General features: G+C 35.8%; 53 protein-coding genes (1 of these 53 running past the window's edge). 10 read left to right on the top strand and 43 right to left on the bottom strand.

Annotated elements, in window-relative coordinates; genetic code table 11:
• From DU508_RS22550 to DU508_RS22340, 43 genes are all read right to left on the bottom strand, one after another.
• Positions 1-1052, bottom strand: the 5' portion of a protein-coding gene (locus DU508_RS22550) for an alginate lyase family protein (RefSeq protein ID WP_147273674.1). Its footprint begins 181 nt before the window's first position; only the first 1052 of its 1233 coding nucleotides appear in the window; its start codon is at positions 1050-1052; the stop codon falls past the left edge of the window.
• Between the two features lie 17 nt (positions 1053-1069).
• Positions 1070-1948, bottom strand: a complete 879-nt coding sequence (locus DU508_RS22545; RefSeq protein ID WP_115404928.1) for a polysaccharide pyruvyl transferase family protein — start codon at positions 1946-1948, stop codon at positions 1070-1072.
• Between the two features lie 59 nt (positions 1949-2007).
• Positions 2008-2889, bottom strand: a complete 882-nt coding sequence (locus DU508_RS22540) for a hypothetical protein (protein WP_115404927.1) — start codon at positions 2887-2889, stop codon at positions 2008-2010.
• A gap of 21 nt (positions 2890-2910) precedes the next feature.
• Positions 2911-3771 (bottom strand): polysaccharide pyruvyl transferase family protein, encoded by an 861-nt coding sequence (locus tag DU508_RS22535; protein WP_115404926.1) that lies wholly within the window; start codon positions 3769-3771, stop codon positions 2911-2913.
• An 88-nt stretch (positions 3772-3859) separates the two neighbouring features.
• The gene (locus tag DU508_RS22530; protein WP_115404925.1) at positions 3860-4819 is read right to left on the bottom strand and encodes a glycosyltransferase family 2 protein; all 960 of its coding nucleotides are present in this window, start codon (positions 4817-4819) and stop codon (positions 3860-3862) included.
• Positions 4820-4890: 71 nt separating this feature from the next.
• Positions 4891-5751, bottom strand: a complete 861-nt coding sequence (locus DU508_RS22525) for a polysaccharide pyruvyl transferase family protein (RefSeq protein WP_115404924.1) — start codon at positions 5749-5751, stop codon at positions 4891-4893.
• 81 nt (positions 5752-5832) lie between these two features.
• On the bottom strand, positions 5833-7350 hold the full coding sequence (locus tag DU508_RS22520) for a lipopolysaccharide biosynthesis protein (protein ID WP_115404923.1): 1518 nt from the start codon (positions 7348-7350) through the stop codon (positions 5833-5835).
• Between the two features lie 323 nt (positions 7351-7673).
• A complete protein-coding gene (locus DU508_RS22515) occupies positions 7674-10052 on the bottom strand; it encodes a GumC family protein (RefSeq protein ID WP_115404922.1) in 2379 nt (792 codons plus the stop codon).
• 37 nt (positions 10053-10089) lie between these two features.
• Positions 10090-10896, bottom strand: a complete 807-nt coding sequence (locus DU508_RS22510; RefSeq protein ID WP_115404921.1) for a polysaccharide biosynthesis/export family protein — start codon at positions 10894-10896, stop codon at positions 10090-10092.
• Positions 10897-10990: 94 nt separating this feature from the next.
• Positions 10991-11722 carry a tyrosine-protein phosphatase gene (locus DU508_RS22505; protein WP_115404920.1) on the bottom strand — a complete coding sequence of 244 codons (732 nt, stop codon included), beginning with the start codon at positions 11720-11722 and terminating at the stop codon, positions 10991-10993.
• A gap of 257 nt (positions 11723-11979) precedes the next feature.
• A complete protein-coding gene (locus tag DU508_RS22500) occupies positions 11980-13695 on the bottom strand; it encodes a capsule assembly Wzi family protein (RefSeq protein ID WP_115404919.1) in 1716 nt (571 codons plus the stop codon).
• A 120-nt stretch (positions 13696-13815) separates the two neighbouring features.
• A complete protein-coding gene (locus DU508_RS22495; protein ID WP_115404918.1) occupies positions 13816-14775 on the bottom strand; it encodes a glycosyltransferase family 2 protein in 960 nt (319 codons plus the stop codon).
• Between the two features lie 4 nt (positions 14776-14779).
• Positions 14780-15754: a glycosyltransferase family 2 protein gene (locus tag DU508_RS22490; RefSeq protein ID WP_115404917.1), complete on the bottom strand. Its 975-nt coding sequence runs from the start codon at positions 15752-15754 to the stop codon at positions 14780-14782.
• Positions 15715-16692, bottom strand: coding sequence for a glycosyltransferase (locus DU508_RS22485; protein ID WP_158542236.1), 978 nt, complete (start codon positions 16690-16692; stop codon positions 15715-15717). The genes DU508_RS22490 and DU508_RS22485 overlap by 40 nt, the downstream gene beginning before the upstream one ends.
• A complete protein-coding gene (locus DU508_RS22480) occupies positions 16682-17353 on the bottom strand; it encodes a DUF5672 family protein (RefSeq protein ID WP_158542235.1) in 672 nt (223 codons plus the stop codon). The genes DU508_RS22485 and DU508_RS22480 overlap by 11 nt, the downstream gene beginning before the upstream one ends.
• 144 nt (positions 17354-17497) lie before the next feature.
• The gene (locus DU508_RS22475; RefSeq protein ID WP_115404914.1) at positions 17498-18952 is read right to left on the bottom strand and encodes a flippase; all 1455 of its coding nucleotides are present in this window, start codon (positions 18950-18952) and stop codon (positions 17498-17500) included.
• Between the two features lie 3 nt (positions 18953-18955).
• Complete coding sequence (locus DU508_RS22470; RefSeq protein WP_115404913.1) at positions 18956-19711, bottom strand: glycosyltransferase family 2 protein; 756 nt, start codon at positions 19709-19711, stop codon at positions 18956-18958.
• Entirely contained in the window at positions 19708-20760 is a 1053-nt protein-coding gene (locus tag DU508_RS22465) for a glycosyltransferase family 4 protein (RefSeq protein WP_115404912.1), read from the bottom strand. The genes DU508_RS22470 and DU508_RS22465 overlap by 4 nt, the downstream gene beginning before the upstream one ends.
• 144 nt (positions 20761-20904) lie before the next feature.
• Positions 20905-21888 (bottom strand): MraY family glycosyltransferase, encoded by a 984-nt coding sequence (locus DU508_RS22460; protein WP_115404911.1) that lies wholly within the window; start codon positions 21886-21888, stop codon positions 20905-20907.
• A 16-nt stretch (positions 21889-21904) separates the two neighbouring features.
• On the bottom strand, positions 21905-22843 hold the full coding sequence (locus DU508_RS22455) for an NAD-dependent epimerase/dehydratase family protein (RefSeq protein WP_115404910.1): 939 nt from the start codon (positions 22841-22843) through the stop codon (positions 21905-21907).
• Between the two features lie 45 nt (positions 22844-22888).
• On the bottom strand, positions 22889-23812 hold the full coding sequence (locus DU508_RS22450) for an NAD-dependent epimerase/dehydratase family protein (RefSeq protein WP_115404909.1): 924 nt from the start codon (positions 23810-23812) through the stop codon (positions 22889-22891).
• On the bottom strand, positions 23802-24620 hold the full coding sequence (locus DU508_RS22445) for a glycosyltransferase (RefSeq protein WP_233509711.1): 819 nt from the start codon (positions 24618-24620) through the stop codon (positions 23802-23804). Before DU508_RS22445 ends, DU508_RS22450 begins: the two co-directional genes overlap by 11 nt.
• A gap of 4 nt (positions 24621-24624) precedes the next feature.
• The gene (locus DU508_RS22440; protein ID WP_115404908.1) at positions 24625-25452 is read right to left on the bottom strand and encodes a 2OG-Fe(II) oxygenase; all 828 of its coding nucleotides are present in this window, start codon (positions 25450-25452) and stop codon (positions 24625-24627) included.
• Positions 25453-25579: 127 nt separating this feature from the next.
• Complete coding sequence (locus tag DU508_RS22435; protein WP_115404907.1) at positions 25580-26506, bottom strand: hypothetical protein; 927 nt, start codon at positions 26504-26506, stop codon at positions 25580-25582.
• 38 nt (positions 26507-26544) lie between these two features.
• Entirely contained in the window at positions 26545-27363 is an 819-nt protein-coding gene (locus DU508_RS22430) for an IS982 family transposase (RefSeq protein ID WP_115404906.1), read from the bottom strand.
• Between the two features lie 111 nt (positions 27364-27474).
• Entirely contained in the window at positions 27475-28308 is an 834-nt protein-coding gene (locus DU508_RS22425) for a glycosyltransferase (RefSeq protein WP_158542234.1), read from the bottom strand.
• Positions 28308-29345: an EpsG family protein gene (locus DU508_RS22420; RefSeq protein ID WP_115404904.1), complete on the bottom strand. Its 1038-nt coding sequence runs from the start codon at positions 29343-29345 to the stop codon at positions 28308-28310. Before DU508_RS22420 ends, DU508_RS22425 begins: the two co-directional genes overlap by 1 nt.
• 2 nt (positions 29346-29347) lie before the next feature.
• Positions 29348-30412, bottom strand: coding sequence for a glycosyltransferase family protein (locus DU508_RS22415; protein WP_115404903.1), 1065 nt, complete (start codon positions 30410-30412; stop codon positions 29348-29350).
• A gap of 2 nt (positions 30413-30414) precedes the next feature.
• Positions 30415-31527: a non-hydrolyzing UDP-N-acetylglucosamine 2-epimerase gene (wecB, locus tag DU508_RS22410; RefSeq protein WP_115404902.1), complete on the bottom strand. Its 1113-nt coding sequence runs from the start codon at positions 31525-31527 to the stop codon at positions 30415-30417.
• Positions 31528-32955, bottom strand: coding sequence for an oligosaccharide flippase family protein (locus DU508_RS22405; protein WP_115404901.1), 1428 nt, complete (start codon positions 32953-32955; stop codon positions 31528-31530).
• Entirely contained in the window at positions 32952-33665 is a 714-nt protein-coding gene (locus tag DU508_RS22400) for a hypothetical protein (RefSeq protein ID WP_115404900.1), read from the bottom strand. Before DU508_RS22400 ends, DU508_RS22405 begins: the two co-directional genes overlap by 4 nt.
• A 5-nt stretch (positions 33666-33670) precedes the next feature.
• Positions 33671-34402, bottom strand: coding sequence for a glycosyltransferase family 2 protein (locus DU508_RS22395; protein ID WP_199562768.1), 732 nt, complete (start codon positions 34400-34402; stop codon positions 33671-33673).
• A 1-nt stretch (position 34403) separates the two neighbouring features.
• Positions 34404-34721: a hypothetical protein gene (locus tag DU508_RS22390; RefSeq protein WP_115404899.1), complete on the bottom strand. Its 318-nt coding sequence runs from the start codon at positions 34719-34721 to the stop codon at positions 34404-34406.
• Entirely contained in the window at positions 34721-35449 is a 729-nt protein-coding gene (locus tag DU508_RS22385; RefSeq protein ID WP_115404898.1) for a glycosyltransferase family 2 protein, read from the bottom strand. The genes DU508_RS22390 and DU508_RS22385 overlap by 1 nt, the downstream gene beginning before the upstream one ends.
• Complete coding sequence (locus DU508_RS22380; RefSeq protein ID WP_115404897.1) at positions 35442-36071, bottom strand: HAD family hydrolase; 630 nt, start codon at positions 36069-36071, stop codon at positions 35442-35444. Before DU508_RS22380 ends, DU508_RS22385 begins: the two co-directional genes overlap by 8 nt.
• Complete coding sequence (locus tag DU508_RS22375) at positions 36068-36706, bottom strand: PI-PLC domain-containing protein (RefSeq protein WP_115404896.1); 639 nt, start codon at positions 36704-36706, stop codon at positions 36068-36070. Before DU508_RS22375 ends, DU508_RS22380 begins: the two co-directional genes overlap by 4 nt.
• Before the next feature lie 14 nt (positions 36707-36720).
• The gene (locus DU508_RS22370; RefSeq protein ID WP_317047858.1) at positions 36721-37716 is read right to left on the bottom strand and encodes a lipopolysaccharide biosynthesis protein; all 996 of its coding nucleotides are present in this window, start codon (positions 37714-37716) and stop codon (positions 36721-36723) included.
• Positions 37717-37852: 136 nt separating this feature from the next.
• Positions 37853-40390 (bottom strand): polysaccharide biosynthesis/export family protein, encoded by a 2538-nt coding sequence (locus DU508_RS22365; protein WP_115404975.1) that lies wholly within the window; start codon positions 40388-40390, stop codon positions 37853-37855.
• A gap of 685 nt (positions 40391-41075) precedes the next feature.
• On the bottom strand, positions 41076-42212 hold the full coding sequence (gene gmd / locus DU508_RS22360; protein ID WP_115404894.1) for a GDP-mannose 4,6-dehydratase: 1137 nt from the start codon (positions 42210-42212) through the stop codon (positions 41076-41078).
• A gap of 1478 nt (positions 42213-43690) precedes the next feature.
• A complete protein-coding gene (locus DU508_RS22355) occupies positions 43691-44974 on the bottom strand; it encodes a nucleotide sugar dehydrogenase (protein WP_115404893.1) in 1284 nt (427 codons plus the stop codon).
• Positions 44975-45083: 109 nt separating this feature from the next.
• Positions 45084-45722: a DUF6266 family protein gene (locus DU508_RS22350; protein ID WP_115404892.1), complete on the bottom strand. Its 639-nt coding sequence runs from the start codon at positions 45720-45722 to the stop codon at positions 45084-45086.
• Between the two features lie 415 nt (positions 45723-46137).
• Complete coding sequence (locus DU508_RS22345; protein ID WP_115404891.1) at positions 46138-47124, bottom strand: 2-hydroxyacid dehydrogenase; 987 nt, start codon at positions 47122-47124, stop codon at positions 46138-46140.
• Between the two features lie 78 nt (positions 47125-47202).
• Complete coding sequence (locus DU508_RS22340) at positions 47203-48342, bottom strand: hypothetical protein (protein ID WP_115404890.1); 1140 nt, start codon at positions 48340-48342, stop codon at positions 47203-47205.
• Between the two features lie 365 nt (positions 48343-48707).
• Between DU508_RS22340 and DU508_RS23950 the strand changes: the two genes are divergently transcribed.
• The 10 genes from DU508_RS23950 to DU508_RS22295 all read left to right on the top strand — a co-directional run bounded on the left by DU508_RS23950 (position 48708) and on the right by DU508_RS22295 (position 57008).
• Complete coding sequence (locus DU508_RS23950; protein ID WP_158542233.1) at positions 48708-48896, top strand: hypothetical protein; 189 nt, start codon at positions 48708-48710, stop codon at positions 48894-48896.
• Between the two features lie 70 nt (positions 48897-48966).
• Positions 48967-50634: an ATP-binding protein gene (locus DU508_RS22335; protein ID WP_233509710.1), complete on the top strand. Its 1668-nt coding sequence runs from the start codon at positions 48967-48969 to the stop codon at positions 50632-50634.
• A gap of 8 nt (positions 50635-50642) precedes the next feature.
• Positions 50643-51311, top strand: coding sequence for a response regulator (locus DU508_RS22330; protein WP_233509709.1), 669 nt, complete (start codon positions 50643-50645; stop codon positions 51309-51311).
• 811 nt (positions 51312-52122) lie between these two features.
• Complete coding sequence (locus tag DU508_RS22325) at positions 52123-53184, top strand: type I restriction endonuclease (RefSeq protein WP_115404888.1); 1062 nt, start codon at positions 52123-52125, stop codon at positions 53182-53184.
• A 104-nt stretch (positions 53185-53288) separates the two neighbouring features.
• A complete protein-coding gene (locus DU508_RS24400) occupies positions 53289-53663 on the top strand; it encodes a DUF6804 family protein (protein WP_115404887.1) in 375 nt (124 codons plus the stop codon).
• Positions 53664-53667: 4 nt separating this feature from the next.
• Complete coding sequence (locus DU508_RS22315; RefSeq protein ID WP_115404886.1) at positions 53668-54075, top strand: hypothetical protein; 408 nt, start codon at positions 53668-53670, stop codon at positions 54073-54075.
• A 6-nt stretch (positions 54076-54081) separates the two neighbouring features.
• Positions 54082-55410, top strand: coding sequence for a beta-carotene 15,15'-monooxygenase (locus DU508_RS22310; RefSeq protein WP_115404885.1), 1329 nt, complete (start codon positions 54082-54084; stop codon positions 55408-55410).
• 241 nt (positions 55411-55651) lie between these two features.
• Complete coding sequence (locus DU508_RS22305; protein WP_199562767.1) at positions 55652-56296, top strand: hypothetical protein; 645 nt, start codon at positions 55652-55654, stop codon at positions 56294-56296.
• Between the two features lie 11 nt (positions 56297-56307).
• The gene (locus DU508_RS22300; protein WP_115404883.1) at positions 56308-56517 is read left to right on the top strand and encodes a hypothetical protein; all 210 of its coding nucleotides are present in this window, start codon (positions 56308-56310) and stop codon (positions 56515-56517) included.
• A complete protein-coding gene (locus tag DU508_RS22295) occupies positions 56505-57008 on the top strand; it encodes a thermonuclease family protein (protein WP_233509708.1) in 504 nt (167 codons plus the stop codon). The genes DU508_RS22300 and DU508_RS22295 overlap by 13 nt, the downstream gene beginning before the upstream one ends.
• Positions 57009-57671 lie beyond the last annotated feature (663 nt).

Genomic DNA, 57671 nt, shown 5'->3' with positions numbered 1-57671 from the left:
TGGTCTTTATAAGTTTTATTTAACCATTGCAATGCACTTTTTAAGCTACTGCCGTTATAACTGTAATTCCAGATATCTTTTCCCTTTATATTATCTGATAATGAAGCTAAAAGCATAATGCCTTTTAAATTATAAACGCTATAACCAATCGGGGTGGCTCTTTTCAATTCTAAAGGTTGTTTGCCCTCTGAATCAATTTGTATTTGAACGCTTTTGATTGCCTTGTCATAAACTTCCTTTTTTACCGTTTCCGGATCTCTCCCTGTAAATAATTTAAAAACTGCTACTTGGGTATTGTAATAATTTACCTGATTGTTTTTCTGAATAGAGGCGATTTTTCCTGGTTTACTTTGTTGAAGCCATTGTAAATATTGTTTAAACCAATCTACAATTCGATTCGTAAATTGATTATCGAAATTTTTAGAACCCTTAAATAAGTAAAAGATATCTGGAATTTGTGTAATTACTACCACATCGACTAATCCTGAAAAAGTTCCAAGTTTTGTATCTGGCCTAACCTGGGCGTAATTGAGATTAGGGTTCATTGCGGTTTCTTTGTTTAAGAAAAAAACACTCAATAATTCTCTTGCCTTCTTACCATACCGCTCATCTTTAGTAAAATAATAGGTTAAAGAAAGTACTTGCAAGTCAACAACCATATCCCATAGTTGTTGTTTGTCTCTAAAATCCCTTATCGAGGAATTACGCTTACCGTCTTTAAAGCGTATATTTCCTTTTTCATCTAAATCGTGATAGGTGGAAATACTATAGTAATCATGCTTATTACCAGACGGTGCAATTTTACCGTCTTTAAAAAAAGTTACAGAATAATTAGGATTTTTAAGTATTATGTCAGATTTTTTCACTAAAATTTGAACTTTTCTGAGAAAGTCTTTATCCTTTTTCTTAAATAATTCCACATTTTGTTGATGGCTTAACTCATCCATTAAATACGGACCCGAATGATTCAACTGACCTTTTACGCAAAATGAAATAGCTCCGAGTACAACAAATAATACCAGTGCTTTATTTAATTTATAATCCTTCATCATTCTTTTGATTTTTAAAATTAATACCACAAATCTTTAGGAAAAGACTCTAATAAATTTTGCTGATTTTTTTCAATGTTAGGAATAGGAACAGTAGCCGGCCTGTTTTGAATAGCAAATTCCAAGGATTCTGCTATTGGAATATTAGTTCTACCCGTACCTTGAAAATAATCTTCATACTTAAATACATCGTTTTCCACGTCATATAAGATAGCTGGCACACCATAAACCTCTGCAAGTATTAGTCCATGTAGTGAACTACTAATAACATATTCCGATGCAACAATTCTGTCTATGAATCCTTTCCAATCTGATGTAAAAGTAGAAATCATTTTATCTCTATATTGAGAAGGAATATCGTCCTCCTTGTAATAATGTGGGATGATAGTGTAGTCATATCTCTTTTCAATTTTTGGATTGTAGAAAATAGGCATCAGTAGCGCAGGATCCCCGTAGATCTCCGGGCATTCAAATCCATTGTCCATCATCCTTCTCCTGGTCAGGGGGCCTCTCACTGCTCTGATATCAAAATTGACATGAGGTGGGTGTGTTTGAGAATTTCTTATTCCACTACCCCATATTACCATATCTGATTTAGCTGCATGGATTACTGAACCAATAGCAAACATCCTTACTGTTTTATCTTTTTTAGTATCCTTTAATTTTAATTTTTCTTTTACAAAATTAACAGTTACTATGGAAAGTAAATCTCCAACATTATCCTCGTTATGCCATTTAAAATAGTATACGTTTACCATCCCTTCTTTAACAGGCCTAGATGGATCTCCCCAAACGTATTTCAACCATCTTTTTTTAAGGATTTTTTCTTTCAAAGGTTGTAAGATACCTTTTAAAAAAGGTATTTTCAGAAGGATGTTTTTTTTCGGCACTCTTTTCATTGTAACAGCTAATTACTTTTTATATTATTCTATTTTATTCCCAAAAGCATAAACATCAATTACCATAGGTCATTTAAATTTACTTGCATAGCTTGCCAGGAAACATCATTAATTCCATAAGTTATTTTTGCTTTTTGATCTGCAAAATTCATCTGTAACCCTGATATATAGGTACAAGAAATTAAATTTTTATTAAACCTAAAAGTACTCCCAAACATAGACATTAGCGAATGAACTAAACTCACGGAACTAGCTTTTACATCCAAGGTATTTAGATCAATCGTTACTGGAACTCCAAGGTATAGTCGCTTCTTTAAAAAACTATATTTCCGATGCGCCATCAGATAGATTGTATTATTATTTAATACTGGCTGGGTACCAATACTCAGTGAGCCTAAGTTATTTTTGACTTGTCTTTCCTCCTCAAAAAACATCTCATCTTGATTTACAGATGATAATGTATATATTTTACAAACAGGGGAAATAGAATATAGCATTTTTAACTTCCCGTTCTGCTCAAAGAAAGCCCAATTTTTTTCTACCATGCTCCTTTTTTCGATATTACACCGCTTAATATCCAAATTTCCAGTTATTTGTATCAAAAAAACGCTATTTTGTGTTTTGGCACTGTAACCAGTGTTTAGCGTGCAATATACTTTATCTTCAATTCTTAATAATTTTGGATCTGCAGGTTTTATACCATACTGCTCTTTAAAAATAGGATTCAAGTTATGGATTGTAAGTGATGACGAATTTTCATCATATATGTAAATTACAGCCAAAATTTCTTTGTGAAGTTCTGAATAACATCTAAAAGCCCAATACTGGATTTTCTTAAATAATACAAAACTCGGGTTAAACACAAATTTATATTGCTCCAATTCCTTTTTTATTTTGTCAGGAACGAAATCCGCTTGATGATTTTTACAGTAGTATAGCATAGCTTTAAGATATTTGTAGGCTTATTGCCATAAATCTTTTGGAAATGATTGAATTAAATCTGACTGAAGCTTTTCCAAATTACCTATAGGTGGCATACTCTTTCGTTCTTTTAATGCCTCCTCAACAGACTTGGCAACAATGATGTCCTTTCTTCCAGTGCTGTAATAATAATCCTTATACTTAAACATATCACCATCCAGCAAATCAATTAGTATTGCCGGAACTCCATATGCCTCAGCGATAATTATTCCATGAAGTGAGCCACTGATCACATATTTAGACGACGCAAGTCTATCTATGAATCCCCTCCAATCAGAAGTTAAGGTACTAATTTGATTCTCCTTAAATTCCGCGCTGATCTCGGCATCCTTAAAAAAGTGCGGAATAATTGTATACTCATACTGCTTTTCTGTGTTCGGCTTGTAAAAAAGAGGCAGCAATAATGCTGGATCGCCAAAATATTCGGGGCATTTAAATCCACTTTGAATCAATTTCTCTCTTGATAACGGACCCCTAACTGCCCTGATATCCAAATTCACTTTCGGTATTATGGAATTTTCATAATGAACTCCACTACCCCATACCACCATATCTGATTTTGCAGCGGTAATCACTGACCCAATGGCAAACATCCTTTTGGTTATGTGCTTTTGATTTACTAGGTTAAGATGCTCTTTTACCATATCAACCACAATAGGGGATAATAGGTCGCCAACATTATCTATCTTATTAAATCTTTTGTAATAATAAACAGTTACCTCTCCATCCTTTATTGGCCGATTTTTATCGCCCCAATTATATTTGAGCCATTTTCTCCTTTGATTTAACCCAGAAGCCCATTTATATGCCGGTATTGAGTTCAAAAAACTTCGTATATTCATATCAAACTAATTTTTAAATAACAAGTAACACTAATAGTTTCCAAATTAGTTGGGCCGTTTTCTCCCTTTATGTTTACTTCGATTAATATCATTTCTTTGGTTTCAAAATTTTCTTTACAAATTGTTTTGCTGGAAAAAGCAAATTCTTTTTAAAGGAACCTTTTAAATAGGATTTAATAATAGCTGTTTTCGGAGCATCTTCAGCCGAAAGATTTTCATTGCCCCATTTTAAGATTTTGCGCAAATCTGAAATATTTGTTTTAGAATAACTAAAAAAATAACTGATGGTTAAAAAAAATTGTTTCGTCATCCAGTTTTTGTCAGATATTACATTTTGATCCTTGCCCTTTCCAAAAATATACTTCTTTTCATCTAAGTTCTCAATAATAAAATCAGAAGTAAGCGATTTCGTAATGTTATTGTCATGCACGCGATACACTCCAATAAAATCATCTAATATATATGCACCCCCATACAATAGCATTCTCATATAGATAGAGACATCATTTACCATCTCCATTTCTTTCACTCCAGCCAGTTCCAGGGATTTTCGCTTAAATAATGTTGGAAATGTAGACTGTGGTTTACTATATTTGAAACTAAAATTTTCTAAATATTTCGCTTTTTCCATGTAACCGCGAATATTCATTGGTATTTTTTTCTTTTGACCCGTTTTTTCGATTAAAATATAGGTTAAGCCTGATACAAAAGACAAATCATCATATTGTTCAAAGATTTTTATGCATTTACTTAAAAAAGCGTTATCGGTATAATAATCATCATCATCCGCAAAAACTATATATTCACCTTTACTTTGATTAAATCCAAAACCCCGGTTGAACCCACAGCCCATATTTTTTTTGTTTCGGTAATAATGGATGAAAGGATATTGCTCTGCATAATTTCTCATCGTAGACTCAGTTTCATCAGATGAATTATCATCAACTACAATAATTTCAATATTCTTATAATCTTGAGATATAACAGATTCCAAAAGTTGGATCAAATAGGAGTTTCTGTTGTAGGAGGGTATTATAAAACTAACCATTTTCTATCGTATTAATATGAACAGCCTTGAACTCAAATGGATGTTCTGAAAAAACTCGCTTCTTTTAGGCCTTATTCCCATAAATCTTTTGGGAATGATTGAATTAAATCTGATTGAAGCTTCTCTAAATTACCTATGGGCGGCATACTCTTTCTTTCTTTCAATGCTTCCTCAACAGACTTGGCAACGATTATATCCTTTCTTCCGGTACTATAATAGTAATCTTTATATTTAAACATATCGCCATCTAGAAGATCTAAAAGTATTGCTGGAACACCATACGCTTCGGCGATAATTATTCCGTGAAGCGAGCCGCTAATTACATATTTAGATGAAGCTAGTCTATCTATAAACCCTTTCCAGTCAGATGTTAAAGTGCTAATTTGATTTTCTTTATACTTATCACTGATCTCCTTATCTTTGGAAAAGTGAGCAATGATTGTATAGTCGTATTGCTTTGTTGTATTGGGTTGATAAAAAAGTGGCAAAAGTAACGCTGGATCACCATAATATTCAGGACATTTAAACCTGTTTTGAACTAATTTCTCTTTAGATAACGGACCTCTAACCGCTCTGATGTCCAAATCTACTTTTGGCATAATAGAATTCTCAAAATGAACCCCACTACCCCATATTACCATATCAGATTTGGCAGCCGTTATCACAGAACCTATGGCAAACATTCTTTCTGTTCTTCCTTTTTTATTTTGCAGGTTAAGATGTTCTTTTACCATATCAACTACAATAGGAGATAACATATCACCTACATTATCAATCTGGTTAGGTCTTTTGTAATAATAGACATTAACTTCGCCTTCTTTTATTGGGCGGTTTTTATCATACCAATTATATTTGAGCCATTGTTTTCTTTTACGAACCCCAGAAGCCCACTTATATCCGGGTATTAAGTTCAAAACATTCCGTATTTTCATATTAAACTAGTTTTATAAATTAAAGTAATACTAATCATCTTTAAAATTAGTGCTCAAATGCCCTCTCTACGTTTACTTTCATCATCCTAGTTTTTTTCTAATCAAGTTATACACCATTGCTTTCTCTGATTTCTTAAAGCCAAGTGAAAAAATTACCGTTAAGGTTACTGTGACGATGACTAAACTTTCCCAAATCAATTTGAAGAAGGTGTCTGATTGCCCGGCAAAAAAATTGAAAGCATATAATAGCCCTACACATAAACAGGTAATATATAATATAGGGAGGAAAACCTCCTTAGCAAAAATTGAGAGACCTAAAGCCACCATTTTTTTAAGAAACATCAGTCTTATAACAAGAGTTATTAATGAGAGGACTATTGTGATATACAAAAAGAGGGAGGGGTCCTTAGCAATTTTAAAAGCTAAATAGCTTAAAGGTAAATTTAAAAACAATATAGAGCCAACTGTGATCTGATACCATTTAATTTTACCTGTAGCCAATGAGCCAGTGGCTAGTGGCCTGGAAAGACACTCTATTAATAAATTTATCAGCGCCAAATTAACAAGTATAGCCGTGTATTGCGGTGGGTTTTTGAGCCACCAAATCAATATAAAATGAACATTAAAAATAATTGGGCAAACCAAAACAAACATCAAATAATAAGAAAATTTGGATGATTGAATCATCAGTTTATGCATTTGCTGCATATTGCCTTGTGCATAATTCTTATAAATTTGTGGATTAACTGCCATTTGAAAATTTGACACAAAAGAATTTACCGCAGTTTGCACTTGATTCATAATTCCATAAGCTGCATTAACTACCGTTCCAAAAAAAACATTTAATAACATATTTGTTCCTTGGCCTTTAGCTACATAAGCAATATTTCCAAACAGGTTCCAGCCCGAATAAGAGATCAACGTCTTATAAAAGGTCTTATCCTTGTAAAATCTGAATGCACTCTCTTTAAAGTTTTTCAAACAATATATTTTATATATCGTAGAAATAATAAGCGGAGTTATAAAAAGTAGTACAGCATAAGTTTCTAACTTGTCATAAGAAGACAGATATAACAGGTATACAATTAACAGTTTTAAAATTACCTCTATTATACTTATCACTGCAAAAACATTCATGCGCTCCCTTACAATAATCAATGCATTAAAGGGTACTTGCGTAATACCTATCATGCTCGCCATTATAGAGAACTGATAAACAAAATTTGCCTCATTTATTCTACCTACTGGTAAATTCAATTTATAATTTACAAACCATAACCCTATCGTTTCGGCAATTAATAAAACCAATAAAGCAATACCAATATGTATAACCAAGGCTGAATTAAATGTTTTGCGAAGTCCTACATGATCTTTTTTTCCAACATCCATTGCCAAAAAACGTTGTGTTGCAGAAGACATTGCAGAATTAAAGAAAGTAAAAAGAGTTACAACGCCGCCTACTACACTATAAATCCCGTAATCTTGAATACCTAAAGCGTTGAGTACAACCCGGGAAGTATAAAGGCTTACACCCATAGTAAGAAACATCCGGATGTAAAGCAACATTGTATTTTTAGCTATTCTTTTTGAATCTGACATATAGTAATATTAGAAACTAAGCACTTGAAATGCCTTAGCATTAATTTTCTTAATAAAAAGCCCCAAACAGAGCATAAACAAATATAGTGAGGCTAACGATCAAGAATTGAGTACTACAATGACAGCAATTGCAATTCCCCTTAAAAAGTCATAAAAAAAGCTTTCTTTCATTATATATTCTTTGATTTATAACAGAATATTTTAATTTGGGTTATTACTCAAACTTGCATTTTCGTATTACAGATTGATTTACCACTATTCTATATTAACATGTGAATTCAGCCGCTTCAGTAATCAAAGTTTTGCCATTCTAAATTAAGGCCTTAACCTTTTTTTAAACCCAAACGTTGCATCCAACTCTTCTTTTTTGTCGTCTCAGTATTATAGGTACCGTAGCCATAACCATAGCCATAGCCATAGCCATAACCGTAGCCTTTATTTTCTACGATATCATTTACCACTATTCCTATTTTCTTCATTTTCTTACTTCTATACAACCCATCTACAATATTCAACTGTTCCTTAAAGGTGTATTTCTGTCTTACCAGGTACAGACAAAGATCGGCATGGGCTGATAATAGTTGTGCGTCTGTAACCAATCCAATAGGTGGCGCATCCATAATAATATAATCGAATTGTTTTTTCAGGTCATCCATTAGTATTTCCATGCGGCTACTCATTAAGCTTTCGGCAGGGTTTGGCGGGATAGGGCCCGAGCTTAATAAATATAAATTAGGATGAGTGGCTAAAGGCACGACTAACTCACTCGCTTTAAGGCTATCATTAATGATAAAATTGGTAAAGCCAATAGGAGGTTTTACGCCAAATTTAACTGATAAACCTGGCTTGCGTAAATCCAATTCCATTAACAATACTTTTTTACCGGTTAAGGCCAGCACATTGCCTAAATTAATAGTAACAAACGATTTTCCCTCTCCAGACATGCTTGATGTAAGCAGGATCACTTTTTCATCTTTATTATGTAAGTAAAAAGAGAGGTTGGTTCTAAGTCCTCTAAATTGCTCGGAAATTGCCGACCGCGAATCGGATGATACAATTAGGTTATCGGCCATTTTATTGTGGCTAATTTCGCCCAAAACAGGCACTTGTGTTAGCTTGGTAATATCATCTTTAGTTTCGATTCGGTTATTAAAAATATCTTTCAAATAAATAAAGCCTATTGGAAAAAGAAGACCAACAAAGAAACCAACCAGTGTTACTATTTGTTTATTGGGCCTTATAGGATTGATCTCTGATTTAGGCGAATCGATGGTTTTGGCGTTGGATAGGTTAGCGGTTTTAGAGATGGCTGTTTCTTCGCTTTTCTGCATCAAAAACAAGTAAAGCTGCTGCTTAATTTGCTGCTGTCTGGCCAAATCGAGATAGTTGCGTTCTACTTCTGGTACCTGCCTCATGTTGCCTTCTACACCAGCCATTTGCCTTCGTAATCCATCCCGATTGATGATTAAGTTACGTTGCGAATTTTCGAGATTTGATAGCATATCTACCCGCAAAGCAGCAATTTGATGATCAATATCAACAATTTTGGGATTGGTGTCAGTTACTCCGGTCAGCCACCTGTCTCTTTCTAACAAGAGGCCATTATATCTTTCGACCAAACCGTTAAACACGACATCGGGAAGCAAAAGGGAACTGGGCAATACCCGCTGGTTTTTACTTTCATCCTTTAAGTAAGCTTTAAGGCTATTTAAAATACTAAGCTGGGTTTCTATTTCGGCAATTCCTTTAACATATTGCGAAGTATTCTGAATCAGCATCTTACTCTGCTCACTCATTTCAATCAGGTTATTGCGTTCCTTAAAGCCTTGTATGTTGCCCTCTATACCGCCAAGCTCTCCTCCAATATAGGCCAAACGGTTTTTTATAAATTTAATGGTGCTATCGGCAATGATATTTTTATCATCAATATTTCCCTGCACATATTTTTCAATCAATTTGTTTAGAATATCCTCTCCTTTCTTTGGTATGGGATATTCCATGCTCAAATTAATAATAGCTGTTTGTCTATTGGTAACTTCCACCGTAATTTTCTTCATCAGGAAGGCTACCTCTGCATCAACAGATTTTATCAGGAAACTATATTGGATATCCTTATTAAGCAATGGGCCATTACGGTGAATTTGAAAGAAACCTATATTTTTAACAAATATTGGTTTATCATAATCAACCACTATATCAATATCATCTGTTTTTAAAGCAAGTTTAGCATTGGGCAACTGCTCCAGGTTAAAAGTGGTGGTTTTAATGGTATCGGCTTCTTTTAAAAAAACCACACTAAATGGCGACTTATAAAGTTCCACATCTCGAAGGCTTCCTTTCTTGTAATACTTTACATTTAGCTTCATATCCAACACCACTTTTTCCAGTAAATCTTTGGTTTTTAGTACTTCTACTTCATTATCTACTGAGTTTTTGGCACCCAATAATCCACTCATATTACCCAAGGCATCAGTTTGCCCTAAAACACCACCCTTTTTATCGTCGTTTACCAACAACCTGCCCGTAATATTGTACACTGGGGTTTGATACCGAAGGTATAACAGTGCAGCAAGAACGCCGACGAAAATACTGGCCAAAAACCAGGGCCAGATAGACAGCAATCGGCTTAAAAATCTCTTAACATCAAACGTTGCTTCTTTATCTTCGATGGGGAATGGTGTATGTTGAGGAGTTATATCCATTATTATGATAGATTATAGTCTAATTTTGCTTATCAATTTAAAATATCCTTGTTATTGCTAAAACTAAAATACTAATTGCCGATAAGGCAATGCCGATAGTAGTACGGGTGGGTGCAGTTAAAGCTGATGCTTTGGCATTAACCGGTTCGATATAAACAACATCGTTTTGTTTTAAATAGTAATAAGGACTATTAAATATATCGGCAGTGTATAAATTTAACCGGCCAAATTCTTTTTTGCCATCCTTTTCTCTGATTACCATAATATTATCTCTTTTACCATACAGTGTAAGGTCTCCGGCCAAACTCAGGGCATCTAATACTGTTACTTTCTCGTTAGGAAGCGTATATATGGCCGGGCGGGCAACTTCGCCTATTACGGTAACTTTAAAATTGGCAAACCGCACCTGAACTGTGGGTTTTTTAAAATCGATTGCCGCTTTTTCACGTATAAGATCTCTGGCCTCAAAAGTAGTGAGTCCCGATAATTTTACTCTACCCAAAATAGATAACTCTACCTCCCCGTTTTTATCAACTAAAAAACCATTAATGGCCGGTTGGGATGATTGTCCTCCGCTATTATTTGAACTTTGAATGGACTGTACACCAGCCTGATTTACCTGAGCTCCAGTATTGGGATCGGTAGTAAAGATAGAAATGGCTAAAATATCATCCGGTTGAATGGTTGGCTCGGTAAAGGAAGTCATTTTTTTCTGACTTATCGAATCGGCTACTCCAACATCCTGAAAATAACGAATATTTTTTACAGATGAACAGGCAGCAAGGCTTAAGGCCAAATAAATTAATGAAATACTTTTAAAACACAAAGACAATTGTTTGTTCATAGAATAAATATTAAGCTGGCAAAGATAACAATTTACTCAAAAATCAATTGAGTTAATTGCTCAATTACTTAATTATGGGTATCATTTCCGCTAATTAGCTAAATAATTGTTTATTTTTAAAAGGATATTGCCCAATCAGATGAAATAAATCTCCGGTTTTGACTACTTGCTGTAGTACCTTTAAATGTTTTTCATGATGAAGGTCTGTAGCAGCAAGATCATACAGTTTATTTTTAAGCAGATAGGCAGCAGCCTGTTTAACTTCTTTGCCATAATAGCCCGTGACGGCGAGCAGATTCAATTGAAACAAACAGCCCATATCTTTAAGCCTGTGGTAACGCTGATGATCGTTATGGTAAAAATTATAGCGCTCCGGATGTGCCAGGATCACGATATAACCTTTAATTTGAAGATCGAAAATGACTTGTTCAATGTTTGGCGTTTCATTAAGGTATGACATTTCAATTAAGATGTGCTTACTGGCCACGCAAAGTAAATCGTTCGCGAGCTGGAAATCATGGTCGATCATGTATTCTGCCGCGGCACTAACCTCAACCTGAATGTCATTTTGTTTTAAAGCGGTTTCTATAGCCGCCAATGCGGGCATTATGGTTTCTGCCGTATTGGGATATAATTCTTTAAAAATATGTGGCGTGCAAATGAACTTGTATATGCCTAACTCGTGGAGTGCTTTAATTAAAGAGATAGATGTTGCTACATCGGGTGAACCATCATCAACACCCGGCAGTAAATGCGAATGAAGATCAATACCTAGCCAACCAAGATCGGTAACTAGTGGGGGTTTCGGCTTGAAAAAAGAGAACATAGGGACGAACAGATAATTTGAAATAAGATTTTACGGGCAATCCTTAAATAACAGTCTGATATTTTAGACTGATATCAAGGAATGTCCAAAAATAGCAATCAATTTTTAATTTATTATTACTAAATTATGAATAATTTTCTCAAATTACCACCTAACAACGTATATTTTTGGATTACACAAAAAAAGTTCGCATTTTTTTGAGAAAAAATGATGCATCATTACTCCAAAAGCAACAAATTGGGTAAAAAAGTAAAATATTACCAACGGTATAGGATGCCTACCTTTAAATGCAAATTATTCACATCTTTTTTATTCCATTCCCAGTAATCAGGGCCCACTTCCCATTGATACTGATAATTAAGAGAGCGGATATAAGTAAGCTGAGAGTTAATAATTAACTTATCGAAGTTCCAGGCAAACTTTCCTCCAAATGCCAAATCAATCCAATGCCTGTTTATATATTGTGACTTTTCTCCGGAAGCATCTGCATAACTATATAGCAGATCGTTATTGTTAACCACACGTTCGAGCAGAAGCCCAATCTTTTTCAACCCCTTTACCCAGCTCACATCTAATGACTGCATATTACTGCCTGGTCCAATTCCGGCACCCAGAACCTGTCCATTATTGGTATAGCCGTCTGACACCTGATAGTGTGTATACCAGGTTTCGCTAGCTCTTGTTTCGCGTGTTGTGTTTTTTTGTAACTGCGTAAATTCCATACCAACTTGTATATATTCCTCCTCACGGATCAGGGGAACAAGTTTTCTAAATCCAGCAACGTAAGCCCGGGTATGCTCAGGTTCAACAATGGCATCCCTTAAATCATAAGCATGATCGTTACGCCCATACTCTAGATATACTTCTGCCTTACTTTCCGGCAATACGTAACGAGCAAAAAATGAAATATATTGATCTTGCTTTACGGTTTCCTCTGCATTTGTTCCATCCGGATTAACAAATGCTTTTTTGGGTAAAGATTTGAATATTGGAAAATAGTCAGCAAATCCCCTACCCATGTCTCTTCTGTTTACAATGAAAGTCCTGTCGAGGCCCAGGTAAAAACCAGGAACCCATTCAGGCTGATAAGTTAATGCAATTCCAGAGAAATACCTCCAATCACCAGGTTTAGTCACAAAGGCAACACCAGTAGGCTCAGCAATACCCGACTGCTCTAATCTTCCTCCAATAATTTGTGCTTCAAAAGAGCCAATATATGTTTTGATTGGTTTTGTCGTACTTAAGCTTAAATGTTTGAATCCCGAAGCGTTGTTGGTCATCAGCAAAGAATTTCTTACCCCCGGCCCCCACCATAGATTTTCGTTTGAAAGGCTAACCGCCACCGGACCAGCATTTAGGCTAATACTACTCTGGCCCCAGCTCAACTTACTATAATTACTGTCGCCAAATCGATCAGGCAAATCAATCTTATTGTAAAAATTTCTTGCAGCAACCCCCTTGAAAACGGTTCCGTTAGCGTCACTCATTTTTTGAAAACCGGTATTATCGGCAAAAACATACTCTGGGCGCAACTGGATAGATAACGGGCCAATTTTGGCAAATACCCCGGCAGAGATTTGAGTTTGATAACCTTTGGCCTGAACCATAGAGCCATCATTTATCCCATATGGGTGATGAGTATTAAACTGTTGCTGTACTACTGCTGGAAGCAAATAAAAAGCAATTTTCCCTTCATTACCAGTATAAAGCTCTTTTCTGAAGTTATCTAAATATAATAGATTACCATTACGTTGCTCTCCTAGAAGTAAATTATTAGCTGGGGAAATAGGTAAAGGCCTGATGATATAAGAAACATTCGAGGTATCATTTCCAAGCAACTGTTGTCTTCTATAAGAATCTTCTATATTTTCTAGTAAACCTACAGGTAGTGTTTGTGCATGAAGTGATGCAGATAAAGAGCCGATGAGCAACATGGTGCCTAAGCTAATGTTTCGAATTTTTAAAGTATACATATTTAATTAGTAAATGTTTCTCAAGTTGCTAAATTAATTTTTTTGAGAATTTGTTCATATTTAATTTTAAGCTTTTAAAAAACAATATTCCAGGCGTTTTCCATAGGGGCAAAAACCATGCTAAACTGAAATAATTTTTTTTCTAAGGTAGATTACAATATAAAAATGAGCAAAAGTTTGCAATAAACCCACCATTCTAAGCTTTTTCCTCAGCATGAAACTCAATAACGCAACATTACTTTGGTTAAAAGCCTTAAGATACTCCTTTATCAAAAAGGACATTGCTTGAGTTAAGTCGTTTTGATATGTCTTAAAAAAAACACCAATCATTTTATGCTGTCTGGTTAAAAAAGGTAATCGATCGGCTGGACGGTATATATATCGTCGAAATCGAGATGCAATAGAACGACTATAAACATTCGTACTTGCGTTTCTATTATGCTGCCGATATTTTAGTAGCTTCTGCGGTAAGAGCACCGCCTTTCCAAATACACAAGCTACAAGTGAAATCCAATAGTCATGAAACTCAGCGGTTTCTGGTATTACCTTGATTTTATTAACTAATGCTTGGTTTAGCATCATTGTACAACCATAAGCATAGTTGGCTGTAAGTAAAACAGGCATAATTAATTCTGAAGGCATGGGTAATTCTTGATGAAGAACTGAAGTTTTCTCATCTACAAACTGAAAATTACTGTAAACCAATAATGGCAAATCATTAGCTTCTTTTTGCTCTAATGCCTGTATAAAACTTAGGGAAACTGCTATTTTATCTAAATTCCAAACATCATCTTGATCTGCAAACATAATATAGTCGTTTTTTTTTGTGCTCACATAATTAAACAATACACTGAAGTTAAGCCCTGGAGATCCATGTGGGCCCGCTATATCCAATAATTTAATCCTCTTGTCTTTAGCAGCATACGATTGTAAAATTACCGGTGTTTCATCTGTAGATTGATCATCACGAATATACAATTCCCAATCCCGGTAAGTTTGAAGTTTTATGCTGTCAAGTTGCTGTCTCAAATACTTCGCACCATTATAGGTAGCCATTAAAATAATCAGTTTAATTCCCATTCGATTATTTTTTCAAAACCCTTATTGTTAGTTTAAAACATGCCATGTATAATAGCCTGAAATTTCGGATAGGAGAATGTATAAATCTCATTAATACATGTTTTGAACCAGAAATTATATCAAGAGACCGAATACGGTGTAATGCTAACAAATCCTGGTTATATTTCTTTAGTACATTTATCTCATCATCCTTAAATTGATCTTTGAGCATACTATCGATTTGATTTCTCACAAAAACCTCTCCCTCAAACATTTTTCTTTTCCCACCCATCATACTATGCGGATGTATTCTGATTTCAGTTCCTGTCGCTTTTGAGTCGTCAAAAACAAAAATTGGTCTGAGAAGGGCTATTTTAAACCATATCAGCCAATCTTCATTATTATTCGAACCTGCATCGAACATTCCGGCATTCTTTACAAGCGCTTTATGTACAAGAGCACTACTAATAGGAAAAATATTATTCGTTATGAGTGATTTTACAAGATCAATCCCATTTAGCGTTTTAGTTGCCAGAAAACCAGCAGGGTATTTATCTTGATAAATTCTTTTTATGGCATTACTGCTACTAAAAAAAATCGATTTTGAAAAAACCAGCGCGCAATATTCGGACTTCATAACCTTAACCTGAATAGCCAGTTTATCTGCTTGTAATAAATCATCTGCATCCAAAAATTGTAAATAAACCCCTTTTGATTTCTCCACACCAATGTTTCTGGCATTAGATGATCCCGCATTGCTAATATAAATATATTCAAAATGTTGATTGGCATGTGTTGTAATATATTCTGCTACAATCGATGCGGTATCATCAGTTGAGCCATCGTCTATAATGATACACTCCCAATTAGTATAGCTTTGCGCCGATATACTACGGAGCGCATCTAATATGAAATGTCCGTAATTATATGTTGGAATAATGATGGATACTAGCGGAAAACTCATTTTACCTCTTCTATTTTTTGTTTTATGATATCCCAACGGTTAATCCACTGATGATTTTTTCTGACCTCCAAATAGTTTCTTTCGATAAGAGGAAAATAAGAATCGTAATTGCTGAGCACTTCTAACAATTGTTCTGCGGCATTCTCCATGTCTATTTCCACTATCGTCTGGTAGTCGAACAGTTCTTGCATATCTAACGGCGTAATTCCAACAATTAAACATTTCGAAGCCATTGCCTGAAGATAGCGCAAAGTCATAGAAGAAATATATTCTGAACGTTCAGGGTGCGTAATATTTGAAGGAGTGCAAATTACAATTTTAGCCCCTGCAAGCGCCTCTACTAAATCTGATTTCTCCTGAAACAATAGATCTGATTCTTTATGTTTATACACATGATATTTAGAATTAGCGCCCAACCTGTCTTTGATAAGCAGGTGATATTTTTCATATCTTCTCCCAAATTCCAGCACATCTATTTTTTTTTCGTGATATGGCCTAAAAGAATATTCATTTGCATCTATACCCTCTGGAAGCCACATGCTCTGACACCGACTCTTTGGAAATTTTTTCAGATGATCTGCCCATACCTGTTTAGAGGAGAAAAATACATGCCTGATATTGAACAGATCGAGCAATGGAAAAATCCAATATTGGAACCTTGGCCACACATCGTGCATATAAACAAAATTTAGCTGCGAGTAGAACGCATGAGGAATCAGAACACTGAAGTCGCCACTTATCAGTGCAGCAAAATTCACCTTTCTATTATTCCATAGTCGAAATTTAAGACCAAAAAGACAAGGTACGCTGACTAATTTGCGAACAAGATAGGATTTTATTCGCCTGTTGGTTACTATTTTTCTGGTAATCAAAATCGAATTGTCCTTTTGGATAGTATTATAAAGCTCTTTTATACCATCTAAAAAATATGCTTTTTCCTGAGATTCCAGCAAGTGAATTTTACTAAATCTCATATCCAACCTCCCTAATGTAACGAGCCCAAAAATCTGGCTCATATTTCCACCAACCATGACAGCCAAAAGGCAGCTTGTATTCATTCAGTATATAAAGTGCACCGGGACTTACTTCAAAGCTAAAAGGCAGGGTTTGCATTGGTTCAGGCACACGAAAATCGGCAAATGCTGATGGAATTAGTTGCGCCCAGAAAATATCTTCGTTGACTACTGGTTGGAGTGGATAAAATGAGAAATTATAAATCATATTATATTTAATATCTCTCCATAAATTAATATAAAAAGGCTTACTTGGAGAAAAAAAAGGGTGTTTGAACTGGAGTTTTTTAATCTGCCTACCGATTTTATAAAAACTGGCTATCCTCCGAAGACTAAACCCCCCATTTCCTTGTCCAATAATGATACCACCTGCTTCATTGCCACTTTCCTTTATGAACGGAGCACCGATATAATCGAAATTCTGGTTGCACCAATAATCCAATTCATCTCTAAATACAAACGCATCCAACTGATAAATCAGCATAAATTTAAAATCGAGAAACGCACCATAAAACCCGGGAAACTTCATCAGCTTATTATATCCACCAAGGCTAGAAAAAAAATGATCCTTAAAAATTTTATATTGCGCCTTTTTTTCCCTTATAAATTTGTTTTTAAGCATCGCAAATTCCAACCGCTTGGGAATAACAAAAAAAATGTCATGCTTATTAAGCACACGAAAGCATTGCTCAATCGAAATTTGTTCAAAAGCACTCAATGATTCTTTATAGATAGGAATAACAATACAGACGCGCTTCATATCGTTTTACTCAATTAATCTACTTAAAAAGCCTAACGGACGATATACAGATAAAACCTCAATCATATCCTTATTTTTCCAGATAAATAACTGTACAAGTATGTAAAAGGTTACACATATTCCAATTGTAAAGGTAAGAACTAATATGGGAAGTGCTGTAAACTGGCTCACAAGGTATCGGATCAGAAAAAAAAAGCTACTGGTAAATAGACTCTTCAGCAATAGGCTAACGGGCATGGATACTACAAATAGCGTTCTTGTGAAGATATACAAAATGATAACAACTACCAATTCCGTTAATAGCGAACTTATGGCAGCACCATTATGCCTAAATATAGGGATTAACATAAAATTAAGGATTAAACTAACGATAACACCAGCAATTGAGGCATAAAAAATTTTCCTTTCCTGTTTTAACGGCAAAAGAATTTGATTACTAAATACCTGAGCAAGTCCCACAAAAATCACGATACAGGATAATATCCTTAACGAATTCGCAGCAGGCAAATAATCGCTCCCGGCAAAAACATTCACAACCTCATTCGCTAAACAAAAAATCCCCATAGCAATGGGAATACCGAGAAAAATAACAAAACGTATAGACTTGTTTAGCAATCCGTTGGCTGTAGAATAATCTTGTTGATAAAATGCTTGTGTGAGCCGAGGTAATAGGGCGAGAGATACAGCCCCCATTACAGAAAGTGAGATTTTTGCGATACGCATTGACGCGGCGTAATAACCTACTGTTATGTCGTTTGTTAAAAAACCTAAAATAACCGTGTCAAAAACAAGATATATAGTAGTAACCATAGCACTTGCCAGAATAAGAAAAAGTGGCTTGAGGTGTTTTTTGATTGCTAAGTTCGTAAACGAAATTTTTATCCGTTTAGTAATGAAGTACATATTGAATCCACCGGAGATGAGAGCGATTAAAAGGTTTAAACCATAATATATGTTTTTATCCTCGGGGCCACGTACAAAAAGAAACATCAAGGAGATTGTTAAAAGTCTGATTAAAACTGTCCTTAATGTAATATAACGGAATTCTTCCATGCCCTGGAAAAACCATTCGGATATGAAAATGCTTCCCATCAAAATAGCCATCCCAATTTGATATAACGCAAAATTTGAATGAAGTTTATCAATATACCAACTGATCAGAAAAAGGATGCCCGTAGCTATAATAGCGCTCATTGCATGAATAGAGAACAATTCTGAAAATGTTTTGCCGAGCAATTTGGAATCATGTTTTGCCCGGGCCACTTCTCTAACACCATATAATGGAATGCCAAGCCCAGACAATATCAAAAAATATATGGTAAAATTGTCTGCAAAACTAACGGCCCCTAATGCCTCTGGCCCTAATACTCTGGATGCATAAGGGAAGGTAATTATTGGAAAAAGAACCTGAGTTAGGGCTAACACGATATTGTAGGCCGCATTTTTCCTTAAAACTCCCATGGTTTAGCTTTTTTTGAAGATAAAGCCCCACCACTTAAATAAGTATTTTGAATACACAAGTGGAATACTGGTTGCAACACCATGATTCCTACACGATTGAATAATTTCATTGTTTTGCTTTTTGATACTTGCAAAGCCTGAAGTACTTATTCCTCCTTGCCGCATTTTTACCCATACATCCTTAACATACTTTGCCTTAACCTTATGAATAAGTAGAAACCTAAGCAATAAATCAAAATCTCCCGATATATCAAAATCTGTTGAATATGCTCCATGCTTTTGAAAAAGTGACCTTTTGGAATAAAATGAAGGATGAGCTGGCGCTGTACCAAATCTAAACATCCAAGGCCTAAATTTCTCTGAAGAATAATAACGTTTAATTTTCTGCGTATCCTGCCTATCTGTAAACACAATATCCGCATAAAAGGCGTCTACATTGGGCTCATTTTTAAATTTTGCAGCCACTCTACTTAAAACCTGATTGTCAGCAAACAGATCATCAGCATTCATAATACCAACAATTTGGCCTTTAGCAAGCTGAATGCCTTTATTTAGTGCATCGTAAATACCCTTATCTGGTTCTGAAACGAGTATATCTATGTCTTTACGGAAATTGTTGATGATATCAAGTGTGCCGTCTGTTGACCCACCATCGATCACGACATACTCAATATCTTTATAATCTTGATCAATAACAGACTGTATTGCCGAACCAATCAATTCATTATTAAAAACTACAGTAATAATACTAATGGTCATGAGGCTAAAGATCTATATAAGCTATAAGTTTCTTTAAAACAATTATCCCAAGAAAATTTTTTTGCTTGCTCAAGTCCTTTATCAACAATTTCTGTTCTGCGATTACCAATTATGTCGATGGCACAAAGGGCTTCCTCTATGCTTAATGCTTGCAATAATACGCCTGCCTGTCCAGCTACTTCCGGTATGGAAGAAGCATGTAATGCGATAAAAGGGCAGCCAGCTTGCATAGCTTCTAAAATTGGGATTCCAAAGCCTTCGTTAGAAGAAGGATAAAGTAGGCAGAAAGCGGTATTATACAAAGAATTGAGCTTGGCCTTATCTATATTTGGAAATACAAGGAACCGGTTACCCAACTTTTTTTTCAGCAATTGATGCTCTTTTGCAGTAAGTGGGTTTCCGACAATATACAGATAAAAATCTTTACAAACTGTTGTTAAATTTACTGCAAAATCAAAATTCTTGTAATATTCCCTAGCACCTACGAAAAGAAAAAAAGGGTTTTTAAAGTCAGTATCTCCATTTTCCAAGATTTGAAAATCAGCAGATGCTCCATTAGCAATTACTTTTACCATTGATTCTTGAAGGTGTGGATAGCTATTTAATAAATCATTTTTTGTATGCTTAGAAACAGTAATAATACAATCGCTTGCCTTTATAGCTGCATCTTTTAGATATTTATGGAGCCATAACCTTGGTCCCCGGTAATATTTTTCGTGGGTAAAATCGTGTACAGTAGTAACTACAATTGTATTTGAAGCTTTAACAGGGGTTCTAAAATAGCTGGAATGAAAAATATGAGGTTTGTTATAGGCTGGAAGTTTAACAAATCGGTCCAAAAGTGTGAAAAGATTAGCCCTATCTATAATTTGTTCTTTTGAGATAGGCAATTGCTGTCTCAAAATGTTTGCTGTTTTTTGATTAGGTTCATAAAAATTAAGAAAAACCCTATCTTCTTTCAGAAATCTAACAGTGAGTTCATACCAATAAGTAGAAATACCTCCATTTTTCTGCAAATAATAGATTAAATTATCATATAACAACCTCATTTAAACCCCGTCTTTGATGATGAAAACTCACTAAATGCTAATTGCACAATGATTTTAATTGCTAATATAACTAAAAATCCATATTTATAAAACCCTTGTATAACAACTGATCTCAACTTACTGATTTATAAGTTTTAGCCACAATTACATTTTGTCAGGTAACACAGCTTCGAGTAATCGCTTTTTCCCTTCTAACAAAAACCTCAGCATAATGAATAAAGTACCAACTAATATTACATATATTATAGCTAAACTGTAACTGGGTTTAACTATAATTAGTGCTCCATTAAACAACAATTGAACAATAGCATAGCCAATTGCAACCAAAGGATGCGGTATGTTTTTTTCATTGGCTAAAAACTGGTAAAAATGAGATCGGTGAGCACTAAAAATATTTTCTTTTCGCATTAAACGAAAAACAATGGTTGTAATAGAATCCAGACCATAAAGTAAAAGAAGCAACAAGTAATTTAAGTTTTGAGACATGATAATCAGGCTTCCAATTAAAAAGACAAGAATAAAAGCAATTCCTACACTGCCAACATCGCCTGCAAAACTTTTGGCCTTTATGCGAAGATTAAAGAACAAAAAAACTATAACAGAAAGAATAGCCACTATAATGAGGTCATTAGCTACAAAATCCGTATCAATATAGTTATTTAGGTAATACAAAGTGATCAGTGTAACAAAGGCATAAATACCAGTTAATCCGTTAATACCATCCATAAAATTGATCGCATTGATGATACCAATTACAATTACAAATGAGAGTGCCACAAGGTAAATTGGAAGATCGAGCATTCCAGTTTGAAAAAACAGTAGCAATACTGCAAAAAAATGACATATTATCCTTAATTTATTACTAACTGGCTTAATATCATCCACAAAACTGACCGCACTGATGATTAGTAGTCCTAAAATAAAATATGGGTAGCTAAAACCAAATGCAACAAAGTAAATCAGCATTCCTATGGCAAATATAATCCCACCGCCTCTAATAGTGATGTTACTATGGGAACTACGGAAATTCGGTTTGTCTATGATATTGTAGTGACTCGCGATTTTGAAATATAATAGTTCAATAAGAAAAAAAAGCAGTAAAAAGATAGTACTAATAAATATTGTCATTAGGTGTTTTTCGTAGTTAATCCTTTATTTTAAATTTTTCAAGCACTTTACCTGGGTTCCAGCCCAAAATTTCTCTTGCTTTAGAATCGTCAAAAGTTAAACTTGATGTTAACTTCTGAAACTTATACGCATTTATTGGTGATATAAAGCCAAATTTTTTGGCGGAAAAAATAAGCATCTTGCTAATCCATTTCGGAATACTTTTAGGTAACGGATAATTGAGTTGTTCAGCAATTAAATTTGCCAATTCTTGAAAAGATGGATGATAACCATCAGTTAAGTTAAATATACCCGTTGTTTTAAGGCTTTTAGGAATTATTTTAGCTACATCTTCTGCCATTACAATGCTCTTTCGGATTGATTCTTTTGAAATATTAAAGTAATATCCTTTTTTGATCCCTTTGATCATCATCTTTAAATTGCCTGGCGGATTGTTTCCGGCGAGCAGGGGAAGACGTAAAATAAGGTAGGTAACACCATGTTGTTCGCACCATGATATGATCAGTTTCTCAGCCTCGATTTTGCTCCGGCCATACGGATATTGAGACTGCAAAGGCTGCTCTTCACTAACTCCGAGGCCTTGGTTAAGCCCATAAACAGAAACAGAACTCATAAATACAAAATGCCGGGGCAGCACAGGTGCTGCTTCTAAAGCACTTAATAGGTTTTTCGTGCCTGTTACATTAACATCAAAGAAAGCTTGTTTTTGCTTTTGATTTCTGGGAAAGCTATGTGCCTTGCCAGCGCAGTGGACAATAATTTCAAAAGCCCGATCAATGATAGGAACTTCGGTAGAAAGATCAACAGTATATGTATTGGTTGTTCTTCGTCCAAGTGTGGAAATCTCAAAATTACATGCGCTTAGATGTTGTTGGATATGTTTGCCTAAATACCCATTTCCACCAGTTAATAAACAAGTGCTAAATACTTGGTCTGTTGAGCGAATTCCTGCCATCTAAAATATAATTATGTGATGTCCATTTGTGCTACATATATATGTTTATCTTTCGTTGTCTTTTTTTGGATTGCTCAAAGAATTTGCCGTTTCAATTAGTCCTTCTTTAGCTTTTACCGGAAGCTTAACGTTTAAAGCCTGCATTATTTTAAGATTACTTACCACATAATCGCCAGTTAATTTATATAGCCTTTCAGTGTTCAAAGGTAATCTCAACCAATTGCCAACTCTTGCAATGCTGCTAATCAATGATTTTGAAATTTTCCATAGCTTTGGCTTTTTACCCATAGATTGTGCCAAAACACGTACTACGTCTGTAGTTGATAATGATTCGTCATCTGCAATGTGGTAAACGCCAGAAGGAATTTCTTTTTGATCGATCAATTCTTTTATTACAAAACATAGATTTTTTACACTCAGGAAAGTCCTTTTATTTTGAAAAGCAGCGAACGGATAAGGGATGTCTCTTTTCACTACCTGATATAATAGGTTAAGATTGCCTTTGTTGCCAGGGCCATGAATCATGCTTGGTCTTAAAATATAATAAAACTTGTTAGCTGGCAATTGTTGGGCAATGATATATTCTTCAGCCATTAACTTCGACTTGCCATAGTGTGTTTGCGGCGAGGGAATAATGGCTTCGGTTAAAACTCCATCAACAGTATCTGCTACAGCTTTTACAGAACTAATGAAAATAAATTTTTTTGCATCCGACTGAAGAAAGGCATTATATAATTCCTTGGTTAATTCAAAATTAACCGTATAATAATCATCAGGATTACCAACATTTTTTATATCATGAGCTTTACCGGCAAGATGAACAACGGCTGCAGCATTTTGCAGCGTTGAACTATTCAAATGTTGAAGCTGTAACCGATCCAGACATTCAACATTTTGATTTCCCAGGTAATCGACAATATTTTTGCCTACAAAACCGGAAGCTCCTGTTATGATAATCTTAGCTTTCAAATTGCTTTAAAGTTTCTTTATTAACTTTTATCCTTTCTTTATCAAAAAACCAACCCCATTTATTAAAATAGGTAATTGCTGAAGAGACAAAGATGCTAAATAATCGTGAACTTTTGTTTGCTCCGCTATCATAGCTGTGATAGACTGACACGTTTGGGAAGTAGATCGTTTTATATTTTCTGTGAATTCGACGCGAAAGATCGAAATCTTCAAAATACATAAAGTATTGATCATCATATCCGCCCAATTCTTTGATTGCGGTTAGATTTAATAAAGTGAAGCAGCCCGAAAGCAATGGAGAATTATATATGGTTCGTCTTCCCACCTTTTGTAACTCATACTTATCTACAAATTTCTGGTGTATCTTGGCTGGTTTCTTTAGTTTTCTTCTAAAGATCCAAAACGGACTTGGCAAGAGCTTTGGAAGATACTGCACAGACCCGTCTTCATTCAGTACTTCTGGCATTAGCATACCCACATCAGGACGATCCTGCATATAATTGAGCATTGGTGTAATGATATCAACGTTGAAATAGATATCCGGGTTAATGATAAAATGATATTGATATCCTGCTTCGATGGCCAAATTCAGGGCAACATTATGTGCCGCTCCGAAGCCAGGGTTTGAAGGATTATGGATGTAATGAATTCTTTCCATATTGGCAAGTTTCTTTAACACATCCGACGTTGAATTATCTATTAAATATAAAACTCCCTTATTATTGGCCTTCAAAAAACTATCAATTGCTTTTTTAAGAGAAGTGGCCTCATTATTATATAATACAATACTACCTGAAAAAATTTCCACTCGATTATTTATTGGAATCCTTTTTATAAATGTGCTTAGTTTCGACAACTCGTTTTTTTGTCACCTTTCTAACCATATTCCTGAGACCAGAATCAATTTTTAATAAAATATCCTTAATTGGTTCTTCTGGTCGGCCATAGAATGAAGTTACGTGAAAATACTCTTCATTTTCTGCAGGAATCTTCGAAAAGTAATAGTTGGATACACAGCATCTTTTGCCATCAGATACCACTTTGCTAACAGAGTGATAGGAAGACTTATTTGTGATCATTAATACCAATCTGTTAAACTTAGAGTGTATGGTACGCTGAGTTCTTTTCGTTCCTTTATCCCAAAGCTCTAAATTCCCGCCATTTTCAACAGGCCAATCTGGCGTAACATAGTATAAGAGATTCAGTACCCTATAATTTTCCCTATCGTTATCGTGAGAATTGTCTAAGTGAGGATTCAAAAAATTACCATGTGCCATCAAGCTAATTCCTCCGGCATATAAATGCTCATCAGGTGTCATCTCCTCGATACCCGTAATTTCTTCCACTATTTTAATGATGCGCTGATCTTGAAATGCATAAACAATTTCCTCTAACAAGGGGTCATATAAATCCATTTGTGCGGCAACTCTTTTATTTTCTCTTAGCGATTTATGAATAGCCATTTCTTCAGGCGACGGAAAGGCATCATAAATTTTCTTTGCGATATTAACTGGCAATAAGTTATCAATAAAGCATGAATTGATTCGTCCTTTTAGAGAAAATTCTTTACGTAATTCATCTTTTTGTACAGCAAGTCGTTCTAAAATCAAATCTGCTAGTGAAATTCTATCTAAGGTCATATGCAAAAAGTTTTAAATTTTAAATTAAAAATCGAACCAAATATAACTAGAATAACTAATGTTTTTATAGGTCGACTTCAAAATGACTAGGTTAAGCATTGGGCAAAAGGATTAACCATCCTGCTAATCAACCTATTGTTTGGTATGCCTTTTCATATTTATAAATTTTGTTTGGATGAACGTTCCAAAGCCGATAATCTCCATGTGGTAACTTCCATTTTTGATATCCATTAAAAAGCCAGTTCTTTTTTGGGAAAAGATTTAAATTTCCATCTTCACTTACAAAAGCAATGTCATAACCTAAAGATTGAACAAGCTTACTTAGTTTTATTTCACCAAATCTAATGATAGATGCTTTATACGACTCATTTTCACCTGGAAAAAGCCCGTTATTTATAGCCAGCAATTCTTTAAGAACACTTGTTGTGGTAAGCAAAAAGAAACTCTGTAAGTGGGGATTGAAATTATTTTTGATGAGGCTCTGATAAATTTTTGTTGAATAGGAAACTCCAATTAATCCGATATTTTTGTATTTCACTAACAAATCTACATAATCGTCAATAAAATGATCTATTTGACAATTTACAGACGAATTGGTTAAGAAAATCGCTTGTTCCTTATTCCAATCAATTAAATTATGGCAAACATAAGCATATCCGGAAAAATCCATCGCCTTATTTTCCACAGGATAAATTTCCAGAGCTTCGTCAATTCTTTCGGTTTCTTTTAACGAGGTAAAATATTGCGTATTATAATCAGACACTGTTAAAATTTTTCTGATGGAACGCTGACCTTTATAAGCATAGATTCTTTGAAGCTGGAACCTGAGTCCGCAGGTAAACTCCTTATTAACGTAAGCTATTTTCTTTTTTCTAATTGGTGGATAACCTGCCCACTCATGGATCGCATAAATTATCTCATCCGCTATCGGTTTCGCTCTTAGTGCCTGTTTTCCTTTATCATTTTTACCTAAGTGGTTTTTTAACGAATTTAATGGATATAGTAACGGAGCCAAAGCGAGTTCTAAAAGTAAAGTCAAGTAAAATTTTATCATGAGAATATTTATCGATAAGTAATTAACTCAAGTGCTAGTTATATTATTAATTTATTAAGTGTAAAAGCGAAGATAAACAATGTGATTTTCAGCAACCATCCTTTGAAAGTCACTGCATGGAGCTTTCTTAGGAATAGCCCTTTGATCTCACTAATCGTCGTCTCTACTCTTTTACGCATGTATTCTTTGATAAAGGCAGCGCTTGGGCTGTCCTTTCTCTTTGCATTGGATTTGCGATGTACCCTTAAAGCGATCTGGTCCGTTTCCATCATTTGATCTTCAATCTCATAATTGGTATAGGCCGAATCTGCAAACACCTCACTTTCAGCAGGCAGCTCCATCGGTAGTTTCCTTAAGGTCTGTGCATCATGCTCACTGCCCGGCACAAAGCCAAATTCAACAGGAATGCCATCTTTGGTAATTAACAACTGTACTTTTACCCCATAAAAATATCTGCGCATGCTGGCTTGTTTCCCATGCCATTGCTTCCCCTTTAATATTTTACAGTTCGCTATACGAATATTGTCACATACAGCCACGGGAAAGGAATCCAGCACATCACTCATTTCGCAACTGATATACCAAAAGTAATAACCGACCTGCAGGAATAAACTGTAGGCCAGTTCGGCTACCGCATGTAACCTGCTCTTGTCCAACATGCCCGGGACCATTCCCGTCATCTTCATAAATTGTCCTGCCTTATTCTGATGACCCCCAAAATACAGCGAGGATACCACCGCAGTGGTAATTACCTCGCTCTCGCTAACCTGTCTGCGGCTATCTTCATAATGGCTGCTCATTTTCAACAAATCATCTATAAAACAAAATATTCCTGTAATTTTATCCTTTGTAAGCATCAGTCTGAGTTTTTTAGTTGTGGTAAACCAAAGTTCTCTTTTTTGATGCTTACTTTTTTATCTTTTTATCTAGCAACTTGAGTTAATTAGTAGGCAAAATCTATTTAAATACTATAGTGATTTCCCCAAAATGTAATATTGTAAATAGGTGGTAAAGAAGTTCATATTTTTTGACAAAAGACTAAGTTTTATTGCTCTAAAGGAGCAAATGCCCAAAATGGGGAAAAAGTTTACAATATTAGAAAAATTCCTTGCCCCATTACAATAATACCTGAATCTGATTAGTTGACTATTATAATTATCAGAGAACGTAGATAATGAATGTTCGACGATCATATCCAAAACATAAATTTGATTAAACGCTCTCTTCAATTTATTCACGAAATAGGTATCCGAAAAATCTAGCCTAATTTTATCATTATAGCCACCAACCTTATTAAAGGCAGTCAATCTCACACAAAGCCCACTATTGATAAAAGACTTAAACTTCATCGGTTGATTACCCGTAATTGGTATTTTCATAGACAGCCCTTTTTCCAAAAACACCCAATTTGGCGATATAATTCGAGCACCGCTTTTTAAAATAGGAGCGAATATAAAAGTGTTCTTATTTTCATTAATTGCGCTTTCCAAAGATTGCAAATAATCTACTGGAAAAACAGAATCCTGGTCAATAAACAAAAGCCATTCTTTACCTAGCTCCTTAGCTAGTTCTGCACTTTCATTGTAACCCTTACTAATCCCGTCATTTTTGGGATTATGTTTATATATAATTTTCCATCCTGCAATTTCAGACTGAATTTGCTGAGGAATGGGACTGTTATCATAAACGAATACCATGCCTTTTTCAAGTGCTGAACTTAATGAAGTTTCTATGCTTTTAACGGATGGGGTATCATTGAAGCTTTGTTTATAAAGAACTATTGTTACTAATAATGAATTCATTACATTATGATTTTGGTATAAAAAATGATTAGCCACATCAGTAATGCTGCGAAAGATATTGGCAATAGAGTTGCCCATCTTTTTTCTACAAATGCATAGACTATTAATGGAATTAAAATAACCTCCACAACCTGAAGTAGTTCTGTAATTCTAAAAGCCAAAGTTGGGAAATCAGAGAAGAGTACAAAAGTAGATAATGCGATGATATATATCTTTAATAAAATAATAAAGTACTTATTTTTTGCGGCAATAGATTGAAGTCTCCAAATCAAAAAGAAACAGAGTATTATTTTAAAAAGAAAAAGAAAATTAAATATATTTATCTCTGTCATTTCTCCACTAGCCATCAATGCATTGTAGGCTATAACCTTACTTTGAATAGCTGGTATTGGCAAAGTTGCCAAGACAGTGCTTAAGGTAATCCTTAAAAAGTACAAAACGTATGCTATCGGTACTAGGAGAAGATAGCGTAACATGTTGCTTTTATTCGAATTGATAAAGTACAGAGGAATTATAACAATAGCCGAATAATGAAAACATACACCCAGTATAACCAAAATCAGAAAGAGTTTAAAATTCCGTTCATAAATGGGTTTAATGCATAACAATAATATTCCTGATGCCGCACCGGCCCTTATTTGAGTCATTTCATGGAGCATATAAAAATTAGAGATGTAAATCAATACCGAAAGAAACCACAGGCTGGTCAATTCATGAATAGCAAAGAACTTCAGGCCAACTCCAATCATTGCATATATTAAAAAAAGAAAAAGCACATTATCAAAAAAGAGATTTCTAACAATACTAGCGATAAGTAAAAAAAAAACTTCTATATTGATCTCATAGACAGACGTATGATATAGCTCAATATATGTCGTATAATCTCGATCAACCCCTTCACCTCTAAAAGCTGCAATTACCATTAAAATCAACCCCAACACAAAGAACAAACTTTCCTTTAAAATTAGATTTGATTCAAGTGGTAAGAAAGATAATATTGAAACAGCTACAAAAAGAATGATAAGGATGATAATCATTGTTAATTATAATTAAGTATTTCTTTCTTTAGATCAATAACCTTATTTTGTTCAAAGAGTTGCTTCACAACGAGCATATTTTTAACGCTCGGCTGTTCAGGTTTCAGCAAATCTGTATTAAATTCATTGATGCTAAAATAATCATAACCAAGCTCAAAATAATCTCCAATTTTTGGCGATAATACAATAGGTATGATTCCATAATATAAATACTCTACCATCTTAGTAGGATTTGCAACATTATTTACAATAATATCGTCTCTTAAAATGAACGCATAATCTGCCTGCTGATAAAATTTATCCAATTCTGAGGGCAGAACACTGAGCACATTTAAGTATGCAGGTTCAATTTTGAATTTTTTTAGTTCCTGCTTCAATCCCAATAAATCCCCAGTTAAGATCGTATATTTAATATGTGGAGTCTGATTATTTTCAATTGTTTTTAACATTAGCGAAATGTTTTGCCAAGGAGAAATACCACCACTATAAATTACATTAATTTCTTTTTGGGGTTCCCTTCTTGACTCCAATTGTTTTTGTAATAAATTCTCAGGAAGTATACTATATATAATATATTTCCCCTTAAATTTTTTATATTTTCTTTTAAAATGATTTTCCATCGCCTTAGAAACACATATTACATATTTAGCATAGCTAAAAACAACCTTTTCTACTATAGACATTAGTAAACTCGCCAATTTTTTTTTCTGAAATAGTAATTCCTCCTCTGGCACCACGCCGTGAGCGTCCAAAATCAGATTTCCCTTAAAAAATGGAAAAAGGATATAAAGAAACTTGCTCATGTGTATAGAATGTGAGTAAATCGTCTTAGAATTTATGATTAATCTGACTATTTTGAAAAAATGCATAAAAAGATTGAGCTTATAAAGCTCAATCTTTCCTACCTTTTGTTGATACATTTTAATGTTACGCCTCAATGACACTGTAAGATATATTCTAGGCACATCTTCAAAAATCTGATCAATGGCTTTAATACGACTGATCATGCCATCCTTGATGTTGGTTTCATTTGGATATTCCGCTAAAAATAACAGCTCATCTTTCATTATCAATTAATTAAAGCATTTACAATTCTTTCACAGGCTGTTCCGTCACCATATGGATTATGACTCTGAGCCATTTTTTGATATAATTCATGATCATCTAATAAACGTTCGCAAGAAGATAAGATGAGTTCTTCATTTGTTCCTACCAAGATTACTGTTCCTGCATCTACAGCTTCTGGTCGCTCGGTGGTATCGCGCATCACTAAAACTGGTTTCCCTAGGCTAGGTGCCTCTTCTTGAACACCCCCACTATCTGTGAGAATAAAATAAGATTTATTCATCAGCCATACGAAAGCAGGGTAAGAGAGCGGCTTGATAAGCCGTACATTATTTAGATCATCCAATAATTCGAAAACGGGCTGTTGTACATTTGGATTCAAGTGAACCGGATAGATAATTTGCACTTCCGTTCTTTGTGCAAATCTTTTAATAGCCCTACAAATCTTCAAAAAACCATCGCCAAAATTTTCTCGCCTGTGCCCCGTAATCAGGATTAATTTTTTTGAAGAATCAACAATGCTTTTCAAATACCGGATTTCTTCGTCCTCGTAATTGACCAGTTTCTGAGTAGCCCAAAACAAAGCATCTATCACTGTATTACCTGTAACATATATTCTTGAAGTCGTGCCTTCTTTGGCCAAATTCTCTTTAGCAAGTACCGTGGGGGCAAAGTGGATGTCGGAAATTCTGCCTGTCAATTGTCTGTTGATTTCTTCAGGAAAAGGGGAAAGTTTATCGAAGGTTCTAAGGCCAGCTTCCACATGACAAACTTTGGCTCCTGCATAAAAAGCAGATAAAGCTGTAGCCATCGACGTAGTGGTATCTCCATGTACAAAAACATAGTCAGGCTTAAATTCTTCTAATACCGATTTCATTCCCAGTATAATATCTGCGGTCAGCTGAAAAAGATTTTGACCCTTTTTCATGAGATCAAGATCATAATGGGGAGTAATTTCAAAAAAATCAAGCACTTGATCCAACATCTCACGATGCTGCGCAGTAACACAAACCTTAAGGTTGAAATGCTCTGGAAAGAAGCTAAATTGCTTTACCAATGGCGCCATTTTTATAGCTTCTGGTCTTGTACCAAATACAAGTAGGATCTTTTGCTGCATCTATGCTTTTTTTATTTTGTTGAGTAGGTAAATTATAAAATCTTTTTGGAATTTGGATCCAAGTAAAAATCCTGCTAAGATATAGCTTGCAAATCCCACCGTAATTTTTACCAGCAAATTAACCCAAGCTAGACTGGATATATCTAAAAATGTTACCGAGAAAAACATTAATACGGCTGCGGTTAGCGGTATCAAACTCAATCGGATTACATTTGCAACTGAAAGATATTTTGCACAAATATAGAACTCGAGGAATAGAATAAGAAAATGTGAAAGCATATTCCCATATGCAGCCCCGTCATGATTAAAGCGTGGGATCAATATGATATTGAGTATTACAGAAAGTATTACCATTACCAGCATTACCAAAGTATATTTTTTGTCCATGTGCATGGATATAATGATCTGATTTACCAAAACATCTCCTATTCCTATAAAAAAAATAATTGGCGACAGGATAATCAATACCCTGGTCATCTCAATAAATTCATGCCCAAACAAAACGTCTACTAAATTACCTGCTATGGCAATAATCCCAAATAATATGGGAAAAGCAACATAACAAACAAATGACACAGATCCTTCAACTAATCTAGTTATTTGTTTTTCTTCACTACTGGCCAGCTTAGAAACCATTAAAGGGCTTAATGAAGCCGTAATTACGCATAAAATAGTTATAATTTTTAATGCATTATCATAAATGGCCAACGATGAATTGCTGATTGATTTTGCCAGGAATATTTTATCGAATGAAGCATACATCAGCATGAGTAGTGTGGGCACAAAAAATAAACTGACTTTTCTCAGCTCTTCAAAAAACTCACGCAGTTTTAGCTTGAAAATGAAAAGGTAACTTTTCGGAAGCGAGCTAACCATTAACAAATTAAGCAAGAATGTAGCACCAAAGTAGAGATAAAGGTAAATATCAATATCTTGTACATCATTAACGAAAAAAAACGTTCCCACCGCCATGATAACTTTGACAATTATATTTCTGAATGTGATGTTTTTTATTTTATTTGCCGCAATAAAATACCACGAAAAGTCAAAGATGTTAGCCAATACACCTAAGCAGGAGATTAAAAACAAATCAGTTAATTTTTTTTCTATAAAAAAGGTATAAGCTAAAAAGAAAACTACTGCTAATGTTGATGTGAATAACTGGATGGAAAAAAGTAACCTAAAATCCTGTTCAATATTTTTTGAGGCAGATAGCTTACGATTGCCGTAATTTATCATTCCAGCCGCACTAATTGTAATAAACACCTGACTAATCGCAAGCACATAACTAACATTACCTACGCCTTCAACTCCCAAGCGTCGAGATAAAATAGGTAAGATTATAAATGGTGTAACTAAGTTTAGAAACTGCGTTAATAAGTATAAAAGGTAATTTACAAAAAAAAAGTTTTTGTGCTGCTCACTCATTTTTTGTATCTTTTCAGGTAAAAATTAATTCTTCTCTTCATCTTTAATATCAAACGCCAGCCAGCAGCAAACTTAACATTCAAATAAATTACCTCTGTATACTTTTTCAAATTAATTCCGGGTTTTAGCCAAAATATTTCTGTATTATTGATATTAAAAAATGCCGGGAGTCGATTACTTAAAACTGGATTATAGTCAAAATATCGTTGTTGCAAATCTGCTTCGGGAAAAGGAAGACCAAAGTTTTCATCATCTGAAGTTTTCCAAAACCTTAGCATGGCATCCACCTGTCCGCCTACAATATAATCTAAAAGATAATTCTCTTTCGGGCTTTTAACATAGCCCAAAAATATAAGTTCATTTCTTTCACTTGCTATTAATCTGGCATTTGAAGCGTAAAATCTCTTAAAATTCGCGATAATCATGTCAGAACGGATTTTCATGGCGAACTTAACATTTGGGTAATTCTTCTTGATAAATACCAACCCCGCAGTGGTTGTTGCACATTGTAAGTTAATATTCCAATAACCAGTAGTTTCGGGCCTTTCAATTTGAAGAAGTTGAATAGCAGATGAAGTAATTATATTAATATTTTCTATCGGTTCACTAAGCCATGTTACCCAAATCACAAGACCTGATCCCGAATAATTCTCCACAACCTCTTTGCAGTAAGTTGTAGGTCCTTGAATAATAAAAGCCGTGCCCTCCACTTATCCTATGTCCGATTTTTTTTTAAAAATACATCAAGGTCCTCGGGCGTGCCGATGCCATGCATAGCAGTAAAAGGGATATCATACACTCCAATGTTTTTACCATCTCTAATCGCATAATTGTAAGATGGGCAAGTATAAAACTCATTGTTTACCCTGTCGTTCTCAATAATCATCTGTATTGCAGCATCCACATAATCACTGCCCTTGGCAAATAAATAAATACCAACCGTAGCATTGTTGGAAATTGCTTCTTTCTCTTTTACTTCTTGTACAATTCCACTTGCATCAGTTTTTGCAAAAGACCATTTCGGGTTCAATTCTTCATCTTTAAAAGTCAATATAGATCCATCTAAATTTCTCTGCAAACAATCATTAATAAAATCAGCGATCTCAATATCTACAATCTGGTCTGAATTAGCTATCAATAGAGGATAATCATTGTCTATCTGCTTTTTTGCAAATAAAACCGTACAAGCAGTGCCTTCTGTTAGTTTATCTATAGCAATAAACTCTGCATCATATTTATTAATGATTTTGTTTACAAGTTTCTTTTCTTTTTCTAAATGATCTTTCCTGCCAATCAAAATGAAATGGGCATTTTGATAATTCAGGTTTTCCATTACCCTTTCAATCATTGGTAGTCCTTCCACATCAATGAAAGGCTTTGGTTTTTCGAAGCCAGCTTTAACAAATCGGCTACCCTCGCCTGCCATAGGGATTACAATATTAATCATGTTAAATATATTTATCGTTATTTGCTCCAGGAAGTTTTACCACCAGTGTTTTCACATCAGTAAGTGCCTTAAAATCTGTGACATCAAAGGGCTTCATTACAAGGATGTCTCCTTCCTCGTATTGAATGCCGTTCATTTCAACTTTACCACAAACAATAACAGTATATTCTGTTGCAATTTTGTGATAGTGAAACCCTTCATAATCCCCTTTTTTATATTCTTTTAAACCAACCTCTAAGTCATTAGTCTTAAGAAGGGAAGGTTCAAAATTTCCAATGAACCACCCATTAAACATGTCTTTTATTTTATAAACCTCCATTATTTTTGAAAATTACGTTCAAAATCTTCCAGTACTTGTGGCGAATAAAACAAATGATATTGCTTGCCATCAATTTTGTAGGTAATTACTTTTTTGGCTTTCAGCACATACTGATTAATCACTGGAGAAATATAAAAAAGACCGTCTAAATGAACGTCTTCTTTGATAGATTTAAATGCAGCTTCAAAAAAAATTGAGGCATTCTTAAAATAATAGGCTCCTGCAATTGCAAAATTACTGATCGGATTTTTTTCTGCTGTTTGTACGACAACATTATCTATCAATCTCGCATAAGACCATCTCGGATGGACTGAATTGAAGGTAATAAGCCCTGCATCCGCATCTTCTTTGCTCCAAAATTTATAAATTGTATCGAGGTTAAAATCAATTACCTGATCGCCATTAAGAATAAGAATTTCATCATCTACGCTAATTTTATCTATGGCCATTAATACACTGCATAAACCACCTTTGGTATTTTGAGCCAATTTGATGATTTCACAGTTTGGAGCAAGAATTTTCAGCGTATTGTCCAAATGAAATCTTTTAGCATCTTCCTCCTTAATGATAAAAATGAAAGATTTTTCGCTATCCACCATTCGCGGATTTTCGAGAACCATCTCTATCATTGGCAAACCATTCACTTCTATCAAAGGTTTTGGATAATAATATCCAGCATTCGAGAATAATTCAGATGAGCCAGCCAATGGTATAATTATTTTAAGCATTTTCTATCTCCTTAATTCGATTTTTGATATTATAATAATGAACGTCTGCCGGGCTTTCTACAACTAGAACATGGGCTCCTGAATCCTTGGCAGCTCTGATTCCATGTTCATTATCTTCGACGATTAAACATTCTTCAGGCTGTAATCCTAAACGTTGTATAGCTAAATTGTATATAGATGGGTCTGGTTTCCCATTTACTACATCCTGATTTGACAAAAAGAATTCAAGATAATCTATTAAAGCCGCTTTCTCCATCATGATCTCTACCGTTTTTGTAACAGAATTGGAGCAAACCGCCAATTTATATCCTTCCTCTTTCAACTTTGATAATGCGTATTGCTGTTGAAATACTGGTTTGCAATTAGCATAAACGATTTCCATTGTATATTGCTGCTTAAGCTCATTTACAAGCCGGTGTAAACCAATAGGAAATCCAGCAACCAAAGAAAGCATCTCTAGCTTCTTTTTCGTAGGTAAGCCATCAAAAGTTGTTAGATGGTCATATCTGCTAATCGAAGATCCAAATAAGGCTAATGCCCTATTTAATGATTCATAATGCCACTCTTTAGCTTCTATTAACACGCCATCCATGTCAAATATTACCGCTTTTATTTTTTTCATTTGAAATATGCTCGTGCTTCTTCGGGTTTATCTGTACAAATCATTAAATTATTTTGATTGGTAATCAGATTTGACATTTTTTTATAATCTGACCACTCTTCATGATACTTTCTCTTATGTAATTCTGGAGAAACAATGCAAACTTTTTTATTATTTTTCAAATGATCTGCTATTACCTCCGTAGAAATCCAGTGACTTTTAAATTCGTCGAGCCATACACCTACTGATTCATCGTAATAAGCCGGCCGTACTTCATATTCGCTTTGTCTGGTAAATACGTTAAAGCCATGTTTATGGTACTGCAATCCATCAGGGATAGACATATCAAACACAAAATAATTTGAGATTTCGTATTTTTCCAATAATTTCCTCAATTGTGTTTGGAGGCCATCCGATTTAACATTTAAGGCTAAGGGGAGATCTTTATTGTAACTTCTATACAAGTTGAAAAATTCCTGGACATAGATTGTTGTTTTACTCAACACCGGAATATCATGAGAAATTACCAATTCGCCATTTAGGTCTCTGATATCTGTTTCAGTACCAAAGCCAAGTTCGAAAGATCGTTTAAAAGCAGTGACAGTATTTTTTTCATTGTCACTTATCCAATATCCACGGTGTGATAAAACAATCATATTGCAAGTTTCTATTATTTAATATAAATTGATTTTAATGCCCTACGCAAGGTTAATATAGCAATGCTCAACAAACCGGCTAAAGCTCCACCAATTAAAATACCCTTTGCTTTACCAATCCTATTTATTTCTAAAGGGAAAACCGGTTCATCAACAACTTGAATTAGTGGTGTCTCTTTTCTCAAAGAAATCTTGGAAAGCTCAAGATTCTTTACAAGTTCAGAAAGGATTGCCCTATTTGTTTCTGCAGAAAATTGAGATCTTTGTATTGGTGCTGTCCGTTGTACTTGTCGAGTTGGATTTAAATTTGGGGTAGCATCAGCAACCAAAGCTGCCGAGTATATTGCTCCATTCATTACGCTTCTTACAGAGTCGGTTTTTTGCTGAAGAATAGCTACATTATCTTTAGCTTTCTTAGTTTTAGTTTGTACATAAAAATCATTTACATTTTTAACGATCTGTTCATTAAATGATTTGGCAAAAATCTCATCTTTAGATACAACCTCTGCTTTAATAATACTCAGTTTTTTATCTGGTTTCACAACATTTAAATAATTCTTATTGATATCCGTAACGATTACTCCTATAATGCTATCCTGAACCCGAGAAAATTTATTTAAATTCTTTTTTGATGTATCTCTGGTGGAAAACCTGATACCTTGTAATTCTGGTTTTCCAGACCATTTTTCTCTCATTTTATTGAAATCAATATAACGATCGATTAACAATTGATTTTTATTACCAATAGCCACACTGGTTAAAAGTGTTTTTTCTATCATTTTTCGTGACTTATATAATTCCTGAATATTGTCTCCTTGAAAAATATTACCGCCCCCTGAACCTAAGTCAATTCCGGCGATGGATGCTAAGCCAGCTATAGATCCAAATCCGCCACTACTTGATCTTTCATCTTCCAAAACAAATGTTGTAATGGCAGTATAGGTTGGTTTTTTCAGATAAGAATAAGCTAAGCCTACCCCCCCCCCAATTAGGCCAGATAAAACAATCACTCCCCATTTGGTTAATAGGTAATGGTATAACATGCTGATTTCCTCAGCCATTTCCTTTAATGATATCTCTTTTGACAAATGAGGTGGATGGTTTATATTTTCCGAGTTCATTTATATTTCTTAAGTTCGATTAGAATTATCTAAGCAATGAAACTATAATTGCAGCCAGCGATGCCACACCGGTTCCAATTCCTATCCAAGCCTGCGCACTAATTTTTTCTCGTTCTGCCCTTTTCGGCACTAATATTTCTGCCCCGGGTTTTATAACGGGATAATTATTGAAGAACAAAAATTTACTAACCGCAGCTGCAGATCCATTAGCATATTTCACATAAGTTCCTCCTTTACGGGCATTTGTCGTAAATCCTCCGGCACCATTGATGTATTGTTTTAAGCTTTTACCCGATAAATAAACAATACTGTTTGGATTTAAAACTTCTCCGGTAACCTTTACGGTTTGCAGGGTACGGGGCACACGGATAATATCACCATCTTCCAAAATCAAATCTTGTTTAGATAAGGGAGATTTTAAAATTTTTACCAAATTTATCCCCACCAAATCACTTTGAATCAGTTGCTGCTCAACTTCGATAGACACCGTATCTTTTGTTCCCGCTTCCTGTAATCGCTTTAGGTTTAATAGCTTTTTATTTTCTTCTTCTTTTAAATTAATGGCATTTTTATCATTAGGTCGTTCTAACGCTGGACCTGGTCTTTTTAAAGAAGCACCATCGGCATAGGCAGAAGAAGTTAATCCGCCAGCACGTTTAATCAGTTCTGAGATATGTTCATCTTTACGGGTAATGGTATAAGTTCCTGGATAAACAACCTCACCTTCCAGTTTTACTTGTTTTTGTACGGTATAACCTTCAGCATTTCTAACAGAGATAATATCAAAGGGTTTTAATATAAAAGGGGCTCCCTGTAATTCCAAATTCCTATCCACATTTACCGTAAATACCTCAGCAGTTCGTGCAGACGAAGAAGTTGCGTCACTATTTCTGACCCGACGCGATATTTCTATGCGCTCGGGAGTTGCGCCTTCTTTAAAACCACCTGCCATTTGAATTACAGATTCTAAAGTCATATTATCTGCAAAATTAAAAGTACCAGGCGCCCGAACCTCTCCCTGGATATTAACGATATATTCATCTCTTAAATCAAACAAAGAATTGATGGTTATCTTATCTTCACGTTGCAATGGAATATCAGCAATACTTCCTGATATAATTTTTGCAACATCAAATGAAATTAAAGATTCGGAATTATCTGGATTTAACCTGGTGATATATCCTCTGTTTAAAAATGCATCTTCTGTTAATCCATCAGATTTATTGATTAAGCCCTTTAGCGTTAATCCTTTATCCAATTCATATATTCCTGGTCTAAATACTGCTCCTGAAATTTCAACCCTGTTCTCAAAACGGTCTAATATGGTTTCCACAATAAACTTATCTCCGTTCTGGGGAAAATATGAATTAAAATCTACAGCGGCTACATCTGTTATGCGGCGCTCTTTTGCCGTGTTTTGTAGTATTTTGATTTTTCCGGTATAAGCCTGGTTACTAAAGCCACCGGCAAAATTTAATACTTCCTGTAATGTTTCTCCTTTAACAATTTCAAATAAGGCAGGTATTTTCACTTCTCCGGTAACCTCAACCCTGGTTTGGTATACTGGTATATTGATCACATCCTGATCCTGTAAACGGATATTGCCCTTTTGTATGCCATTACGAACAAAATCATACACATCAATGGTGCTAACCACTTTATTATTTCTTACCACTTGTATATTACGGTAAGTACCATTTTCATTGGGGCCGCCAGAAGCATTTAAGGCTGTAAAAACGGTTGCCAGTGACGGTAAAGTATAAGTTCCTGGTTTTACTACAGCTCCTGTGAGTACCACCCTGATACTGCGGATATTGCCCAGATTTATGGCCACTTGTGTTCTGCCTGTTCTTAACGCAGGATATGTACCTGACATTGCATTTCTGATTTTTGAAATCGCCTGCTCTATGGTTAAACCACCAACAGAAATCAGACCTACATATTGTAGCCTGATTGTACCTTCCGGACTAACTTTTAGCTTATAATCCTGCTCATTGTCTCCTGTTAAATCAATTAATAACTCATCATCCGGTCCAATGATATAACTTTTTGGAGTTGCCATACGTAAATTCGGTTCAAAAGTAATGTCTCCGTTTTTAAACAACTCCGAACCAAAAATTTTGGGCTTTAAACCTTCAAAAATATCTTTTGCATCTGGCTGCTGTGGCTCAATTAAATTCTTATTGGGTTTATTTGATTTGTTTTCAGTAGTATCTGCCTTAATATTTTCATATCTTCTTGACCTATCCGATTCAGTTTCCCGACTTGATTTATTATTATTATTTTCTTTATTATTATTATTATTTCCTTCCTGTTTTCTTATCTTTTCTACCCTAATTCTCAGTTTTGAAATTTCTGCGCTACTCATGCCTTGTGCCGCAGCCAATTGTTCTAACTGAGCATCATTATAACCGATTGATTCTGCTCGCTGAATCAATTGCCTGATTTGAGTATCTGACAATTCATCAACTTTTACATTTGCATAATTCGTTTGGGCAAATGACGCCTCGCGGATAAAAAAAGAGAGGAAAATCAATAATAAGGTATAAAATTTCAACTTCATGGAAAGTGGTAGAATTTTCTTTTTAAATTTTACGGTATAAAAGATAGTATTTGTATTATTAAACAAATAGGTAGCACAACAATTGGCTACAAACATACGGAAATATTTAGTTTGAAAGCACTTCGGTAAATTCTTCTGCCTAAATTAACTCCAGAATAATTTAAAAAATTGTGCAATTTTGAAAAAATTAAGCTCATTAACACTTCCTTTATAAATTATACTAAAAATACCTTAATGTTTTATAAGAATAGGGCCAGCATGTTTCTACTTTAACTGCTTTGAGAAACACCTGAGCATTATATCCGGTCAGAAGAGCCCACTTAATGAGATTATAAATTGACTTGCATTAACCATTAATAGAATGAGAATTAATTTTTCCTTTTATTATTATTATTTACCCACACATACCTGTTGGCCATGCATTTTGGACACCAATAAATACGGATGGGTAAAAAGCCAAATACTATTTTAAACAATTTACTTCGTGGAACTTGATAATGAAATGGAGCATTGCATTTTCTGCAAGTATAATCTAGATAGCTCATATTTGGTATAGATAATTATATAGCCTTAAGTTTTAGCCCATATAAGTTTAACACCAGAAATAAGCCATAATTATGCCAAATTCAAAAAAATCCACTTAATAATTTACTAAAAACTTATAATCAGGCACTTAAATTTATTTTTACTCGAAATAGTTAAGTGTCTTAAAATTTCCCCGTTTCAAATATTCATCTTTTTTCATCAAATGTAGATCAGATTTCATCATATCCTCTACCAATGCCTGAAGATCATATTTTGGCTGCCAGCCCAGTTTGGTTTTGGATTTAGTGGGATCTCCCAACAGCAAATCAACTTCTGTTGGCCTAAAATATTTAGGATCAACCTTTACGACAGTAGTGCCTAAAAACAACTTCTCAGGGTTTAGACCCAAACTACTAATCAACTCCACATCTAAACCAACGATCACACCTTTCTCATTTTCATCTTTTCCTGAAAACTCAAGATCAATCCCCAGTTCGGCAAAGCTCATTTTTACAAAGTCACGAACGGTAGTGGTAACCCCTGTAGCAATTACAAAATCTTCTGCTTCTTCTTGCTGTAAGATCAACCACATGGCTTCAATATAATCTTTCGCATGCCCCCAATCTCTTTGTGCAGATAAATTACCAAGATAAAGGCAATTTTGAAGGCCTAAAGCTATTTTACATGCTCCCCTTGTAATTTTACGGGTTACGAAAGTTTCGCCTCGTAAAGGACTTTCATGGTTAAACAAAATACCATTACAGGCAAACATGTTATAAGCCTCACGATAATTTACTGTGATCCAATAAGCATACATTTTAGCTACAGCATAAGGCGACCTGGGATAAAACGGGGTAGTTTCACTTTGTGGAACAGCTTGCACTAAACCATATAATTCCGAAGTACTGGCTTGATAGATTTTCGTTTTCTTTTCCAAACCTAGAATTCTTACCGCCTCTAAAAGTCTTAACGTACCGATCCCATCCGCATTTGCAGTATACTCAGGCATTTCAAAACTGACCTGAACATGGCTCATGGCCGCCAGATTATAAATTTCATCTGGTTGTGTTTCCTGAATGATACGGATTAAATTGGTAGAATCAGTTAAATCACCATAATGCAATTTAAAGTTCACATGGTTTTCATGCTGATCCTGGTAGAGATGATCGATCCGATCAGTGTTAAATAAAGATGAACGCCTTTTTATACCATGCACAAAGTAGCCTTTTTTGAGCAGAAATTCTGCCAGATAAGCACCATCTTGTCCTGTAACGCCTGTGATAAGGGCAACCTTCATAAATTATTTCGTAGATTTTGAGCATGCAAACATACATAATTATTTATAGGTAAAAAAACTGTCATCGATACAATTGGCATTTTTCCTAATCATAAAGAGATAGTTCACTGATAAAACGCCTGTTTTTGCGGAGTGAAGAAAAGGTATGTGTGGCGGAGTGAAGCAATCTTTCCAATACTGCAAATTGAGATTACGACGGCAAAAGGGATTGCTTTGTCGTGCCTTCTCGCAATGATGACAATGGGAGAGAACGCCCATTAAACCACCCCTTCCATTACACCACCTTCACACCCCCTCCTTAAAAAAGGAGGGGAGTTCCCCTCATGGCGCATGAGTAAATCCCCCTATCCGCCTATCGGCACCTTTCCCCTTGAAGGGAAAGGACTCGTAAAAGAACTGGGTTGCAAATCCGCCCTCAACCCAATAGCGACCGCCAAACAGCGAAAGCTTTAAGGTTTCCGCCTGCGCGGAAATGACGTTGGTGTACTAGGCTTCTTGCATGAAACAATCCCCGTTACGCATTCTCCGGCATAGGAAATGATGGAAGGATAGGCCGTTGAAACTTGTGCAGTTCCATTCTGATTTACAGGCACAAAACAGCGGTCAGTCCGATCCTTCATCGGACATCATCCGCTGTTGCCATTAAAGTTTCGATATTAGTAAATAGCTCCCTCCCTTTAAGGGGAGGGCTGGGGAGGGGGCCAAGCCTTGACTTTTGTTAAACTTTGTGTCAAGACAAAGTTTAGAGCCCTTCCGGCGGCGAGGAAACTCCAAAAATCATTGGCAAAACAGATGCTCGTCATTACGCTCCCTCGCAATGAGGATAATACGAGAGCACACAACAAAACCACCCCTGCCAACTCACCACCCTTCACACCCCCTCCTTAAAAAAGGAGGGGAGCTTCCCCTCATGGTTCATCAGTAAATCCCCCCTATCCGCCTATCGGCACCTTTCCCCTTGAAGGGAAAGGACTTGTAAAAGAACTTATTGATTTTTGTTTTCGCCTGCTGTTCATTGATGAAAAATTGTTGAAACACTCGTCATTGCGAACGGAAGAAAAGGATATGCGAGGTGGCGTGAGGCAATCTTTCTAACTAAAATTAGCGTGAATCAACAACAGACAAAACAGATTGCTTAGTTGTGCCTCCTCAGCAATGACGACTTATAGATGAACCTATAAGAGACGCCTGGTTCTGCGCCCCGTGCTCCGGCATAGGAAATGATGGAAGGATAGCTGTTGAAACTTGTGCAAACTCGTTCGAATTTGCAGGCACAAAACAGCGGTCAGTCCGATCCTTCATCGGACATCATCCGCTGTTGCCATTAAAGTTTCGATATTAATAAATAGCTCCCTCCCTTTAACGGGAGGGCTGGGGAGGGGCCAAGCCTTGATTTTTGGCTACCTTTTTATCAAGAAAAAGGTAGGAGCCCTTCCGGCGGCGAGGAAGTTCAAAAATCATCGGCAAATAGCTAATTACTACAACCTCGCATCAACCAGATTACGATCAATAAATGATTTCGTATCAAAAATGATGGCACCTGATGCTTTAAAAGCTGCATAATCTAAATCAAGAAATTTCTGATGGGAAACGGCCAGTATCAAGGCATGATATTGCTGAAAATTTTCTTTTTCTATCAGCTCAATTCCATACTGTGTTTTCACTTCAGCAGCATTTGCCCAAGGATCATAGACATCAACTTCAACACCAAAAGCCTGGAGTTCACTATAAATATCAATTACTCTCGTATTTCTGATATCCGGACAATTTTCCTTGAAAGCAAAGCCCAATATCAGCACCTTTGCTCCGTTTACGATCTTATCCTTCGCCACAATCATTTTAATTACCTTATTCGCAACGAACATGCCCATATTGTTGTTCACTCTCCTTCCGGAAAGGATCACTTCTGGTTTATACCCTAAAGATTCAGATTTATGAGCCAGATAATAAGGATCAACACCAATGCAATGCCCCCCAACCAGACCAGGCTTATAATTTAAGAAGTTCCATTTAGTTGCAGCCGCGGCAAGTACATCCGAGGTATCAATATCCATCTTATCGAAAATCAAAGCCAGCTCATTAACAAAAGAAATATTGATATCACGCTGAGCATTTTCTATGGCTTTGGATGCTTCTGCAACCTTGATACTCGGTGCAAGATGTGTGCCTGCGCCTATAATGGAAGAATATAGCTCATCTATTTCAACTGCTATGGCTGGTGTAGAACCTGAAGTGACTTTCTTAATTTTGGTTAACGTATTGATTTTATCACCAGGATTGATCCGTTCAGGAGAGTAGCCGCAAAAGAAATCCTGGTTATATTTCAATCCGGAAGCCTCTTCCAGCACAGGCACGCAATCTTCCTCGGTACATCCCGGATACACAGTTGATTCGTAAATCACAATATCTCCTTTTTTCAGAACACTGGCGAGCAATTTGCTGGCAGACAAAAGCGGCTTGAGATCAGGTTGCTTGAGGTTGTCAATGGGCGTTGGAACAGTAACGATATAAATATTGCAATTAGCGATATCTTCTGCCTTTGAGCTTAACAACAGGCCTGCAGACTCATTATGATGACTAAAAACGTAGCTAAGATCAGCCAGGTTTGCTTCATTGGTAATATCATTCAGGTCATTTAAAGCATCAACCCGATTCACATTAATATCATAGCCAATTACTTTATATTTTTTAGCAAATTCAATCGCCAGAGGCAAACCGACATAACCTAAACCAATAACAGCGATTTGCTTTCCTTTATTCATAACCTGATGTTGAGCAGGCAAAGATATAGAAAATCATAATTCCTGCTCAATAAGAAAAGTCATAACAAATTCCATTAACACGACGACTCGCTATTTCGTTCGATATTCATTAATAAATAATTGAACCGGCGTATACACTATTTGAAATATTTTCCCGGTCATCTGCTATGAAAGAAATCCAAGTGTGAAATGTTTTCCCCTTTTCATGTTCGTTAATTTCAAGCATTTCAGTTTCAGTTTTTCTTTTCGCTCCACTCAGCATATAATAGGTCATGTTACTCTCCTCGTTAAAAGCAAGCAACATAACCTGATCATATGCACTTTGATGGTTTGAAAGCTGTTGTTTGTTCCATGTAAAGCGTAAGCCATGTTCTTCGGCCAAAACCTGCGGTTCTTCGGCACCGAGCAGGTTTCCATGGGATAAGCGAATTTTGGAATAATCAATCTGATTATTCTGGTTGAATGCATGTAACATGTTGTAAGACTTCGCTGCATTATGAGCTGACATTCTTTTTGCCTTGGCCTCAAGATGAAAGCCTACCCGAACAAAACCGAGAGTTGCTGCCAAAAAATGTTGCATCAAGGTAAACTTACTCCGACATTTATTTTGATCGGCCGTTCCCTTTTTGTTCTTTTTACTGGACTTAGGTAATCCTTTTATTACCCATTTTCCATTTAGCTGGTAGCCAATTACACTTCCAACTTTTCCGGTGAAACCACCGTTTACTCCATCATTTAATATTGCCATAATTTTTGAGATTATGGGATGATTAATCTAAGATAATAAAAGTATGATAGAAAGATAACGATCTGCATAAATTTTATTCAGGTTTGCGATGGATTTGCTTCGGGTAGGATTGTCACACGTCCGAACCAACTCCGAGCCAAGTGCGTCTAAAGCCCCTGATAAAGGTTAATATCGAATCATGGTTGACTCAACAACTCTATCTGCTATTGACGATATTCTGCGGGCACACCGGAGGTTTAAGATAAAACTTTGTTGAGATTCCCGTCATTATGAACTGAAGAAAAGGAATGTGCGTTGGAGTGAAGCAATCTGCCCTGCCAGGTGTTCAGTTGAATCATTGAAAGATGGCTTTCCTCCAAATGCATAAGCAGTTGACCCTATCGGTTGGTGTCACACCAAACCGAAATTAAATCAGTTATGCCTGTACTTCATTCATGAGCGGTAATCCTGATTCATAAGCATCGGCATTGGCAAAAGTGGTCGTAGCAATCTGTTCCATGGCCTCTTTGGTAAAGAAACCCTGATGAGAAGTAATCAGCACATTTGGAAATGAAATAAGTCTGGAAATCTGATCGTCCTGAATCACATCTTCCGAAAGATTTTGGAAGAAAAGTTCAGATTCCTGCTCATATACATCCAAGCCCAGGTAACCCAACTGGCCCGACTTAAGCGCTTCAATTACATCTTGCGTGGCAATAAGCCCACCTCTGCTGGTATTGATCAACATCGCCCCTTTTTTAAAAAGTGCGAGTGTGGTACTGTTGATCATGTGATGGTTGTCATCCGAAAGCGGACAATGCAGGGAAACTACCTCCGCCTCAGCAATTGCCTCTTCTAATGTGCCGTATTTTAACCCTTCATTTATCAGTGATTCATCAGGGTAGGGATCATAGGCCATAACCTCACAACCGAAACCCTTTAATATTTTATAAAAAGCTTTGCCAATATTGCCTGTTCCAATCAATGCCACTTTACAATGGTGCAAATTAAAGCCTATCAGGCCCTCAAGTGAAAAGTTTCCCTCCCTTACCCGGTTATAAGCTTTATGTGTTTTCCGGTTCAAAGTGAGCACCATGGCCATGGCATGTTCAGCCACCGCTTCGGGCGAGTAAGCCGGCACCCTCAGCACCTTAATTCCGGCTTCACTTGCCGCAGGCAAATCGACATTATTAAAACCAGCACACCTTAATAAAATAAGTCTGACCCCATTTTCTTCCAATGCGGCAAATACTTCCGCATCTGCCCTGTCATTTACAAATAAACACAAAGCGTCAAAACCCTGGGTAAGCGCTACATTCTGCAGGCTTAGGACAGCCTCAAAAAACACCAACTCATGACCACTGTTATATTTTTCAAGAAATTCCTGATCATATTTACAGGTACTAAATACTGCGATTTTCATATAGGATTTCGATTTGCTGTAAGATACTCATATAAAATCTTACATTAAAATCCATACACAGATCGAAATGGCAACAAGTCAAGCCTGATGCGACTGATTTTTACTTCTCCTGAAATAAATGACCACAAGCATTGAAAAAAGAAGAAACAGAGTCAGGTAATAAAGCCATCCCAGTACACTAGATAAAAAAACGGTTCTGGTTATATTCTTATCCAAGATATAGGGCGTTAATGGCCTGAGTCTTTTAAGGGTATCCACAGGGTGCATCCCACTATCCGTAAAGAACTCCGGTTTCCCCTCAATTTTAGCATACCACACCTTCCCTAAATCGCTCTTGGTCAGCTTTTCCGGATGCCTGATTTTCTTCAAACGTTTTAATGTTTGAAGGTTTAACGGAATGATGGAAACATTGTCCATTAACACATTGCATTTTGTTGGCTCATAATGGCTGCCCGTCCAATACATGCAATGCTCATTTGCCAAAGGCAATCTGATTTTAGCGATGCTTTCCTCCCATAAATAAAAAGCACCACGACCGGCAAGAAGAACAATAATGCAAATGATGATGACTATTGGAAGTTTATTTTTGGATGTCTGGACAGGTGCTATCTCGTTGTTACCTGCATTGGCAGTAATGGCAGAACCTGGTTCGGTTCCTGTTAAGAGGGTTTGAATTTCTTTTGAAGCCGATTGGCCTCCTGTTTCCGTTAAGACATCTTGGGTATGGCTCTGCCCTGGAATATCTGCCTCTATCTTTTCTTTATCGCCAACCTCCTCCTGATTAGCATCATCATCCCGTTTTTTATTAATATCTGTTCCCGTTTCAGTTATAGGAGGTTGTTCAGCTTCTGCTTCGGGTTGTGAGTAAAAGCTCTTATAATAAGAAGTACTCGGCCTGGGTTGAAAATCTATCAGCCAAGCTATCAGCTCAATATATTTAATACTAGGATTTTCAACTTTTCCCTTTAGGATTTTAGGTAACTGCCGGAATTTTATGGCAAAGGATTTCTCTAACAAATCAAGGCATTCTTGCTCTGTATCACCAAAAAAAGACCTAATTATCTCATCATCTTTAGAAGAATGTCTTTTACGATAGCTATAAATGCATTCTTCTCTTAAACTTCCGGGAGTAGGATCCAATAAATTTGGAGAAAGACTCCCGTCATTTATTCTTTCTTCATAATAGGATAGCACTACTTTTTTATAATCTTCAGGCATTTTCAAGAGCATTAGTCTATAAAAGTAAGAGGATTTTCTGAGACTTTTAGAGTACAATCAGTATTTGAGAACAACAATCGACACAAAAGGATTTTTCTTAATAACAAGCTAATTACAGCCCCATCTTTGTTTCCGAAATCAGGACAACCATTTATTCATAATCGTATAAATGTAAAGAAAGATTTCAACAAGAGCGGATATCGCGGTAGTTCATAACCGGTTTGGGAAGCAGTTAAAAAGCTCCCGCGATGGAAACTCATCACTTCCCAAAAATTTCAGAAGGCCTTCTGATTTGCAATTGTAGCAAGCCCCGCGAATGGTTCGCGGGGAACTACTGAGTTTATCATTTCTAAAATTTTTGAATCATGTTTTTACCCCTATTTATTGCAATTTTATTAGGATTAGTGAATCCCTCAACCACCAATACGCACTGCGCCAGCAGTACCACCACTGTAAATGTTAATGGAGATCCAGGTGATGAGGATCCAGGTAATGAAGATCCCGGTGACGATACTGGAGGAGAACAAGGGCATATCCCACCAAGAAATCCATAAATCTGTAACAAAAGGGCGGTCAGTATTATACACCGCCCTTTTTGTTATATTTGGAAGAAATATTATCCTCTTGAAAAATCATATTCTAATTCTTCTGCTTTCGATTAGTCTTTTTGCATGTAAAGACAAAATATCCAGCCCTGTTTCAACAAAAGATATTGATTTTGATAAGGGAGAATCCCTGATTTATAAAAATAACGATTCTGCGTTTATTTATTTCAATCGGGTAGCTACTGGTAACAAAGATAGTCTGAGGGTTGCAATGTCTTATAATTATATGGCCATTATCCAATCGGATGCAGGCGATTATTTTGGTGCTCAGGAAAGTCTTATGCTATCTTTAAAATTTCTTAACGAAAGTAAAAAATCAGATTATAGTTGTTTGGCTTCTAATTATAATGAACTGGGGGCAACCAATAACAATTTACGGAACTATGATTTGGCCTTAAATTATTTCAAAAAAGCCATGCAGTTCACAACTAATGACTTTTTTAAACTAGTCATATCAAACAATATGGCTTTGTCGTATCAGAAATCAAAACGATACAATCAAGCCATACAAATCTACCAACAAATCATTTCTCTAGAAAACAACAACAAAACAGAATACGCACGCATCTTATCCAATATTTCCAAAACCAAATGGCTTCAAAACCCAAATTATAACGCTGCACCGTATTTATTAAAAGCACTAAACATCCGCAAAAATGAAAATGATGAATGGGGACAAAACGCCAGTTATGCGCATTTATCGGATTACTACAGTAAAAAACAGCCAGACTCCGCTTTGCTATATGCTCTTAAAATGTATTATATTGCTCAAAAATTAAAAAGCCCGGATGATCAATTAGAAGCACTACAAAAACTCATCAAACTCAGTCCACCCAACGCTACCAAACAATATTTCGAAACCTATCAACAATTGGCCGATAGTGTTCAAACCGCACGAAATGCAGCCAAAAACCAATTTGCCCTGATTCGCTATGAAACCGAGAAAAGCAAGGCTGATAACCTTAAACTTCAAAAGGAAAATACCGAGAAAAAATATGAGATAGCCACTCGTGAATTTCTCCTTGCCGCTGGCTTTATCTTATTTATTGCAGTAAGCATTATTGCTATGCTCTGGTACCGGAAGCGTAAACAAAAAATCGAATCAGAAGCGAAAACGGCCATTCGCGAAAGCCAGCTGAAAACCTCTAAAAAAGTGCATGATGTGGTAGCCAATGGGTTGTACCGGGTAATGAGCGAAATGGAAAATCAGGAACACATCAATAAAGATTCAGTACTCGACAGGATTGAAGATCTGTATGAAAAATCACGCGACATTTCCTATGAAGAGCCGCTCAGGAGCAATCAGCCATTCCATGAAAAGATAGCCGAACTGCTAAAATCTTTCGCTACTGAGAATACCCATATCGCTATTGCCGGAAATGCTGCCGAACTATGGGAAAAAATAAACCCGAATGTGCAATATGAAGTAGAACACATTCTGCAGGAATTGATGGTTAACATGAAAAAACACAGTGCCGCCAGTAAGGTGGCGGTGCGGTTCGAGCAAAAGGAAAATCAAATCAATATCTTCTATACTGACAATGGCCTCGGCATGAAAGCCAGCACCACCTTTAATAATGGACTAAGGAATACGGGAAACCGTATAAGTGGAATAGGCGGTGCCATTAACTTTGACACCAAAGCAGAAAAGGGACTTAAAATTCAACTTTCTTTTCCTTTATCTTAAATTGATTAATGATGTTCAAAAGAGTATTAATTGCAGAAGACCACGAAAGCACCAGTATTTCTGTAAGAAAAACATTGGAAGATTTTGGGATTACCCGAACAGAATATACCTATTATTGTGACGATGCATTGATGCACATTAAAAAAAATATCCATGATGATCAACCCTTTGATCTGTTAATTACCGACCTTTCTTTTGAGGAAGATCATCGTGCTCAAGTCATTAAAGATGGTACTGCTTTAATCAATGCAGTCAAGCAAATCCAGCCAAACATGAAGGTTCTGGTATTCTCCGCAGAAACCAAAACAGCCATTATCGATTCCCTTTTTAAACAAACGGGCATCAATGCCTACGTTCGTAAAGCACGTCACGATGCCAAAGAGCTTAAACTGGCCATTGAAGCCCTTGCCCAAAACAAGATTTATATTTCATCCGATCTCCGCCAATCGCTCAGGCAAAAGAATACCTACGAATTTACAGATTTCGATATCACCATTATTTCCCTGCTTTCTCAGGGCACCTTACAAAAAGATATCCCTACTTATCTGCAGCAGAACAATATTAAGCCATCTGGTTTGAGTAGTGTAGAAAAGCGCCTCAATTTAATGAAAGAAGTATTAGGATTTTCCAAAAATGAGCAACTTGTGGCGTATTGTAAGGATTTCGGAATTATTTAGAACCCTTTAAACAGTTTCTTAATCTAAAAATTGATCAGGGATTAATCTGCGAGATTCGCGTGATCAGCGGGCGAGATTTTTTCCCGCGGATTGCACAGATGACGCAGATTTAATAGCAGCGGAGTTAAAGTGTTTGATCTGTGAAGATACAGGAAGTGTTCGGCCGGTTCATGATAGGTTCGATCATGGAACGACTCAGTCTCTTCACAGTGGTCTAAAAAGACGACAAATGGGAACCAAAGCGGTCGTCATTGAAAAACGATCGTTCATCGTTTTGTGGCAATCTCACTGTTTCAATTCCATTTACCAAATAGCCCAAAAACGATAACTTTCTGAAGGAGATTCACTGTGACGGTACCATTACCAAGGTTTATTCTACCCAATGCCGGGGATGGTACGTCATTTCTTAATCTAAAAATTGATCAGGGATGAATCTGCGAGATTCGCGTGATCAGCGGGCGAGATTTTTTCCCGCGGATTGCACAGATGACGCAGATTTAATAGCAGCGGAATTAAAGTGTTTGATCTGTGAAGATACAGGAAGTGTTCGAAAGATTCATGGTTAGTTTGTTCAGAGAGCGGCTCGGGCCGTGGTACGTGTCCTCACTAACCACCAGATGTAAAAACAAACAAACTATTTTAAACAATTTCCTAAAGGCTCTGTCAAGGTGCCATTATCATTTATTCACGATCAAATTAATTTATCCAATAAGCCACTGGGAATGAATCACTACGCTTTACGGTTTCCCGTAATAAAAGTGATTGAAGCTGTTATACATTTGATTAAACAAACTAATCAACCCCAACTAAAATGGATCTTAAATTAAAGCTCGAACAGCTACATCAAAGAGTAGTCGGATTAAAAGACCAGATTAATACCGAAGAGGCTACAAAAAACGCCTTTGTAATGCCTTTCATTCAAATTTTAGGTTACGATATATTTAATCCTACAGAAGTGGTGCCTGAACACATTTGTGATATCGGTACTAAAAAAGGAGAAAAGGTAGATTACGTGATTCGCAAAAACAATGAGCCCATTCTCATTTTCGAATGTAAACACTGGAAAGAAAGTGCCGATGCCCATAACTCTCAGTTGCATCGCTATTATCATGTTTCCAAAGCCAGGTTTGGCGTACTAACCAATGGTACTGTATATAACTTTTATGCCGATCTGGAGAAACCAAACATCATGGATGAGAAGCCTTTTCTAACTATTGATATAGAAGACCTGAAAGATAATGCCATTAAAATCCTGCAGAGTTTTACCAAAAACGAATACAACCTGGAAGCCATTCTGGATTCGGCCGAAGGACTGAAATACATTAAAGCCATCAGGAAAGAATTTGAAAAAGAGATCGATCAACCTTCTGATGAAATGATCAGGTTGTTGGTAAACCGTTTCTTTGATAAACCTTTAACAGCAAACCGGATGCTGGTTTTTAAAGAATATACCAAAAAGGCCTTAACCATTTCAATTAACGAATCCATTAGCGATCGACTGAAATCAGCCTTAAACATGAGTGAAAAGCCTGAACCACCAAGTGATATCAAAATCAATTCAATTGATGAAAATAATGAATCCAAAGTGGTTACCACCGAAGAAGAGCTGGAAGCTTTTCAAATTGTGAAAGCAATTTTACGCGAAAAGATTTCTGCGGTACGCATTGCCGCCAGAGATACCCAATCTTATTTCGGGGTTTTATTAGATGATAATAACCGGAAACCCATCTGTAGATTCCATTTCAATACCACAAACAAATACCTCGAAACTTTTCATAACGGAAAAGATGCCGGAGAGAAAAAACTGATCAATAGCTTGGATGAACTATACGACTACAGAAACCAATTGCATCAAACGGTAGAAAATTATTAGTAACGCTTTGCTCTCAACTAAATGTCGGGATTGCCGCTAAGTCAATAGTTCAGGCAAAAAGCAATCCCGCATTTTGAAAAAATAACCTTTAAAATTTAAGTGATATGAAATTCCTGTTTATCTGCTGTGCTGTATGTTGTTTCATTGCTATAGTAAAATTGCCGATTGAATATTATACATTTCTCAGAATTATAGTTTCAATAAGCGCAACCCTGGCAATCTACCATTTTATAAAACTTAAAAATATTACACTTATCGTTGTTTTTACAATTATACTTTTTCTTTTTAACCCTGTGTTCCCTTTTTATATGTATAAAAAAAGCATCTGGATTCCATTCGATATTATAACCGGAATACTGTTTTTGGTCGTATTCTTTTTGAAAAAAAAGATTGTCGTAAAAGAAAAAGGAATCAAGAGCCTCCCGCTAAAAAAAACATATATCAGAGACAGGATTATTTTACCCAAAACTAAAAACTAATTATATGGAGATTATTCAAGTACCAGAAAAACTTAAAGCTCATTTCCTGAGACTTTACCAAATGGCAATTTGCGATGAAGACTTTAGCGCACTCGAACTAAAAATGTTATACAAATTTGCAGAGGAAAGGGGTGTTGCGGCAAAAAGCCTCGACCAAATTCTTCTTAAGCCCATTGATTCAAAAAATACTTTACCCAATGTTCTGGAAGAAAAAATAGACTATCTCTATGATTTAAGCGTGATGATTTGGGCTGATAATGAGATCGATGACAATGAACGTTCTGCCTTACAAAAATACATCAAACTTTTTGGTTTTGTTGATGAAAATATTGTTGCACTTGCCGACTACTTTTTGGAATCTGTGAAACAAGGTAAAACCAAGAATGAAATTATTAACGAACTTCAAAATTAAAGCATTATGACCAGTCAAATTAAAAATTTATTCCGCCTTAAACCTGTAACTGAATCTTCAGATGAAAAAGATGAAGTGATAAAAAATCAAATTGGAGAAACAGAGGAAGCAAGAAAAAGAACTTATCATGAAGCAGGTTTCAGAGATGGCTCTAGAAATATTGGTGGTTCACAAGCTCTATCTATATGTTTAGATGCAATATATGCCAAATTCCAAAATGAAGAAAAAGAATTGGTAGAAAAACAAAGACAGATTAAAGAGCCATACATAAATGAGCAAAAGAATAAAGAAACTGAGATAAAAGCACTTACCGTAACTAAAGAGAATAAAGAAGAACAAATTAATAGAGTTAACGATAACATTAGATCAGTAAAAGATAACATTGAGAGCTTAAAATTTGAAATTAATGACTTAGCCCGAGATCCAGAAAAATACCACATCAACGCAAAAAAAGGAGCATCCACCAAGTTTTGGATTGGTATGATCATTCTTATTCCGATAAGTTTATATTTATTTACCTTTTATATTTCTACATCATACTCCGCTTTCTTCAAAACATTTGATCCTGATAGTAATTTGATGATGAATGTTCTTGATCCTAAAGCATTTGATAAGGCTTGGGAGGACGGAACACTAGAAGGAGCTTTTGTAACGTTGATCCCATTTGTATTCTTGGGGTTAGGATTTTTAATTCACATGTTTAGTGAAAGTAAAAGTGCGATAAACTACATTAAAATTGGAATTTTAGTTCTAATCACATTTGTGTTTGATGCAATCCTGGCTTATCAAATTGAAGAAAAAATTTATGATATGAATAAAACCTTCAATTCGCTCCCATTTGACTTGCCCACAGCTTTTACTAAAATTCAATTTTGGGGCATCATCTTCGCTGGTTTCATGGTATATGTGATTTGGGGTTTAGTGTTTGATTTTATAATGAAAGAACATAAAGAAAAAGACAAGATAAAACATGAACAGCAAAGGAGACAAAAGGATATTCTCATTCATCAGGAAAGGATTTCAGATCTTGATAAACAAAAAGACGCCGTTATCTTAGAATTGAACAGCATTAAGGAACTTATTGCTAAATCAAATGGAAGAATTTCGGAGCTACAGAGAATAATTGACGCGGTTATTATCCCAACGAAAGAATATGTGCTGTATGCCTCTGAATACGTACAGGGCTGGATAACATTCATCAGTGAAAAATTATTCGTATCGAAAACGGAGACACAAAATTTAGTGAAAGAATGTATTGATGTATATAAAAATCACTGTGAAGGAGTTGGAGCTAGTGCAGACTCGCAAAATTCGGTTTATTTATCTGTAGTTTAAGGCCATTACCATGAAAATCAAATTTTTACTTTTAATTCCTTTCATAGCAATCAGCTCAAGTTTCACAAAAGAAGAAACAAAGGAAAATCAAACTGCATCACAGCAAAAAATAACATCTCAAAACCTAAACATCAGTTTTTTATTGGATCTTTCCGATAGAATTGACCCGAAGAAATATCCTGGATACTATCAAAGGGACATCCAGTATATCAAATCAGTAGAGAAAGCGTTCCTTTCCAATGTGAAGCAGAAAAAAATAATAACCCTGAATGATCAGATGCAGGTTTTCTTTGACCCTCAACCGAAAAGCTTCGAAATAAATGAACTTAGCAAGCAGTTAAAAGTAAGTTTTGATAAATTCTCCAGCAAAAAGGATATAGATAATGTAGATAAAGTCTTTTCTGAGATTCCAGTAAAAATTTATCAATCCGCAATTAAAGACGGGCAGTATATCGGTTCTGATATTTGGCGGTTCTTTAAAACTAAGGTTCATGATTATTGTATCAAAGATAAGCACAGAAATATTTTAGTCATCATAACAGATGGCTATATGTATCACAAAGACAGTAAATTAATTGACAAAAACAAAAGCTCTTATATTACACCTGCATTTATTCAAGCCAAAAAGCTTACAAGCGCTAATTATAAATCAATTATTCAGAATAATCAGCTTGGTTTTATACCTGCAACCACCAATTTACAGGATTTAGAAGTTCTTGTTTTAGGAATCAATCCTTCCAAAAAAAATCCTTACGAAGAAGACGTAATCAATCAATATTGGACTGATTGGTTTAACGCAATGAATATTAAAAAATTCCAGATCAAAACAGCTGATCTGCCTTCAGATTTAGATCCTGTAATACAAAGAATTATATTAGGAAAATAATTTTACATCCCATGAAAACCCTCTCCCTATTTATTTTCTTTCTGACCAGTATTGCCTGCAAAGAAAGCACGACCGTTTACCTTTGTAACAGTGAAGGCGGCAAGAAATACCATTACAAATCCACCTGCCGGGGCTTAAGCAATTGCCAGCGCAAAATTATCGAAACCACTTTGGATAAAGCCAAAAGCCAGGGTAAAACACTGTGCGGATGGGAAAAGTAACCCTGCTTCTGCTGTTACTCTGGTTTCAGCCGGTTGCCGCCACGAACAGGAGTGAAGGCCCGGTAAACAAAACTTTCATGGCGAAAGTCGTCCGCATTATGGATGGCGACACCATGGAAGTTTTATATCAGAATACACCCGTTAAAATCCGTTTAGCCCATATAGATTGCCCTGAAAAAAGAGGATCGCAACCTTTCGGAAACCAGGCTAAAGCAGCCTTGTCCAATTTGTGTTTCGCACAACAAGTTACCGTTTACGGCGAAAAATACGATCGATATAAAAGACTGATCGCCGTTGTGGTTAACAGTAAAAAACAAGTCATCAATCAGGAAATGATCAGGCAAGGCATGGCCTGGCATTTCAAAAAATATCCTACCGATACCTTATATGCGCAATTAGAAATGATGGCCAGAAAAAATAAAACAGGTTTGTGGCAGGATGCGCATCCGGTAGCACCCTGGGAATGGCGAAAACCACACCTGAGAAACTAAAGTCTTACTTGTTTCGCCTTTATAATTCCTGTTACGCATTCTCTGGCATAGGAAGTTCTAAAAATCATTGGTTAAAACCCCTATCCGCCTATCGGCACCTTTCCCCTTGAAGGGAAAGGACTCGTAAAAAGAACTTATTGATTTTGGTTTTTCGCATGCTGTTCACTGATGAAAAATTGTTGAAACACTCGCCATTGCGAACGGAAGAAAAGGATATGCGAGGTGGCGTGAGGCAATCTTTCTAACTAAAATTAGCGTGAATTAACAACAGACAAAACGGATTGCTTCGTCGTGCCTCCCCGCAATGACGACTTATTATAGATGAACCTATCAGAGATGCCTGGTTCTGCGCCCTGTCCTCCGGCATAGGAAATGATGGAAGGATAGGCCGTTGAAACTTGTGCAGTTCCATTCGGATTTGCAGGCACAAAACAGCGGTCAGTCCGATCCTTCATCGGACCTCATCCGCTGTTGCCATTAAAGTTTCGATATTAGTAAATAGCTCCCTCCCTTTAAGGGGAGGGCTGGGGAGGGGGCCAAGCCTTGATTTTTGGCTACCTTTTTATCAAGAAAAAGGTAGGAGCCATTCCGGCGGCGAGGAAGCTCTAAAAATCATTGGCAAAACAGATGCTCGTTGTTACGCTCCCTTGCAATGACGATAAT

It is taken from the genome of Pedobacter chinensis (assembly GCF_003339865.1).
In the GTDB taxonomy this organism is placed as follows: Bacteria; Bacteroidota; Bacteroidia; order Sphingobacteriales; family Sphingobacteriaceae; genus Pedobacter; species Pedobacter chinensis.
This window is presented reverse-complemented; position numbering and strand designations above follow the sequence as displayed.

What these genes read in the sequence shown, in the direction of transcription:
- DU508_RS22475 (WP_115404914.1), bottom strand. Translation starts at nt 18,952, where the DNA reads ATGGGAGTTTTAAGGAAAAATGCGGCCTACAATATCGTGTTAGCCCTA.
- DU508_RS22520 (WP_115404923.1), bottom strand. Translation starts at nt 7,350, where the DNA reads ATGTCAGATTCAAAAAGAATAGCTAAAAATACAATGTTGCTTTACATC.
- DU508_RS22340 (WP_115404890.1), bottom strand. Translation starts at nt 48,342, where the DNA reads ATGCCTGAAGATTATAAAAAAGTAGTGCTATCCTATTATGAAGAAAGA.
- DU508_RS22460 (WP_115404911.1), bottom strand. Translation starts at nt 21,888, where the DNA reads ATGACAATATTTATTAGTACTATCTTTTTACTGCTTTTTTTTCTTATT.
- DU508_RS22455 (WP_115404910.1), bottom strand. Translation starts at nt 22,843, where the DNA reads ATGGCAGGAATTCGCTCAACAGACCAAGTATTTAGCACTTGTTTATTA.
- DU508_RS22505 (WP_115404920.1), bottom strand. Translation starts at nt 11,722, where the DNA reads ATGTTCTCTTTTTTCAAGCCGAAACCCCCACTAGTTACCGATCTTGGT.
- DU508_RS23950 (WP_158542233.1), top strand. Translation starts at nt 48,708, where the DNA reads ATGTTTTTACCCCTATTTATTGCAATTTTATTAGGATTAGTGAATCCC.
- DU508_RS22435 (WP_115404907.1), bottom strand. Translation starts at nt 26,506, where the DNA reads ATGATAAAATTTTACTTGACTTTACTTTTAGAACTCGCTTTGGCTCCG.
- DU508_RS22420 (WP_115404904.1), bottom strand. Translation starts at nt 29,345, where the DNA reads ATGATTATCATCCTTATCATTCTTTTTGTAGCTGTTTCAATATTATCT.
- DU508_RS22545 (WP_115404928.1), bottom strand. Translation starts at nt 1,948, where the DNA reads ATGAAAAGAGTGCCGAAAAAAAACATCCTTCTGAAAATACCTTTTTTA.
- DU508_RS22330 (WP_233509709.1), top strand. Translation starts at nt 50,643, where the DNA reads ATGATGTTCAAAAGAGTATTAATTGCAGAAGACCACGAAAGCACCAGT.
- DU508_RS22300 (WP_115404883.1), top strand. Translation starts at nt 56,308, where the DNA reads ATGAAAACCCTCTCCCTATTTATTTTCTTTCTGACCAGTATTGCCTGC.
- DU508_RS22430 (WP_115404906.1), bottom strand. Translation starts at nt 27,363, where the DNA reads ATGCTTACAAAGGATAAAATTACAGGAATATTTTGTTTTATAGATGAT.
- DU508_RS22365 (WP_115404975.1), bottom strand. Translation starts at nt 40,390, where the DNA reads ATGAAGTTGAAATTTTATACCTTATTATTGATTTTCCTCTCTTTTTTT.
- DU508_RS22440 (WP_115404908.1), bottom strand. Translation starts at nt 25,452, where the DNA reads ATGACCTTAGATAGAATTTCACTAGCAGATTTGATTTTAGAACGACTT.
- DU508_RS22315 (WP_115404886.1), top strand. Translation starts at nt 53,668, where the DNA reads ATGGAGATTATTCAAGTACCAGAAAAACTTAAAGCTCATTTCCTGAGA.
- DU508_RS22525 (WP_115404924.1), bottom strand. Translation starts at nt 5,751, where the DNA reads ATGAAAATACGGAATGTTTTGAACTTAATACCCGGATATAAGTGGGCT.
- gmd (WP_115404894.1), bottom strand. Translation starts at nt 42,212, where the DNA reads ATGAAGGTTGCCCTTATCACAGGCGTTACAGGACAAGATGGTGCTTAT.
- DU508_RS22355 (WP_115404893.1), bottom strand. Translation starts at nt 44,974, where the DNA reads ATGAATAAAGGAAAGCAAATCGCTGTTATTGGTTTAGGTTATGTCGGT.
- DU508_RS22540 (WP_115404927.1), bottom strand. Translation starts at nt 2,889, where the DNA reads ATGCTATACTACTGTAAAAATCATCAAGCGGATTTCGTTCCTGACAAA.
- DU508_RS22350 (WP_115404892.1), bottom strand. Translation starts at nt 45,722, where the DNA reads ATGGCAATATTAAATGATGGAGTAAACGGTGGTTTCACCGGAAAAGTT.
- DU508_RS22345 (WP_115404891.1), bottom strand. Translation starts at nt 47,124, where the DNA reads ATGAAAATCGCAGTATTTAGTACCTGTAAATATGATCAGGAATTTCTT.
- DU508_RS22415 (WP_115404903.1), bottom strand. Translation starts at nt 30,412, where the DNA reads ATGAAAGATGAGCTGTTATTTTTAGCGGAATATCCAAATGAAACCAAC.
- DU508_RS22425 (WP_158542234.1), bottom strand. Translation starts at nt 28,308, where the DNA reads ATGAATTCATTATTAGTAACAATAGTTCTTTATAAACAAAGCTTCAAT.
- DU508_RS22380 (WP_115404897.1), bottom strand. Translation starts at nt 36,071, where the DNA reads ATGAAAAAAATAAAAGCGGTAATATTTGACATGGATGGCGTGTTAATA.
- DU508_RS22395 (WP_199562768.1), bottom strand. Translation starts at nt 34,402, where the DNA reads ATGATTAATATTGTAATCCCTATGGCAGGCGAGGGTAGCCGATTTGTT.
- DU508_RS22295 (WP_233509708.1), top strand. Translation starts at nt 56,505, where the DNA reads ATGGGAAAAGTAACCCTGCTTCTGCTGTTACTCTGGTTTCAGCCGGTT.
- DU508_RS22405 (WP_115404901.1), bottom strand. Translation starts at nt 32,955, where the DNA reads ATGAGTGAGCAGCACAAAAACTTTTTTTTTGTAAATTACCTTTTATAC.
- DU508_RS22310 (WP_115404885.1), top strand. Translation starts at nt 54,082, where the DNA reads ATGACCAGTCAAATTAAAAATTTATTCCGCCTTAAACCTGTAACTGAA.
- DU508_RS22535 (WP_115404926.1), bottom strand. Translation starts at nt 3,771, where the DNA reads ATGAATATACGAAGTTTTTTGAACTCAATACCGGCATATAAATGGGCT.
- DU508_RS22480 (WP_158542235.1), bottom strand. Translation starts at nt 17,353, where the DNA reads ATGCTTAAAAACAAATTTATAAGGGAAAAAAAGGCGCAATATAAAATT.
- DU508_RS22385 (WP_115404898.1), bottom strand. Translation starts at nt 35,449, where the DNA reads ATGCTTAAAATAATTATACCATTGGCTGGCTCATCTGAATTATTCTCG.
- DU508_RS22485 (WP_158542236.1), bottom strand. Translation starts at nt 16,692, where the DNA reads ATGAGATTTAGTAAAATTCACTTGCTGGAATCTCAGGAAAAAGCATAT.
- DU508_RS22530 (WP_115404925.1), bottom strand. Translation starts at nt 4,819, where the DNA reads ATGGTTAGTTTTATAATACCCTCCTACAACAGAAACTCCTATTTGATC.
- DU508_RS22390 (WP_115404899.1), bottom strand. Translation starts at nt 34,721, where the DNA reads ATGGAGGTTTATAAAATAAAAGACATGTTTAATGGGTGGTTCATTGGA.
- DU508_RS22470 (WP_115404913.1), bottom strand. Translation starts at nt 19,711, where the DNA reads ATGACCATTAGTATTATTACTGTAGTTTTTAATAATGAATTGATTGGT.
- DU508_RS22500 (WP_115404919.1), bottom strand. Translation starts at nt 13,695, where the DNA reads ATGTATACTTTAAAAATTCGAAACATTAGCTTAGGCACCATGTTGCTC.
- DU508_RS22495 (WP_115404918.1), bottom strand. Translation starts at nt 14,775, where the DNA reads ATGGGAATTAAACTGATTATTTTAATGGCTACCTATAATGGTGCGAAG.
- DU508_RS22325 (WP_115404888.1), top strand. Translation starts at nt 52,123, where the DNA reads ATGGATCTTAAATTAAAGCTCGAACAGCTACATCAAAGAGTAGTCGGA.
- DU508_RS22510 (WP_115404921.1), bottom strand. Translation starts at nt 10,896, where the DNA reads ATGAACAAACAATTGTCTTTGTGTTTTAAAAGTATTTCATTAATTTAT.
- DU508_RS22375 (WP_115404896.1), bottom strand. Translation starts at nt 36,706, where the DNA reads ATGATTGTTTTATCACACCGTGGATATTGGATAAGTGACAATGAAAAA.
- DU508_RS22515 (WP_115404922.1), bottom strand. Translation starts at nt 10,052, where the DNA reads ATGGATATAACTCCTCAACATACACCATTCCCCATCGAAGATAAAGAA.
- DU508_RS24400 (WP_115404887.1), top strand. Translation starts at nt 53,289, where the DNA reads ATGAAATTCCTGTTTATCTGCTGTGCTGTATGTTGTTTCATTGCTATA.
- DU508_RS22465 (WP_115404912.1), bottom strand. Translation starts at nt 20,760, where the DNA reads ATGAGGTTGTTATATGATAATTTAATCTATTATTTGCAGAAAAATGGA.
- wecB (WP_115404902.1), bottom strand. Translation starts at nt 31,527, where the DNA reads ATGCAGCAAAAGATCCTACTTGTATTTGGTACAAGACCAGAAGCTATA.